Source organism: Antrihabitans auranticaus, from assembly GCF_016481275.1.
Lineage (GTDB): Bacteria > Actinomycetota > Actinomycetes > Mycobacteriales > Mycobacteriaceae > Antrihabitans.
In genome coordinates this window covers 459386-517056 of record NZ_JAEMNW010000004.1, presented here as the reverse complement: position 1 = coordinate 517056, position 57671 = coordinate 459386, and the positions used below count along the sequence as shown (strand labels likewise).

Genomic DNA, 57671 nt, shown 5'->3' with positions numbered 1-57671 from the left:
GAACGGAGGGACCCGCCGCGCCCAAACTGCGCGCGGGGCCGACCATCACACCCGCCAGATCGACAATTCAGCGGCCGACAACACCGTCCAAGGCGGCGCCCGGCCCCCCAGCCGAGGCCCGCGGTGCGCCGGCCCCAACACTCCAGCCAGGTCAACCTCCGCGGTGGACTCGACCGCCGCTGCCAAATCCAAGTCCACCCCCGCCGTTGGGACACCTACACATGGATGCCAGCCATGCCCGGCCTCCTCGCACGGATGACTAGGCCCGGGACACTCAGCAGGCGACTGGCCCGCAGAGTGCGGATCCGCTCCCGCGTGGTGCGCGAGGACCGGACCGACAAGAACGAAGCTGTGCATTGCGATCACGGCCGGCACCAATACCCACATCAGCAGTGCCGGCGCGGATCTCGAAGAAGATCGACGTTTGCTACGCCGGCGGCCCCAACCTGGACAGGACTCGGGCCAGCGGCAGCGACCTGTCGACACCACGACCATGCTGGCCAGAGTACCGCTGCCACGATCACGGGTTCACAAGCTCAGTGCCACCAGCTCTGTCAGATCGACGAGGCGGTTCGAGTAGCCCCACTCGTTGTCGTACCAGCCGACGATCTTGACGAGATTGCCCGTCACCTTGGTCAGCCCGGCATCGAAGATGCACGACGACGGGTCGGTGACGATATCCGACGATACGATCGGGTCCTCCGTGTACGACAGAAAGCCCGCAAGCTCTCCTTCAGCAGCGGCGGCGAAAGCCGCATTGACTGATTCGACCGTCGCGGGCTCGCGCACGACAACGGTGAGATCGGTGGCCGAGCCCGTGGGTACCGGCACCCGCAGCGCATAGCCATCAAGCCGGCCGTCGAGCTGGGGCAGAACCAACCCGATCGCGCGCGCTGCGCCGGTTGAGGTCGGCACGATATTGAGGGCGGCCGCCCGGGCGCGACGGAGGTCTCGATGCGGGCCGTCCTGCAGGTTCTGGTCCGGCGTATATGCGTGAACGGTGGTCATCAGTCCGCGCTCGATACCGAAGACGTCATCCAACACTTTTGCCATCGGCGCCAAACAGTTTGTCGTGCATGACGCATTCGAGATGACGTTTTGAGTGCCGTCGTAGTGGCCGTGGTTCACACCCATCACTACGGTCAGATCGGCGCCCTTCGATGTTGCGGAGACGATGACCTTCTTCGCACCGCCATAAAGGTGACCCCGAGCTTGTTCTGCTGCGGTGTAGCGACCAGTCGATTCGATCACGATATCGACGCCGAGATCCGCCCACGGCACTGCGGACGGGCCATCCGCGACTGTCCAAGCTCTGATGCGGCGATCTCCGATGACGAGGTCGTCGCCGTCCACCGAAACGTCATTCGGCAAACGTCCGAGCACAGAGTCGAATTTGAGCAGATGGGCCAGAGTCTTGTGATCGGTCAAGTCGTTCACAGCCACGATTTCGATGTCGGTGCTGCCGGCCGCACGCTGCGCTTCTACGGCACGAAAGAAGTTTCGACCTACACGGCCGAAGCCGTTGACGCCCACACGAATCGCCATGTATCTCTCCTCGACTAGGCCTGCAATTCCATCAACTCTTCTCTGTTCGCTCGCTTCGGCTTAGTGCCGACCGGACACATCCGAAGAGCCGAACGTCCCGCCTCGCGGCGCTATCGGCTTGCGGGAGCGGGTATCTCGGTTGCGCCCAGCGCTATGGCAATCTGGTCCGTCCAGCGCTCGATCGCCCGCCAGTCGCGTAGGTCGCCATATCTGCGGCCACCGATGAGGCGATAGATTGCCCGGGTAAGCCTCGTTGTGTCTGCGCGACGGTAGACACCGGCAAAGACCGTGTAACTTCGCGCCGAGACAACATTCAGTAGGTCCGAGATCTGCTTCGGCACTGACTGTTTCAGCAAGTGCCCGATAGGCCCCTGCAGCGCCGGCGACAGACCGACGCTGAAGAGCCACACAGCTCGCCCTGCCAGTACATAGCGGTGCCGATACAGATAGTCTGCGGCTCCCGGCAACCAAGCCATGTTGTGAACGGCGCTGCCGATGACGACTGCGTCGTAGGGCTGGGCATCCGGCTGCTCGCCGACCGGGCGCAGGTCGACTTCGAAGCCCCTTGTCCGCAACCGATCAGCGATAAAAGTTGCCACTTCCTTGGTCGAGCCCTGCGCGGACGCAAAAGTCACCAAGACTGAGATCGAATCGTTCATTACTCGATGATCGACGCAATATCGGAGCCATCACAGTGCCGAATAACCCTTGCGCAGAGAGTCTTTCGGCCTGGGCGAGAGTCCGGGAGGGCAGACGATAACTGGACAGGGCGAGTTCTGAAGCAAGTAGCGACTGGTGGAACCGAGAAGGCGACCTGTCTCTCGATTGTGCCCGCGGCTGCCGACGCACAAGAGTTGGGCGCTTTGTGCGTATTCCAACAACCCGCGCGCAGCATCGGTCCGGACGCTGTGCCGAGTCCAAATACTTCCTCACTCCGCATTCGGCTTCGATGATGGTCATGCCGGCGTGCGAGCGATGATCAGCGGACACTCGACGCTGTGCAGCAGCGCTTGACTAGTCGAGCCCAGAAGCATGCCGGCAAATCCACCTCGACCGTGGCTTCCGACAACGACGAGCTGCGCGCCCTCCGACTGCTCCAGCAGATTCCGGACCGGTCGATCCTTGACGACAGTCCGGCGAACGCGTACGTCCGGATACTGCTCCTGCCATCCCGCAAGGCTTTCCGCTAGATTCGCTTCCTCCAGTTGCATCGCGGCAGACCAGTCGGCAACCGGCATATCGAAGTCACTCGTGTCGACCCAGGCGTGGACTGCAACTAGTTCTGCGCCACGCATTGCGGCTTCGTCGAACGCGACTTCGATCGCACGCTCGCTGTTCGGTGTACCGTCCACCCCGACGACCACGGGACCGTCGTCGATCGAGCGGCCTGCTGCCGCTTCGTGGATAACCGCTACCGGGCAGTGCGCATGTTGAGTGACGGCGCTACTTATCGAACCGAGTAGGCCTCGTCCGAGTGCACCGAGCCCCCTACTACCTACTACGACCATGCCGGCGTCCTTCGACAGATCGACGAGGGTAGCGGCGGCGGGACTCGAGCTCAATACAGTTCGCGTCTCGCCAGCATCGCTCCGATGCAGCGCAGCGACGTCGAATTCGGCCTGTGCAAGCAGTTTTCGGGCGGCGTCGCGCATCGGCTCGGAATCGTTCGGGACGCTCGTTACTCGGGAACCGTGGACAGCCGGACCGCCGATGCAGGTGACGATTATCAGTTGAGCTCTGCGCTCCGCCGCGTATCGCGCCGCCCATCGCAGTGCCGTTCGTGCCGCTGGGGATCCATCGATTCCGACTATTACCGGTTGACCGCTGTTCACGCTGTGCTCCTGTTCGAGTGATCTCGACAATGGGTCGATCACGCGACCACCCACGATTCAGCCCCGTGCTCGATTCTCTGCGTCCGGACGAGTTCCTCTCTACCGGAAACGAACTCGGCTCGGTCGAGGCCCGGAAGAATGTGATAGGCGATACTTCCCCTGACGCATACCGGTTGCAGAAGTCGTGAAAGAGCCATCGCGTATGCCTCTGCGCGTTCGGGCCCACTCCACTGGTAGATGCCCCGATAGACCTCATGTTCGTCGTGTGCGAGCCACAGCTTTGATACGAATCCCGGGAAGCCGACGAACAGGGGTGTGTTGAGCAGACTCTCCCAACGAAACAGTCGATGCATAAATCCATGTACCCAACGGAGGCGAAACTCGACGACCAGCACGGCGAGATCTGTCGGCGGAGCGTCTCGCACGGTCGTTTCGCGAAAAACTCGCGCAGTGGTGCCGTCGGCGAATACAAGACGTCCGCCGACATGTCGCCGAGGCTGCAAAATACGCCCAGCGACCATCAGGGCAACGAACCGCATGGCCGACTTCATCACCGCTTCCACCGCATTACGCAGCGAAACATGCTGTCCCACTCCTAGTTTCCTTCCACTCTGCTGCAATCGATCGGACGCTAGCCAAGCCCGCCGGCCCTGCACGGAGTCGAACGTCCCGCAACCTGTGGCGCAAGTCCTCGCGTACCGGTCCGATCAGTGCGCATGCTGCTGAGCGATTCGCCCACCGACGAGTAGCGCCACGACCGCGATTGCACCAACGACGGCGATGAGTCTGTTGACGTCGATCGCCGGCTGCCACCGCACACGATCGCCCTTCACAACGAATGCGCCGGCTGGCTTGCCGCGCACCCCCAAACCCCCACCCTCGCCTTGGCCGTTCTCGTCGTGCCCGTTTCCGAATCCGCCGCCGCCTGCGACCGACGCGGCCGCAATCACTGTGATTCCGTTTTTCTCCAGCGGTTCGGCATAGACAATGCTGGACTTGAGAAGGTTGCCCGCGGTGTCCCTGAGGTCCTCGATCTTCATCTTTGCTCCCTCGTAGATCGTGCTGTCGTCTCGACCATCGCTCGATGGGCTCGCCGGTCTCCAGAGCCAGAGGTCACTATCAACATGGCCAGAAGGCTGTCCCCGCGCTGAACGTGCCGACTTGCGCCTTTCGTGCCATGGGCCGCCGGTTGCAGTTCGGGTCTCACCCTGGAATCTGCGCGACCGACAATTTCGAACTCGACTCGCAAGATTGCAAGCGGGGTCAGACCGTTCCCAGTCCGACCAACTGGCCGATCGCGTAGGTCACTGCCATCGCGATCACCCCTCCCGTGACAATCCGAAGCGTGGCCCGCCAGCGCTTCGCGCCGCCCAGGCTCGCACTGACGCTGCCGGTCAACGCCAACGCCCCGACAACGGCGCCGAACGTGACTGGAATCCGGACGTCTCCAGCCGGAAGCAAGATAGCGAGCAGGGGCAGCAACGCCCCCATCGTAAAGGCCACGGCCGACGAAATTGCGGCGTGCCAGGGGTTCGTGAGCGCATCGGGGTCTATTCGCAACTCGGCATCGACGTGCGCCGCAAACGCGTCGCGTGCAGTGAGTTCGGCTGCTACCACGGTCGCCGTGTCCCGACACAAACCTTTCGCCTCGTACAGCGAGACCAATTCCGCGAGTTCCTGTTCCGGCGCGTCCGCCAACTCACCCCGTTCCTTTTCCAGCAACGCTTTCTCGGTGTCGCGCTGAGTGCTGACCGACACGTACTCGCCGACTGCCATCGACACCGCGCCGGCAACAAGTCCCGCAACTCCCGCCGTCAGTATCGGGCCGCGACCAGCATCTGCTGCCGCAACGCCGATGACCAGTCCTGCGGTCGACACGATGCCGTCATTGGCGCCAAGAACGCCGGCTCTGAGCCAGTTCAGCCGCCGCGACGTTCCCGACGCGTGCGGCTCCGTCGGCTCGATGAAGGCTCCCCAGTGCTTGGCACTCCGCGGTTCGACTGCCTCAGCCACTCGTAGCCTCACTGCTGCCCCGTCGGCCCAGACGGAAGTACGCGATGGGACCGACGAAATTGACGAGAATTGCTGCGGCCCACCATGACTTACGGCCCGATACCTCATCGTCCGGTCGCCGTGCAAGGTCGGTCCAGGCAGCGGCGGCAAGGGCAAGCTGGACTGCGCCCAGGATCGAGATTCCAGTCTGCGCGGCAGGAGAAAGTTCGCTCCGACGTTTGTGCATCACCGAACTCCTGAGAACTTCGAGGTTTTACCCACGACAACCGCTTCGAATTCCCCGCCGACAAGACGCGATTCGGGGACGGGTCGCGTTCTCGAACCGACTTGATACTTATCGACAAACATTGACTCGCCTACCTCACCAGAAGGGTTGCAGTTGCTGATCGCGGCTGTACGGTCGCCCGAAACGGCGCGAACGTCGCGATTTTGCATAGCCCAAGATTGGCGGATTCCGGTCCTGGTCCGGAGAGTCTTTGGTCTGAGTTCGAAGGGTAGAAGGTGAGCAGACCCGCGGGAAGCCGCGCGCCTGAACACTAGGCGCACGACGCGCTCACACCATGTCCGGAAAGCCTGGGTACAAGATTGTGATTCCCACGGCGGCCCGACGGTCGCTATCGGTCACTCTCACGAACTGATAACGTTTCGATGACTCCAACCGCACCATCGGCGATCACCGCTAGTCAATTCCCGAGGCTGAGTCGCCGATCAAATAGGGGGCGTTGGTCATGGACATCTCGCCTCATCGTCCACATGGTGGATGGCACAGCTGCCCGCGCACTCCGCCCGAGGGTACCGGCTCTCGGACCGCATCGGTAGCGCGTCGATGACTGCCGGAGAAGGCACTTGGACTGCTCCTCACGTGCGAGAGACGTTGTCACAGCTACGGTTACGAGAGCTGCTCGGCGAAGTGCAAGACCGGATCTCCCAGATCGCAGATGCCCGGGACAAGACCGACGGTCTCGTCGAAGCGATGCTCGTCGTAACCTCAGGGCTGCGATTGGACGACACACTCCGCACGATTGTGCACACCGCGATCGAGCTGGTCGATGCGCGATACGGAGCGCTCGGCGTGCGTGGCGACGGCCACCAACTAGTCCAGTTCATATCCGAAGGCATCGACGAAGACACGCGGGAAAAGATCGGCCCCCTACCGCAGGGACGCGGCGTGCTCGGCCTACTGATCGATCAGCCCAAGCCGATCCAGCTCGAGCGGCTCGCATTGCACCCCACATCGGTCGGATTTCCGCCCGCGCATCCGCCGATGGAAACCTTTCTCGGCGTACCGATTCGGATCGGGACCGAAGTCTTCGGCAACCTCTACCTAACCGAGAAAGCTAACGGCCTACCGTTTACCGACGACGACGAAATCCTGATGCAGGCGCTCGCAGCGGCGGCAGGGATCGCCATAGCGAATGCGCGGCTTTTCGAATCGAGTCGGCTTCGCCAGGCGTGGATCGAAGCCACCCGCGACATCAGCACGCAACTGCTCGCCGGACAAAACCTCGACGAGGCAATGCGCCTGATCGCAGACAAAGCGATGAGCTTGACTCCTGCGGCGGGCCATTCTCTGCTGGCAGTACAGAGGGACTACGAGGACGCCGGGACGGCGATCAGCGAACTCCTCGTAATCGACTCTGCCGGGTCCCGACTCGACGGACTTGTCGGAAAGTTTCTGTCCCTTTCCGGCACATACTTGGGCAGGGCATTCGCCGAGCGAACGCCGCTCCGCTTCGATGCACTCGGTGACGACGACCCGGCAGGAATTGCGACCCCTACGGGCCCAGTCTTGATGCTGCCCCTTCGAACTGCTGACGCGGCGCTCGGGGTACTGGTCAAGATCCGTCCCGTCGGTGCTCCGCATTTCACCGACGATCAACTCGATATGATGTCGACCTTCGCAGATCAGGCAGCGCTTGCGCTGCAGTTGGCGTCCACTAGACAACGCATGCGAGAACTCGACGTCCTCGGCGACCGCGATCGTATCGCTCGCGACCTCCACGATCACGTGATCCAGCGACTCTTCGCGATTGGAATGTCACTGCAGGGAACCGCTTCGCGCGCCCGGTCCAAGGAAGTGCAGCAACGCATCGACGACACGATCGAGGAACTGCAATCTGTCGTGCAGGAGATCAGGAGCGCAGTCTTCGACCTGCACCCCGATACAGTCGGCCACGCGCGCTTACGGCAGCGGCTCAATGACGCCATCGCGCAGATGACCGCGGACTCGCCTGTTCGCACGACCGTTCGCATGTCTGGGCCGATGTCTGTCGTCGCACCCGGTCTTGCCGAACACGCTGAAGCAGTGGTACGTGAAGGCGTCAGCAACGCAGTGCGACACGGTCATGCCGGCGCCGTAACGGTTTCGGTCACCGTCGATGACAATCTGACAATCGAAGTCGTCGACGACGGGATCGGCATTCCCGACAACATCACACCCAGCGGGCTGAACAATCTCGCCGCACGCGCCCGCGACGTCGGTGGAACGTATTCGATCGGTTCGACGGCCGAAGGCGGAACCAAACTGCAGTGGTCTGCACCGATTTCGTGATCACATAAGCCCCACACCCCTGGGACGTTCGGCCCTCCCTTCCTTCGCTGCACTCGATGAACCTGAACAGGAACATCAACCAGCGTCACACGACAGGGAGGACCCGCACCGATGGCTGCGATCTCGATCTCCGGCCTGACCAAATCCTTCGGCCACTTCAAGGCCCTCGACGGCCTCGACCTGACCGTCGAGGAGGGCGAGGTGCACGGCTTTCTCGGACCGAACGGATCAGGCAAAACCACCACTATCCGAGTGTTGCTCGGACTGCTCCGCCCGGACTCCGGCACAGTAAGAATGCTTGGCGGTGATCCATGGCGTGATGCCGTTGCTTTGCACAGCCGGCTTGCCTACGTGCCCGGCGAGGTCAACCTCTGGCCAGGGCTCACCGGTGGTGAAGTTATCGATCTGATGGGACGGCTGCGCGGCGGTATCGACACTCGTAGACGAGCCGCACTCATCGACCAGTTCGACCTGGACCCACGAAAAAAGGCCCGCAACTACTCGAAGGGCAACCGCCAAAAGGTTGCACTGATCGCTGCGCTCGCCTCCGACGCCGATCTACTCCTACTCGACGAACCTACCGTCGGCCTCGACCCCCTGATGGAAGCCGAATTCCAGCACTGCATCGAGGACGAAAAACGGCGTGGCCGAACAGTACTGCTGTCCAGCCATATCCTCGCCGAGGTCGAAGCGCTCTGCGACCGAGTCAGCATTATCAGGCTCGGCCACACAGTGGAAAGCGGCACACTGTCCGAACTCCAGCACCTCGAGCGCACTGCGATCACTGTCGAGACCGTACGTCCACTCCTCGGCTTGGACGCCGCCCTCGGAGTTCACAATGTCGTCGTGAGCGGCGCGCGCACACGATTCGACGTCGACGCCGCTCAGCTCGATCACGTGCTGCAACGAGTCTCCGCACTCGGGGTTCGCAGTATCACGGCGACACCACCGACGCTCGAGGACATCTTCCTTCGGCATTATGAGACTGCTCCCGCGGCCCAGACCGAGGTGGCGGTGTGAGCACGACCGTGTTTGCTGGGCGGACCGACGACACAGTCGGCATCGGCCCGTTGTTTCGGTTTGCATTACGCCGCGAAAGGTTTGGCCTGCCATTTTGGCTGGCCGGTGCCGCGCTGCTGGTGGGCTATCAGTCCTGGGGCAGCCAGTCGCTCTACGGTTCGCCGCTCGAGCTCGCGCAACTGCGAGAAACGATGGGTGGTAACGCCGCGATCGTCGCGATGAGCGGACCGACGGAGTTGCTCGCGTCGATCGGCGGCGAGGTCGTCTTCGAAATCTTTGCCTACCTCGCGGTCGTCGTCGCCCTGATGAACATGTTCATCGTCGGTCGGTGCACGCGCACAGACGAGGAGAACGGACGCGCCGAGCTGGTTCGCTCCGCACGCGTTGGGCGCCGCGCTCCGCTGTTGGCGGCGATCGGCCTGGCGTGGCTCGCCGACATCGCCATCGCAGGCGCCGCATTCGGCGCCGCAACACTCACCGGCCTCCCATGGGGCGGATCGCTTCTCCTCGCGGCGTCGATAGCGGGGGTCGGAATTGTCTTCGCAGCTCTGACCGCGATCGCAGTTCAGATCTTCGAAAACCCCCGAAGTGTCTACGGTGCAACAACTTCTGCGATCGGCATTGCGTACGCCCTGCGCGCAATCGGGGATGTCGGGAATGGGACGCTGTCGTGGCTGTCACCGATCGGCTGGGGTCAGCGGACGTTTCCCTTCGCGGGCGACCGTTGGTGGCCGCTACTGCTCCCAGCTATCTTCGGTCCGCTGCTTGTCATCGTCGCTGTCGCCGTGCTGGATCGTCGAGACTTCGGTGCAGGCGTGCTCGGTTACCGATCTGGTCGAGCGAGTGCGTCGTGGCTCCTCGGTTCGCCGCTCGGTCTGGCTTGGCGCCTCCAGCGAGGCTCGCTGATCATGTGGACGATCGGAGTGTTCGCCCTCGCCGCGGCGTACGGGTCGTTCGGAAGCAGCATCGAAGATTTCATCGCCGACAATCCCGAGATCGCCTCGTACTTGCCGGGCGGCGCTGCCGACGCTGTCAATGCCTACCTCGCCCTCACAGTCACGATGGCGGCCCTTCTCGCTGCGGCGTATGGCGTCTCCAGTGCGTTGCGCGCGCGTGCGGAGGAAACCTCCGGCAGGGCCGAACCCATCTACGCCACGCCCACGAGTCGGGGGGAATGGCTCGCAAGCCATGTCGCGGTTGCGCTGGCCGGGAGCGCATTGGTCGCGGCCGCGGGCGGCTTCGGCGAAGGACTCGCCTACGGGCTCACCGTCTCGGATCCGGGCCAGGCGATCCGCCTCACCGGCGTCGCATTGGTGTACCTGCCGGCGACCTGGCTCGTCGTCGCTATCGCGGTTCTCGGCATCGGATACCTACCGCGAATCGCCGCTGCGATCGCATGGACCACGTTCGGCTACTGCACGATCATCGTTTTGTTTGCCGACTCGTTCAAATTGCCGGACTGGATGCGAGATCTGTCACCGTACACGCACACCCCACAGGCTCCTCTCGAAAGTGTCACAACGACACCGATCCTCGCAATTCTGACGCTGACAGTTGCGGTCCTCGTCCTCGGCTTCGCAGGATTCCGCTCTCGCGATGTGGGGTGCTGAGCCGATGACACGCGCAATTCGTCGGTCCGGCATTGGCCGTCTCCTCACGGCGGCGTCGACATCAAGGTTCAACGCGGAGTCCGAAAGTCAACCGGAATCGTGAGTGATCGCGGAAAATCGATGGCTGGAAGCGTTGGGATGGAAAGGTCCTCACCAACAACGAGTTCCAGATGCCTCTCTGTTAAGAGTGTGCATGAGGCTTCGCGATAACACACAACGGTATTGACACCGCGGTCGAGATTGGCCTCGAGAACACTGTTCCACGTCACGACGCCGATCGGTCACCAACGCGACCGATTGTTCCGTCGCGATCCTCGTGAGTCGTCCGCGGGTATCGACAACTGGCAGCAAGTCGAGGTCGTGAACCGCGAGCGCTTCCAGAACATCACTCAGTCTGGCCGACTCCCCGACAGCTACAACCGGTTTCGCAAGATCGCGTGCAACCACGGCAAAGGCGCGCTTCGCGGATCTGCGGAAGCTCACGACAGACATCGTGAAATATGTTCTCAGGCAGTCGTGCGCGCGATGATCAGCGGGCAGGTCACCGAGTGAAGCAATTCCTGACTCGTCGATCCGAGCGTCATTCCCGCAAATCCGCCGCGGCCGTGGCTGCCGACCACCAACAGTTCAGCGTCGTCGGAGAAGTCACGCAAGTGTCGCGCAGGATTGTTTTTCACGATGATCTTCTCGACGGGAACATCGGGGTAGCGCTCGGCGTAGCCTGCCAGACTCTCGGCCAGGAGCGCTTCCTCGGTGTTCGCCACCGCATCCCAGTCACCGACATGCAAGAACCGTCCATCGTCCGCCCACGAGTGCACTGCAATGATCTTCGAGCTTCGCATCGATGCTTCTTCGAACGCCACTTCGATTGCAGGCAAGCTGTTTTCGGAACCGTCTACGCCCACAACGACAGCGCGTCGTGGACGGGACAGGTTCCACGGATCGTTCGCCCTGTAGTGCAGAACCGCGACCGGGCGATGGGCGTGACGCGCAAGCGAAGAACCGACGGAGCCAACGAGTCCGCGGCCGATCGCTCCGAGCCCACGACTGCCGATGACGACCATCTGGGCGTCTTTCGACTTATCGATAAGGGCGGGCGCCCGCGGTGCTCGAACCAGCTCGGTCCTCACCTCGAGTTCTGGCGACGTCTCCGACACGTTGCGCGCAGCCCGCGAAAGAAGTTCTGCTCCTTCAGCTTCCAGGCGATCGAAGTCCGGCTTCGTGAAGCTCAGACCCGGCCCGTAGGCAAGCGGTGTGAAGACTGCGTGAACGATCGACAACGGTGCACCCCGCCGTTCCGCATCGCCTGCCGCCCAGCGGAGCGCTTCGTGTGAGGATCGTGACGCGTCGATTCCGACGACGACCGGCAGAGTGCGGTGTGCATTCATCGATTCAATCCTGCTTTCGGGCGATAATTATCGGACATTCGACGTGGTGAAGCAGAACCTCGCTGGTCGATCCCAACGTCATTCCGGAGAATCCTCCGCGGCCGTGGCTACCCACGACGACCAATTGTGCGACCTCCGACTGAGCGAGCAGCTTTCGAGCCGGTCGATCGCGGACGGCAACTTTGCGAACATCGACCTCCGGATACCGCTCGCGCCATCCGGCCAGACATTCTGCGAGCAACGCCTCTTGTTCGGCTTGTGGTGTCGGCCACGAGTTCACTGAAGTCACCAAATCGCTGTAGTCGGTCCATGCGTACACCGCGACGAGCTCGACCCCGCGATGCGACGCTTCGTCGAACGCAATCTCGATAGCCTTCGCGCTGCTGTCGGTCCCGTCCACGCCCACGACAACCGGGGCCGAAGACCCTGGACCGTAAGCACTCTCAGGGGTTCGGACTACAACAACGGGGCAGTGTGCGTGGTGCGCAACCGCAGTGCTCACCGAGCCGAGCAGTCGTCGTCTGAACGCGCCGAGTCCGCGGTTACCCACCACCAACAGGCGGGCATCCTTGGACAAATCGAGCAGACTCGGGATTGTGGGGCCCGCAACGAATTCCGTGCACGTATCGACTACCCCGATCTCATCGATCATCGATTCGACCGTGCGCTCACTGGCCGACAGAATCGCCCGTCCCGTCCGCTCCGAATCGAACTCCTCAGGCGCCAGTGCCAATGCTGGGCCGTAGCTGACCAACGCCATTCCCGGTCCGTATGTGAGAAGCACCGGGCTCGCGTTGACGATTGTCAGCCGACACTTATGGAACGCGGCCTCGCGTGCCGCCCATCGCACCGCGTCCTGCCCAGCATCAGAGCCATCCACACCGACGACTATCGGTTGATTGTGCATGGGGCTCCTTCGAGGGATGTTCGCCGGCAGTCGAATTCGATTGCCGGCCTATGAAATCAACGATAGGAGCGGCAGACGCCCCGCACGCTGGTCGTTGGTCCTCGAAATCGAGACAGTGGTCCCCCTCGGCGGGCCGGTGGCGCAGGGACCAAAGTCCCTGTCCCCGGGGACTTTCGCGCGCCGCGTAGCGATACTCGAACCCGTAGCGTCACCTTTGCAGACTCCACGAAGAAGGCGGATTTCATGATCAAGGTATTCCTTGTCGACGACCACGAGGTCGTCCGTCGCGGGCTGGCGGAGCTTCTCGGCAGCGATCCCGAGTTGTCGATAATCGGTGAAGCCGGCAGCGTCTCGCAGGCAATGGCCCGGATCCCCGCTTTGCTTCCGGATGTGGCGGTGCTCGATTTGCGATTGCCGGACGGCAACGGCGTGGAACTGTGTCGTGACCTGCTGTCCCGACTGCCTGGATTGCGCTGCCTGATCCTCACCTCGTTCACGGACGAACAAGCGATGCTGGATGCGATCTTGGCTGGCGCAAGCGGCTACGTCGTCAAAGACATCAGAGGCATGGAACTTGCCAGAGCGATCAAAGATGTCGGCGCTGGAAAATCTCTGCTGGACAATCGTGCCGCGGCAGCGCTGATGTCGAAGCTTCGCGCGCGCACCGAAGAACCCGGTCCACTGTCCAACCTGACCGAACAAGAACGGACTCTGCTCAGCCTGCTCAGCGAGGGTCTGACGAACCGCCAAATCGCAGCGCGAATGTTCCTGGCGGAGAAGACCGTTAAGAACTACGTCTCGCGACTGCTCGCCAAGCTCGGTATGGAGCGCCGCACACAGGCAGCGGTGTATGCCACTACGTTGGCAGCGTCGTAGCCGACTGTGCATGATCGCGCACTCGCTCCGATAAACGGTGAGACAATGGCCGCGTGTCCAGCCCTGCCGATGCCACGCACCCCAAGTCGCCAAGTCCGATGCGTGAAACCTTGTCACAACTGAGACTGCGCGAGCTACTTTCCGAAGTGCAAGATCGCATTGCACAGATCATTAACGCCAGAGACCGGATGGACGGACTGGTCGAGGCGATGCTTGTTGTGACCGCCGGTCTCGAATTGGACGAGACGCTACGGACCATCGTCCATACTGCGATCGAACTCGTCGACGCGCAGTACGGCGCGCTCGGGGTGCGTGGTCACGGCCACCAGCTGATCGAGTTCATCTACGAGGGCATAGATGAGCAAACACGCGAGCGCATCGGTCCCCTCCCTGAAGGCCGCGGCGTGTTGGGTCTGCTGATCGACCAGCCGAAGCCGCTACGACTCGACGTCCTTGCGCACCACCCTTCATCGGTCGGCTTTCCGTCGAACCATCCGCCGATGAACACGTTCCTCGGAGTTCCCGTGCGGATCCGGGAAGAGGTATTCGGCAACCTCTACTTGACGGAGAAGGCGAATGGGCAGCCTTTTACCGAAGATGACGAAGTTCTGGTTCAGGCTCTCGCTGCCGCCGCGGGCATCGCGATCGAGAATGCTCGATTGTTCGAAGAGACCAAGACTCGGCAAGCTTGGATCGCCGCAACCCGCGATATCAGCACCGAACTGCTCGCGGGGGCCGAGTCGGGAATGGTGTACCGGCTCATCGCCGACAAGATGCTCAGCCTCGCGGTGGCGGATCATATTCTCGTATCTGTCCCCGAGGATCCAGAGGCAGCGGTCGGCGATGTGACCGAGCTTCTTGTCGTGGAATCGGTCGGCAGCGCAGGGAATGAATTGGTAGGCCAGCGCTATTCATCGGCAGGAACCGCGTCTGGTGAGGCTTACAGCCGACGTACGCCGCTTCGGTTCGACTCCCTCGACACGAAACAGATCCTGAGCTCTCTGCCCAGCGGCGGTCCCGCTCTGCTTCTTCCGCTGCGAGCCGCCGAAACGGTCAGCGGCGTCCTGATCATCCTGCGGCACAAGGGTGCCGCGCCATTCACCGACGACCAGATGGAGATGATGACGGCTTTCGCCGATCAGGCGGCCCTGGCGCTGCAGCTTGCGGAGGCTCAGCGCAGAGTTCGCGAACTCGATATCTTGACCGACCGCGACCGCATCGCACGCGACCTGCACGACCACGTAATCCAGCGACTGTTCGCCGCCGGTCTTGCCTTGCAAGGCACGATCCCGAGAACGCGTGTACCCGACGTCCAAAGACGATTGTCCGAAGTAATCGACGACCTCCAGGGGGTTGTACAAGAAATCCGGACAGCGATCTTCGACCTGCACGGTGGCGGCCCAACGTCGACCCGGCTCCGCCAGCGGGTGGAGGAGGCAATTGCCCAACTCGCGAACAGCGTCGACGTTCGAACGACCGTCCACATCAACGGTCCGTTGTCAGTCGTCGAAGCTTCGCTGGCCGATCACGCTGAAGCAGTTGTGCGCGAGGCTGTGAGCAACGCCATTCGGCACGGCCATGCGAAATCGATCAGGGTCAGCCTGTCGGTCGAAGACAACCTCACGGTCGAAGTCGTCGACGACGGCGTCGGGATACCCGAAAATATCACTCCCAGCGGGCTTTCCAATATCGAATCTCGTGCGCACGAAGCCGGCGGCGAACTGACGATCGGACCTGCCGAAGGCGGTGGAACGCGTTTGACGTGGTGGGCGCCCCTCCCCTGAGTCGGCGTCGCCGGCGTTCTCAGATTCCGCTTGCGTGTGCGACTGCGGCGGGCAACACATCGACGTGGCGCACACCTTCGACTGTCCGGGCAAGGGCGCCGACAACGCGCTGTTCGTCCTTGCTGGAGAAACCGCCATCCACGACGACCTTGCCTTCGGTGACGGTGATGGACCACTGCCGCCGACTGCCCGCGAAGTCGTCCAGCAACGACCGGATTTTCGCTGCGATCGTCGCGTCGTCGTTGATCAACACTCGGAGCAGGTCGCGCCGCGCAACAATCCCGATCAGCAGCCCTTGCTCGACCACAGGCATCGATCGTAGGCGGCGGTTGATCATGCGGACTGCGACCGCGCTGATGTCGCTGCCAGGGCCGACTACTTCGGCTGGTGTCGTCATCGCCGGTTCGACAAGCGTGGTCTGCTGGCCCGGCCCCGCAATCAATGCGTTCGATTCGGACAGCATGCCTATGACATGTCCTGCCTCGTCAACAACGGGAAGGGCCGCGAATTCGTGGTCGACAAGGAGCGAGACCGCCTCCCACAGTGGGGTTTCGGGGCGAACAGTCACAACCGACCGTGTCATTAGATCGCGAACCAGCATTGATCTCTGCCTTTCATAGGTTACAAACTCGTACGGCAGTTCGACGATCCCTTTCGTGAACAAGCCCTGTCGTCAATTCTCTTTCACTCCAACGCAGCTCGCCGCCGTCGATGGCCCTCACGTACCGGGACTTTGGTCATCGTCACCGCGCTGTAGTTCTGCTGCCCACTTTCGGTACGCGTCGACTGCACCGGGCAACGTCATAAAAATTCGATCCTCGCCGATCTTTGTCAGTAGCCCCGCGGCGATGAGTGAACTTCGCAGATCCTGCTTGACTCGCGCCATGCCGAAGATGATTCCGCGGCGCTCCAGGTCTGCGCGAAGCTGATCGAGCGCGTCGAGGGCTGTGAGATCGACCTCGACATTCGCTTCGGCGTTGAGAACGAACCAACGCGTCTCCTGCGGCCCTTCATCGACCGCCGCCAGTGCACGACGCCGAAAGTTGTCTGCATTGGCAAAACACAGCGGAGCGTCGTATCGATAGACGACGAGTCCGGGCACTCGGGCTGCAGTCGGATAGTCGTCGACGTCGTGCATCCCCAGCACGCCCGGGACGTAGCCCAGAATTCCGTCGTGCGGGCGCGCAACCCGGCGGAGCAGATCGAAAATCGACAGGGCCACGGCAACCACCACACCGTAAAGAACGTCGAGGGTCAGCACCGCCACAGTTGTGATCAGCGCCAACGCGAGTTCGCTGACGCGAAAATGACCAATCCGCCGAAACTCTGGAAGGTCGATCAGCCGCGTCGCCGCGTATATGACCAGCGCGCCCAAAGCTGCGCTGGGAAACACCGCCAAAATCCCTCGCGCCGTGAAGATCGTGCCCAGGACGGTCGCAAGGGCCACGATCGAGTAGAGCTGAGTACGGCTGCCGAGCGATGCACCGATTGCTGTTCTGGAGCCACTGCTACTGATCGGGAAACCCTGAAGCAGTCCAGCGGCGACGTTTCCCGCACCGAGTGCACCGAGTTCGGTGTTGGGGTCGATATCGTCACCGGTGCGGATCGCAAAAGCACGCGCCGTCAGCACGTTGTCGGAGAACGCCACGATCGCAATTCCAATCGCGGGGAGAAATAGCGCGCTGATGTCTCCGACGTCGACGGCTGCAATCCCAGGCACGGGCAGACCGGACGGGATCTCTCCAACTACACGAATTCCGCTGTCCTGCAGCGAGAAAAGCGCCACGACACCGGTAGCGAGCAAGATCCCGATCAGAGGTCCTGGTAAATGGGGACTAATCCTGTCAACGAGGAGAAGCACCGCCAGCACCGCGACGAAAAGCGCGACAGTCGGCCAGTGCACATGGTCAATTTGCGCGAAGAACGACCGAACCTGTCCCACAAACGAGTCGCTGTGCACAGATAGACCCGTCACCTTGCCGAGCTGGCTGGCGATCATCATGAACGCGATTCCCGCCATGTAACCGACGAGCACCGGACGGGACAAGAGGTCAGCAAGTAGTCCGAGGCGCGCCAACCTCGCCAGCAGACAGATCGCTCCGACGATCAGCGCCAGTACGGCGGCAAGTCTCGCGTAGCGGTCCGGGTCGGCCGCGGCGAGCGGACCGAGTACAACGGCGGTCATGAGCGCCGTAGTCGATTCCGGCCCCACCGACAGTTGGCGTGAGGAACCCAAAACGGCGTATAGCGCGATCGGTCCGATCGCTGCCCACAGCCCCGTCGCAGGAGGAAGTCCGGCAACGGTGGCATACGCCATTACTTGCGGGATCAGATACGCCGCGACAGTTACGCCGGCGACTACGTCGCCCCGCAGCCACTTTCGCTCATAGTGCCGGTACTGCTGCAGACCGGGTGCAAATCTGTAGGTCCGCCGCGAAAAGGCATTGGTCGTCATGACATCCGTACATGATCACGCAGCCCGATGGCGCCTGCTGTGGATCCGGGTCCACATACGTGTGCATGAATTTCGGCGGACAGTCGCGCCACATTCTCTGTCAAGGCCGTATTCGCTTCGATCAATTCCCTCAGGTGTGTGGTGTTTTCGAGCGTGTGCAATGCGACTTCACTACTAATCGAATCGGCTCGTTTGGCTGAGATGAGCAAGATCGCGCCCTGCAAACCGGCCATCATCGACAGGAACAGGTTCAGAAGTATGAATGGGTACGGGTCGAAGCCGTCGTTTCCGTTGATCGCGGCCCACAAGGCCATGAACGAAACAAAGACCATGACGAACGGCCAGGATCCCATCCCGTTTCGAACGATGTCCGCCGTCCGTTCGCCGCGCGTGAGTTCGGTACCGCTGCGAACACCCGGATGCAAGTGCCAACGATTCATGTCCCGAACTCGGCTCTCGAGCCAGCCGTCTCTTGCGTCGAATGGGCAGCTTCCGGCCGGCAGATCAGCAGTGGGCAGGCAGCATGGCGTAGCAGATACTGGCTGGTGGAACCGAGCAACGGACCTCGCAGGCGCCCGTACCCGTGGCTTCCGACGGCCACTAACCGCGCGCCCCGAGAAAGTTCGGCCAGCAGGTTTGCTGGATGCGCCTCCTCCGCTACGGTGGTCACCTCGACGTCTGGATACTTCTCCCGCCAGCTCGTCAGACAGTCCGTCAGAACGGCCGACTCAGCCGAAGCGGTTGCGGCTCCCTGGCTATTCCGTGTCCAAGCATGTGCAGCAACGAGCGGAATCCCGAAAAGTGACGCGAATTCGAACGCCCATCCAACGGCGCCCTCACTCAATCCACTGCCATCGACGCCTACAACGACGCGTTCGATGTCCTCGAGCAGCGGTGCACCCTCGTCCCGCCAAATGACGACCGGGCATTTGGCACGATTCACCGCGTGCAGTGCTGTGGAGCCCACATGTGTGGTGCCGTGCGATGGGACCTTGGAGCCGACAACAAGTAAGCGAGCGGATTCGCTGAGCTCGAGGAGCATTCGATCTGGTTGCCCGTGCGCGACATGAGTTCGCACAACGAGATCGGGGGATTGCCGACGGACAGCACGCCGAGCGAGGTCGACGATCTTTCTGGCGTCGTGATGGAGGCTCTTGAACACTTCGGCATATATCACTACTGCCGCGTCGCCATAAGCGTAAACGGGTTCAGGTACAGCATGGGCGATGATCAGTGGCGCGTCCCAGCGTTGCGCAACCTCAGCGGCCCAGCGCGCGGCGGCTTCGGACAGATCAGAGCCATCGACGCCGACCACGATCGGCTGGGCGCTCGTGAACCCGTTCATTCTCAACCACGCTCTCCCAGGTCGACTTCGGACATTGCGTCCCAGGTTGCCACGGTTCGCAGCGTTGGCGGGAGTGCCGAGTTGTTCCGGCCAGCACAGCATTTCGACTCTTCGACGAGCGACAAAAGTCATCTGCGACCTTGACGCCAACTGCCCCTCGTGACGGAGCACGAGATGACGTCCGGCCGATCGGAGAGGACGTTCGCCTCTGCGTCGTTGGGCACGAAATATCCGAGGATCGGGACAACGAACAAACCATGCATTGCTTCTTCAGAGCGAAAGTAGGTTCACTGTGCCGGAGATCGTCACTCTCACAATGAATCCTGCTCTCGATATCTCCACGAGTGCCGCGCACGTCGTACCGACGAACAAACTGCGTTGCACGAAGCCGCAATACGATCCAGGTGGCGGTGGCATCAATGTTGCGCGTGTCGCCAACGTTCTTGGCGGTGACGTCGTGGCTGTATTTCCCTCCGGCGGCGCTTCGGGTGGCGTTCTCGAGAGTTTGATTGCCGCCGAGCAGGTTCCATTTCGAACCGTCCCTAACGGTGGGTCCGTGCGCGAGAGTTTCGCGGTCGACGACCGCGAGCTGAGTGAGCAGTACAGATTCGTCCTGCCCGGGCCCGAGCTCAGTATCCGAGAGCAGGACGAGTGCCTCGAAGTCTTCACCGAAACTGCGGGAAACGCGCGTTTCGTAATTGCGAGCGGCAGCCTGCCACCCGGCGTATCACCTGACTTCTACCAACGCGTGAGCGATGCGGCTGCCAAGGTAGGCGCGCAATTCATTCTCGATACCTCCGGCGCTGCTCTGCAACGCACACACACTGGTGTCTTCCTACTCAAACCCAGTATTCGCGAACTGCGCGAAAGCGTTGGGGGCGACCTGACAACCCGAAGTGAACAGGCGGGTGCCGCACAGAGATGGATTCGTGCCGGCAAATGCGAGATCGTCATCCTGTCGCTGGGGGCTCACGGCGCTCTCGCCATCACGGCCGATTCAGACGAATGGTTCCCGTCTATCGAAATGCCAGTCCGAAGTGCCGTCGGCGCGGGAGATGCGATGGGGGGAGCGATCGCGGTCGGATTGAGCCGCGACTGGAGCCTGCATGAGTCGGTTCGGTTCGGGATCGCCGCAGCTGCCGCCTCCTTGACCGTGCCCGGTACGGGTCTGTGCCGAAGATCCGAGGTGGAAGAACTCTTCATAACCCAGTCCGATTCGCGGTGTTCAGAGGCAATCGAATCGATTCGACGTATCGAGAAAGAACGCGAAAGGCAATGCAGTGCTTGCTGACCCGAGCGGGCAAGCCCGTCGAATGCGAGCCGGCGACCGTACTCCGGTCGCATTCTTCCTCGATCCCGAGACAACTGCTCGCCGAGGACAGCTAGATATCGCACGACGATGGATTCGCACAGTCACGTTGGCGGAGACCATCGGATTCGCTGTGCCCGCGATTGTCGGCGTGTCGACCGCTGCGTCATCTCCCGCAGTGGCGCTCCCTGCCTTAGTTGCTGCCGGCGCAGTGGAAGGTGCGATATTGGGTTGGGGCCAAGCATCCGTCCTACGGCGCACCTTGCCTGGGTTGTCGAAAACCCGTTGGATTTCCGCGACGGCCGCAGCGGCTGCGTTCGCCTACGTGCTGGGTATGGCGCCATCGACCTGGGCGTCCGGCATCACTCGCTGGCCCGGCGTCGCGACAATCGCCACAATGTCGATACTGGGCGTCGCGATACTGCTGTCCGTGGGGACTGCGCAATGGTTTGCGCTCCGCGCCCACGTGGCAAACGCGAGCCGCTGGATTCCGCTGACCGCGGTGGCATGGCTCGTCGGACTCGTCGCTTTTCTCGGTTTCGTGATGCCACTATGGCACCAGGGGCAATCGATGCCGCTGACCATGGGGATCGGCATACTCGGCGGACTACTCATGGCCGCAACAACTTCGACAGTGACCGGCCTCGGACTACGTCTGGTACTCCCCCGGTGAATGACACCGCGCGACAGGTGACGACGAGACCTCTCGACGTCGTCATTTGCATCATGGATGTTGGCTGAACAGGAGGTTCGAAAATGCAAGCTCACTTCTCCACTGTCGAGATCGTCATCGACCAGAATGGAACCGACACAAGAGCAGTCGCTCGCCTACGAGCCGACGCAGACTCGGGCCGAATCGGAACCGGGATTGCGACGATCGTTTCGGGCGACATGGCTACTTCCGACACCGCCGCGAACTTGGCGACAGCACGTGCATTGTCCGATCTGGCGGAGCAGCTGTTCGATTCTGCCGCTTCGAACTCTGCTTTGCCGACCAGCTGGCTTTGAGCCTCTCCGCGGGTTACCGGAGTGCGCCGTAAAGACAGTGCCTGTAGGCCACACTCCCAGGCGTCCGCCTGGGCTGGACCGACGTTGGTCAGCGACACGTGAAAGTTGCGTTCAGATTCGTCCCAAGCTGTCAGGCGGCACAATCTCGATCACGTCCGAAAGGGGCCGACGTGGAGTCAGAGGCTCGGACGGCCCACCCGCCGCAGATCCAACGCGGATAACCACCTGGGGAATGCCAGGTTCAGTCAGCATCTGACGGATAAGGTTTCGGCTGTCGGCCAACTCTGTCATGTGTGTCAGCGGACATGTGGCGAGCCCACGCGCAGTGCACTCGAGCAAGATCGTCGAGAGTGCCTCTCCACAGAGCAGCCACTCAGGGCGCGAATCACCGTTTGTCGTGAGAACGAGGATTTGCGACCGGTCGATGCCGAATTCGGCGCGCTGCACCGGCTGTCGATCTGCAGCAGGAAAGTCCCTTCCGAACGGTACCCGCGACGACTCGGCACGCGACGCTACTGCCTTTGCCGGGATGCCGTCCGGAAGAGTGGTACGGCCTGTCCACCATTGCAATTCGGCCTTGTAGGACGAGTCGTAACGGTGTCGCGCGGCGGTGAGGTGGGAGACATGAGCAAGCTCGGCACGTCGCTGCGGAACGATCTCTTCCAGCCCGACGTTGAAGTCGGTCGCGATGTGGTCCAGCGCTACCGAGGCAGTGCGCCACTCCCAGACCGGCAGGAAGGCCAGCCGATCGGTCCGTCGGCTCGATATTGCCGCACCTCGCGCAAGGTCGGCGTCGGAAGTCTTTACTGCTGAGTGGAATTCGACGATCGCGAGATGGTCTGAATCGGCCCCGTCGGGAAACCGCGATATCTCAGAATCGAGTCCTGCCGCTGCAGCTGCAGTGCGAAGGTGATCCAGCGCTGCTCCGCAACTGATCAGCATCTGCCTGCCGGAGTTGTCCGTGACCGGGAGCAGCCGCTCGGGATCGGCATACAAATGCACCGTTCGGCCATCTATGACCCACTTCCAGGGCTGGCTGTTGTGCAATGACGGCGCGCGGCACGCGGTCGCGATCAACGCCTCGATTGTTGCAACATCTATGACGCTGTTCGTCATATCCCGCTCCTGATTTCTCACGTTGCCGCGCGACGACCACCCATTCTTTGGCTGAACGTCGATTCATTTCCTCGAACGATATCGGCGCGAGAGCTCTGCGCGCCGCTGCCGGAAGTCATACGAACAGAGGTAGAAGGACCGCGGGTGGGCGTCGAATAGTTTCAGTCTCCGGACCGGTCCAAGGCCCATCGCTGCGGTGCCATTCGGCACTCGCAGTTGCCAATACACGGCGGCATTCTGAGCGAGTCGACATCGTCGTGGTGGTCCACTTCGAGTTGGAAACTCCCCGAAAGGATTATCCGATGGATGTGTCGTTCATCGTTCTCGCCGTAGTGATCACGGCGCTCGTGTTCGATTTCACCAATGGCTTTCACGACACTGCCAACGCGATGGCAACTTCGATCGCGACGGGCGCGCTGAAACCCAGGGTCGCGGTCGCCATTTCTGCGGTTCTCAACTTGTGCGGAGCGTTCCTGTCCACCGCGGTCGCGAAGACGATATCGGGGGGGTTGGTCGACGACACCAAGATCACGCCCGCGGTGATCTTCGGCGGCCTCGTCGCCGCGATTGTCTGGAACATGCTGACGTGGCTCGTCGGTCTGCCTTCCTCCTCATCGCATGCGCTGTTCGGCGGACTCATCGGGGCCGTATGGATCGCTGCCGGTGCCGACGCAGTCCACTTCAGCGTTCTCGTCTCCAAAATCTTGCTTCCCGCATTGACGTCACCCGTTCTCGCCGGCGTGGTAGCACTCATCGGCACATACCTCGTGTACAAAATGACGCACAGCGCGGCAAAGAAGTCCGTCGACGCCGGCTTCCGCTTCGGCCAGACAATCTCGGCTTCTGTGGTTTCGCTAGCCCACGGCACCAGTGACGGCCAGAAGACGATGGGCATCATCACGCTGCTCCTGATCACTTCGGGCCACCTCAGTCCAGGCTCCGGGCCGCCGCTGTGGGTGATCACGGCGTGCGCGGTCGTGCTCGCTACCGGTACCTACCTCGGTGGATGGCGAATCATCCGCACAATGGGGCACGGACTCGCCGAAATCGAACCACCGCAGGGATTTGCGGCCGAGACAACGTCCAGCGTTGTCTTGCTCACGTCCGCGCATATGGGCTTTCCGTTGTCCACAACGCAGGTCTGCACCGGCAGCATCCTGGGCGCAGGGCTCGGCAGGAAGCTGGCTCAGGTCCGGTGGACCGTGGCCCGGCGGATGGTCTTGGCATGGGCATTCACCGTGCCGGCCGCGGCCACTCTCGGCGGACTCAGCGGGCGCGTTGCGGACTCCGGTAACGGCGGAGTCGCTGTTGTCTGCGGTGCGCTCGTCGTGGCCGTGCTAGCTATCTACACGATTTCGCGACGCGACGTCGTCAGCGCCGCGAACGTGAACCACCCTGTGCACCGTCTCCCAGCTCTCACCGTCTGACGAAGGACGCCACATGTCGCACCTAGTGATTAATTGGACCTCACTCTTACGGGCCGCTGGTCTCAGCATCGCCATCGGCGTCACACTCGTATCCGTCTTTACAGTCGGCGTTCTCGGTTATGCACGAATCGATGATCCCGCGTCCTCTCCGTTTCGTCGGCGCAGCGGATTCGCACTTGCCAGCAGTGCACTGGTCATCTGCGCTGCGGCAGTTCTGTTCGGGGTGTACTTATTGATCCCGAAACTGCACTAGGACGAACGACTTTCGCCGCGGGTGCCGGGACCTCGGACTCTCCTTCGACCCACTGCATCCGGCAACCCTAGAGAAGCGGCTGATGAGTTCATCGCCGCCGCGACTACATAGTCCTTCAAAAGAATTGGGTGCTCATGCCAGACCATCTGTCGCCACTCGACGCCGGGTTTCTCGAATTGGAAGACTCCGATCCGAACGTGAGCCTCGCGATCGCGGCCATCGCCATTTTGGAAGGGCCGCCTCCCAGCGAATCAGAATTCCTGGATTCCGTGGCAGACCGGCTGACCACAATTCCACACGCACGGCAACGGGTGCAGACGACTGCGTTGGATCTCAGCGCGCCAGTCTGGATCGACGACGACAGCTTCGATCTCGATCACCACCTACGGAGAACTGCATTGCCCGCACCGGGCGACGACGAATCCCTGAGCCACCTCGTCGGACGGGTTATGGCACAACGACTCGACCGATCCAGGCCGATGTGGGAATGCTGGGTGATCGAAGGCCTCGAACATGGTCGCTGGGCGGTACTTGCCAAGGTCCACCACTGCATGGCCGACGGTATCTCGGGTGCGAGGCTCTTCGAGGCCCTGTGCGACCCCGACCCGCATCGCACAGTAGTACGACTGGTCAACCGGACAGATTTTGGTGACGAGCAGCTCGGCATCGCGCGCCGCGTCCGAAACGCGCTGACCGGTGAATCCGTGACACAACTGCGCTCCTTCGTGCGAGGCCTCCTCTCGCCACTGCGCTTGGCGCGCGGAACATTGCATGCGGCCAAGGGTTTCGCGGGCATTGCCGGCGGTGTTCTCACGCCGACCGCACCGACTTCGCTGCTCGGCCCTATCGGAAAGCAGCGTAGGTACACAGTTGCACGCGCGTCGATGCTCGACATCCGCGACGTCTGCGGTGCCTTCGATGTGAAAGTCAACGACGTCGTCCTCGCGGCAATCACCGGGGCATTGCGCACGATGCTCTTGCGCCGCGGAGAAGAACCAAGGGATGACTCGGTCCGGACGCTCGTTCCGGTTTCCGTTCGATCGGCCAGTAACGCGGACGTCCTCGACAACCGCGTGTCGCTGATGTTGCCGGTACTGCCGGTCGCCATCGCCGACCCGGTGGAACAGCTGGCGGCCGTACACGGCCGAATGGCGGCCCACAAATCCGGTGGTGAAGCAGAAGCGGGTCAGCTCGCGACCGCCTTCGCCGAGCATTGGCCGTTCGCGCCGACCGCTTGGGCGGTGCGCTTGGCGAGCAAATTTCCACAACACGGCGTCGATATCGTCGCTACCAATGTCCCCGGCCCGAAACAGAGCAGAACGGTGCTCGGGCGGCGCGTCATCGAGATCCTTCCCTACGTGCCGATTGCCTGGCAGTTGCGGATCGGAATCGCGATTTTGAGCTACGTAGACCGGGTTTCGTTCGGGATCACGGGCGATTTCGACTCAGCGCCGGATATCGCGTTCCTGGCACGTGAGATCGAAAGGCACATGGAGCTTCTCGTGAACGAAGCCCATTCCCGATCCTGATTCTGCATCCTGCCGTTGCACTCTGACGCGTGCAAGGCGCAACGGCAGGGATTGCCTGACGCAGCCCGAAAGGCGATGCGAAAGTGCTCGTCGGCCCCCGACGCCGACGCCCTCGACCTCCTGGTGCCGCTACGCGTATTCGGGTTTGCGATACAGCACCGCAACTGCCTCGATCCCTGCTCCAGCGGCGAGCACGAGGGCCGTACCACCCGGACGCAGCTGCGCGACAGCCTCTTTCATTGCCTCGAGGATAGCGGCGGTGTGAGAATTCGCGGTCGCCGCGGCTGTAATCCGCTGTGGCGACATCCCGAGTTCGCTCCCCAGGACGATGCAGAACTTTCGATCCGACGGCGCGGCGACGATCATGTCCAGATCGTCGATATCCAATTCAGCGGTGGCAAGGCATTTTTCGGCGGCACGCGCAGCAACTGCGGCGAATCTCTCGGCGTAGGTGTCCGAGATGTCGAAATGCAAGACGTTCTGCCGATGGTCGAGCCGCACGGTGGAGCTGAAGGCACTCTCGTCATCGGCTCTGACCCAGTGAAATTCGCCGAAGCCGCAGTCCGCGTCGGTCCAACTGCAAAGCAATGCGGCGCCGGTCGGCGCGAACGGGAAATCCTTGCTCATGCCGTGCCCGGGATCCGCATCACTTGTCACTACGAGCCCGCGACCGACGGTTCCAGTCCGCAGAAAGCCGTCAATGATCTGGGTCGCTGTAACAGCACCACAGGCACCGTTCGCCACGTCGAACGAAAAGGTGCCGTGCCCCCCGGCGTGCGGATCTTCGGGATTCGCGCCGATATCCTCTTGAATCAACGCGGCCAAGGCAGGCTCCCCGAGGTTGCGATCGCGATAGAGACCTGCGTTGACTACCAAGTCCAGGTCGTTCGGATCGCACCGCGCAGACGACAGACACTCCTTCGCGGCATTCACGCCTAGATGCAGCGCACTGTGCTTGGTACGCCACCCCCCGTGCGTAACGCTGATGTTGTCAATGATCGTTCCCATAGCTATCCAGTAACTCCTTGTCCGGTGTGAAGAGAACGACGCCGATCTCCAAACCGGAGGCCAGCGCCACGAGCGCCACTGTCTCGCCCGGTTCGATACGTTTCGCTTCGAACTCGTCGACCAGCGCCACGGTGTGAGTGGTCGACGCGGTGTTGCCGTACTTGTCGACGGTGATGACGGCATCGTGCTGTGGCGCATCGCCGAATTTCTCGATCAGTTCCGCCATCCCCTTTCGAATCGCACGTGCAGATGTCTGATGAGTGATGACGTGATCGATATCGTGAAGCGACAGCCCAGCGGTGTCGAGCACTTCCTGCAACAGCACGGGGGTGTCAGCGATCGCGACCTTGTGAATGGCACGCGAATTGGTGAACATCCGCGCCGCCGGCTCATGCCCCTTCGGATACGCGAGGCAAAGCCGACTGTGGTCCGCGATGGTGGTGAACCCGGATACCGAGATACTTCCCGATCCGGCGGTCGCGCGTTCGAGAACAAGCGCGGCGCCGGCGTCGCCCACCGTCAACGAGGCGAGTTCCTTGCTCATGATGTTATGCACGTGATTGGCCGCGTTCGCGCTGACCGGTGAGATGTACTCACCGCTCACCACCATCCCGCGGGTGACGATCCCCTGCCTGATCCAGTTGTTCAGGATCGCCACTCCGGTAAGCATTCCAGCGCACGCATTGGAGATATCGAACGTCATCGCACCTTTTGCACCGATTCGCTTCGCGATCGCACTGCTCATGGTCGGTTCCAGCCACTGGGTAAGACCGGCACGGAATTTCGTTATGCTGCAATTGATCACGACTTCGAGTTCGTCGCCGCGGCGTCCGGCGTGACGCAGACTGTCAACGGCGGCCGCTACGGCGAGGGTCAAAGAATCATGGTCACCGGCCGACACACGTCGCTCGTGAATTCCGGTCAATCGTTCGAGATCGATGTGGGTCCGGTGTGTAGTCGAGGCCATCACCTCGTCGGTCGTCATATGGGTCTTGGGGAGGCACCTGCCCGCTCCGGCAATTCGGGTGCGGTACGGCGAGCGAGCCTTCTGCGACTCGTCTTCCATTACAAGCCAATGCTTTTCCATTTCACTACCTCCGATTCTCTAACGGTGCCACCTACGAAAGCTGTCAGGCAGAGCAGAAAGTCCTGCACTACCAGCCACAATGCTCTCTAGAACCGTGAAGTCGTTGCTGGAGAGCATGTTTCACCACTCGCCACCTCGACCAACCGAACCTCGTCGGCACTCACGTCGAGAGGAAGTTGGTGGGTGACCAGTACGACCGTCCGATCAGCGCCGACGATCCCAGAAGTGCGATCGAGCAACTGCCGCAGCAGATCCCCGCCGTCCACATCGTCGAGGTGTTCGGTGGGCTCATCGAGCAGAAGTACGCGAGCCGGTGAAGCAAGTGCCCGCGCCAGCAGAATTCGTCGGCGCTGACCCCCGGAGACTGCCTTGGCACCCCCCGTCAGCTTTGTGTGCACTCCGGCCGGCAGACCCCGCACCCACTCGCCCAGTCCCACGGCATCAAGCAGACTCAGTGCTGCACTGTCGTCGAGATCGCCGCACGAGACTCTCAAGTTCTCCAGCAGCGAGGTATCGAACAGGTGCGCATCCTCGGCGAAGAAGCTGATCTTCGAACGCAGCTCTGCAGCGGAAAACCGTTCGATAGGAATGTCATCGATCGAGACCGTTCCGCGAATCGCAGGAACGAGGCCAGCGAGCGTCATCAGCAAAGTAGTCTTGCCTGCGCCACTCGCTCCGACAATCGCCGTGCGCGACCCGGGAGATAGATCCAAATCTATTGCGCGAGTGACTGTTCCACCTGTCCACCCACAGGAAAGGTCAGTGGCTACAAGCCTGACAGCCACTGGAACCGGCACCGAATTCGCCGTCGCGCAGGCAGGCCGGGCGTCATCGAGCAGCTTCATCACTCGCGTCGCGGCAATCCGCGCCCGCGTGAGTTCCTGCGCGGCCTCAGGCAGCGGCCCGACCGCTTCGAATGCCGACAAGGGCAACAGCACGAGCACCGCAAGCGCAGTCGGCGACAGCGCATCGCCGGACTCGTATGTGAGGGTGCCGATCACAAGAGCCGCGACCAGACTGACAGCAATTGCGAGCGGCTGCGCTGCCGACGACAGTGCCGAGCCGAAAGCAGCCCGATCGAACAAAGCCACAGATTTCATGCGGCTGCCATGGGTCTGATCGAGCAACGCCTCGAGCTTTCCCGCGACGCGCAATTCGGCACTGTGGTCCAGCGCAGTCACACCGCCTTCTGCGGCCGTGGCACGAGAGGCCGCCGCGCTCTGCTCAGCTCGTCGTGCTGATCGTGCGCCCGCCCACGGGGCCACAACGCCCGCAAAGATCGCCGCAGCGGCCAGCACAGCAGCGGCAGGCAACGAGATGACTGCCGTGAGTACGACTGCGGCCGTTGCCAAGACCGTCGCGACCGCGATCGGGACTACCACCCGCACAACGACGCCACCGATGACATCGACGTCGTCCCCTGTCCTGACCGAGAGGTCGCCGCGCCGCAATCCAGTAACGGTCGCGGAATTCCCCTCCGCCAGCAGACGATAGATCGACGCGCGCGCGTTGGTTGTTCCACGAAGTGCCGCGTCGTGGGATGCAAGACGTTCCAGATATCGGAATACCCCCCGTGAGATACCGAGCGCGCGAACGGACACCACGGCGATCGACAGGTCCAGAACCGGGGGCATTTGCCATGCGCGCGCAATCAGCCAAGCCGCCAACGCGGCGAGCGCTAGCCCACTGCCGAGGGCAACGACACCGGCTGTGATAGCTGCGGCGATTCGTCGGGGAAGGATCTCCAGCAGGAGGAGTGCACGCACAAGAGGGTCATTACGCATCGGATCGAACTTCCACGATTTCGTCGGCGACCGCCAGTACAGCCGGCCGATGTCCAACCACGACAACGGTTCCACCCCAGTGCGCGCGTTCGACGAGCGCCGCGAGAACCATCGCTTCGGAGGCTCCGTCGAGGTGGGCGGTAGGCTCATCGAGCAGTAGAACTGGCCGCTGGCTGACGAGAACCCTGGTCAACGCCAGGCGCTGCCGCTGTCCAAGCGACAGACCAACCCCGCCCTCCCCCACAACTGTCGCCCACCGGTGCGGCAATTCATCGAGCACTGCGTCGAAACCTGTTGCCGCGCAGGCGGTCGCAAGATCTGCGTCGAAGGCAACGGATCCCGTCAGTTCGAGGTTCTCCCGCAGAGTCCCCGGAACGAGCACGGGACGCTGTGGCAGCCAAGCAACTCGTGACCACCACTGCTGCAGATCAAGGTTCGCGACATCGATTCCGCCCACGGACACAGCGCCCTCGTCAGTCGCGATCAACCCCAGGATTGCCTGCAGCACTGTAGATTTTCCGGCACCGTTCGCGCCGGCGAGGACGCTCAGCATGCCCGGGCGCAGACGCGCTGACAGTCTGGACGGGGCGAACCCGTGGCGGGTTCGAATCGAGACCCGATCTAGTTCGATCCGGCAGTCGGCGGGGACCGGACTGTGCCCAACCGACTTTGTCGGCACCACCTCGTCGAGCACCTCGAATGCTCGATCGGCAGCCGCCTTCCCGTTGGCTGCCGCATGAAACTTCACACCGACCGCGCGCAGAGGCTGATACACCTCGGGAGCGAGGATGAGTGCCACGAGTCCCGCAACCAAAGGCATCTCACCGAAGACCAAACGCAGCCCGATACTTACAGCGACCAGCGCGACGCAGAGGGTTGCGAGCAATTCCAGAACGAATGCCGACAGGAAGGCGATTCGCAGCGCCGCCATAGCGGACTTTCTGTGGGCGTCACCTAGTTCGCGGACGCGTTTCGCGGGACCACGTTCGCGGCCCAACGCACGAAGCGTCGGCAAACCCGCAAGCAGATCGAGCAGTTGCGCGGAGAGACCACTCATCGTCTTCAGCGTTGCCTCCGACCGCTGCCTTGTGAGCAGCCCGATCAAAACCATGAAGATCGGTATGAGCGGAATCGTGACAACGATGATCACTGCCGATACAAGATCGTGCAATGCAATCACGACAAGCACAATCGGTGGCACAATCGCGGCCAGCAGGAGCGCCGGAAGATAGCCGGCTAGGTACTGCCGAAGATCGTCGAGGCCTCTCGTCACAAGGAACGCGAGGTCGGACCGGCGTGAATCAAGTTCTCGCGGTGATAATTTCGCGCCGACCTTCAGCACTTCGGACTCGAGCTCGGCGACCACGCGGGATGCGGCGCGGTGCCCGTAGCGAGCTTGAGCCCACACGGCGAGCACGCGCACCGCCAACGCCGTGCAGAGTGCGCCGAGTTCGAACCCCCACGAACCCGGGTTTCGACGGGCCGGATCGGTTATGACTCCGGCCAACATAGTGCCGACACAACGGTCGCGACCGTTGCAGCGAAGGACAGGCCGATGGTCAGTGCCAGATAGCCACGGGCCGAGTGCGAATACTTCCACAGGCGCGGGTCGATCGGGCCACGCCCGGGCCGCGGTTCGGTCGCGACAGTCACTGCGTTCGTTCCGGCGCCAGGCCGATGGACGGTGGAATGTGGTCTGTAGAAATCCGCTTCCGAAACACCCAGTAGGTCCACGCCTGATACATGACGACGACGGGCGTCATAAACGCGGCGGCCCAGGTCATAACCTTCAGCGTGTAATCGCTGGACGAAGAGTTCTGGATGGTCAGGTTGTATGCCGCGTCAGTTGTCGACGGCATCAAATTCGGATACAGCGAACCGAACAGGAGCACCACGGTCGAGATCACGGCTACGGTGGTCAGCACGAACGCCCAACCCTCCCTTCCTGCCCGGGTAAGAGTGGCGACGCCAATGAGCGCACCAGCAGCAGCCGCCACCGCCAGCCATGTCCAGGCCTTGCCGTACTCGAATTGGGTCCAAACGACAAACGCACCCGCTATGCCAACCGCGGGAAGCGCGAGTCGTTGTGCGAGGAGCACCGCGTCGTCCCGGACCTCGCCCGACGTTTTGAGTGCAATGAATACCGCTCCGTGAAGGGCAAAGACGAGCGCCGTCGTCACGCCGCCCACCAAGGCGTACGGGTTGAGCATGTCGAACAGATTCGATGTCACCTGCCGGTCACCGTTGATGGCAACTCCGCGAACGAGATTGGCGAAAGCGACGCCCCACAGCACTGCGGGCACCCAGGAACCCACCATGATTGCGGCGTCACAACGCGATCGCCAGCGCGCGTCGTCTATCTTGCCGCGCCATTCGATCGCGACAACTCGCACGATCAGCGCAATCAGAACGAGCAGCAGGGGCAAGTAGAACCCCGAAAACATCGTTGCGTACCAGTCCGGAAAGGCTGCGAACAGCGCACCGCCTGCGGTCAGCAACCACACTTCGTTTCCATCCCAGACTGGGCCGATCGTGTTCAGAAGAACACGGCGTCGCTTGTCGGTTCGGCCGAGGACAGGAAAGAGCATTCCAACACCGAAGTCGAAGCCTTCCAGAACGAAGTATCCGGTGAACAATACTCCGACCAGGACGAACCACACCTGCGCGAGTTCCATTGTCATCTCCTAGTAGGCGAACGAAAGTTGTTCGGCGGCATTGTCATCGGGCCTGACTGTGCCGTGTGGGTGCGCATCGTGGTGACTTGGTCCTGCGGCGATGTAGCGTCGGACCAATGTGAACCAGACGACCGCGAGCACCGCGTAGACGAGGGTGAAGAGCACGAGTGAGAGCAACACAGTCCACGACGAATGACCCGATACCGCGTCTGCGACCGTCAAGCGAATTTGGTCGACGCCAGTCGGATTCGGAGCGACAACCCATGGCTGACGACCCATCTCGGTGAAAATCCAGCCCGCGCTGTTGGCGAGAAACGGAGTCGGAATCGCCGCGAGGCACAGCCACGCGAACCACCGCTGATGCGGAACCCGACCACCTCGCATCAGCCACAACCCGGCGACGGCCAGCGCCGCTGACCCTATTGCCAATCCGATCATCAAGCGGAACGACCAGTAGGTCACGAACAAGTTCGGGCGGTAGTCGCCATCGCCGAACTTCGAAACATATTGTTGCTGAAGGTCATTGACTCCCTGCAACTCCACGCCGGAGAATTCGCCATCGGCGAGCCAGGACAGCACGCCGGGAACTTCGATCAGGTGCGCAACGCTGTCGCAGTTGTTGTGTGTTCCGATCGTCAGGACGGAGAAGTCCGGATCGGTTCCGCTGTCACACAACGATTCCGCAGAGGCCATTTTCATCGGTTGCTGGTCGAACATGAGCTTGCCCTGCAGGTCGCCGGTGAAGACCAGGGCGATCCCCGCGACGATCACCACGCCGAGTGCAAATCGCGCTGCGGGTCGCCACATCTTTCGCGCGTCGGTGACCGCGTCCAGATCCGGTCCGGTTGTCGAGACCTTGCGTGCGTTGCGCACCATCCACCAGCCGGACACGCCCGCAACAAAAGTCGCAGCCGTCAGAAACGCGCCGGCAACGACGTGCGGAAATGCTGCCAGGGCCGTGTTGTTGGTCAACAGCTCCCAGATAGACGTGAGTTCGGCACGGCCTCGTTCAGCGTTGTAGCGAGCGCCGACAGGATGTTGCATGAAGGAATTGGCAGCGATGATGAAGAATGCCGATGCATTGACACCGATCGCGACGAGCCAGATAGTCGCAAGGTGAACGCCTTTGGGCAGCCTGTCCCAGCCGAAGATCCACAGGCCGAGGAACGTCGACTCCAAGAAGAAGGCGACAAGACCTTCCAGCGCGAGGGGTGCGCCGAATACGTCACCGACAAACCGAGAGTATTCGCTCCAGTTCATTCCGAACTGGAACTCCTGGACAATTCCGGTCGCAACTCCGATCGCGAAATTGATCAGAAACAGTTTCCCGAAGAACTTGGTCAACCGGTACCAATGTTCGTTGCCCGTGACAACCCAGACTGTCTGCATGATCGCGATCAACGGAGCCAATCCGATGGTCAACGGAACGAAGATGAAGTGGTAGACGGTGGTGATCCCGAACTGCCACCTCGCGAGATCCAAAGCGTCCATAGCCACTCCTATCCGTAGGTAACGCGAAACTATCGATCGCGGCCGATCACCGGGGAGGGTCGAGGTCCCCACAATCAGGGGCCGAGATGCCCTAGGGCCGTATCCTCTCCTCAGGGCACCAGCACGGCTGCGCCGACAACGCGATCGTTCGCAAGGTCGGCCAACGCGCGATCTGCATGTGCCAGTGGATAAGCGGAAGTCGTCACGCGGACATGATGATGCCGGACGAACTCGAAAAAATGTTTGGCGTCTTCTCGCGTGTTCGATGTGACCGATCGAACTTGCTTCTCGAAGAAGAGGTGCCGCTGGTAGTTCAGCGCAGGTACATCGCTCAGATGTATACCAGCGATGGCCAGCGTTCCACCGCGGTCCAGAGACTCGAGCGCGGGTAGCACCAGATCACCGACCGGCGCAAACAAGATTGCCGAGTCCATTTTCACCGGTGGCAGATCTGCAGCACCCTGTACCGATGTCGCGCCGAGTTCGAGCGCTAGTGCGCGTGCCTTTTCATCACGTGTCATCACGTGTACCTCTGCGCCCAGCGCCAGCGCAAGCTGGGCGGTGATGTGTGCGCTGCCGCCGAACCCGTAGATTCCGAGACGACCATGGGGTGGAAGCTGCGACCTGACCAATGAGCGGTAGCCGATGATGCCCGCACACAGCAATGGTGCCAGTTCCTCGTCCGAGTAGCCCCGCGGCAATAGATGAGCGAAAGCGGCCGGCACGGTGGTGTACTCGGCGAATCCACCGTCTGTATCCCAGCCAGTGTATTGCGAGTGCGGGCAGAGATTCTCTGCGTCGCGTTCGCAGTAGTGACACATGCCGCAGGTCTGTCGGAGCCAGCCGATTCCTACCCGGTCACCGAGCGAGAAGTGGTCATCGCAACGATCTCCGAGCGCGACTACTTCTCCCACGACCTCGTGGCCCGGCACAACTGCCCTTTTATGAGTAGGCAGGTCGCCCTCGCTCACATGGAGGTCGGTTCTACAGACTCCACACGCCACTACACGAACCAGCAGCTCGTCCGGAAGTGGCGTTGGTCGTGGAATACGTGCCCGGACAAGGGGGTTGGTGCCTATCGGCCCGGGTCGCTCGACGTGCCACGCCGACATCAAGCTTTCGACAGTCATGTCGGCAACATTCGCTTGCGTCGGACTGACCGAACAGAGGAGACCGGGCACCATGATCGGGCCGAAAGTCATCTCCCGTTGCGCGACGACTTTCGGGCTCGCGGATCAGGGCCCTCTGCGCCACAGAAGCGGGACCATTGCCCTTACCGGATCGCTGCGCCGATCCCTAGCGTCGGAAGGATCGGTGGAACAACCCGATTACGCCTCTTTCGCTGAGAAGGTATGCACAATGCGCGAATTCAACAGTCCCGCGAAGTTCTCGATCCCAACCGATGCCACAGCGGTCGATGTGGTGTTCGATTACGGGGCAAATTCACCCAACACCGTTGTGTACAAGCGGCGTGTCGACGGGCTTTGGGTCGATGTGACGGCGGCGGAGTTCGCGGGTGAAGTCGAAGCCGTCGCGCGAGGCTTGATCGCTTCCGGACTGCAGCCAGGCGAACGTGTCGGCCTGATGTCGAGTACGAGATACGAGTGGCCACTGCTCGACTACGCGATCTGGGCCGCCGGCGGAATCACCGTGCCGATCTACGAAACTTCCGCAGCCGAACAGGTCGCGTGGATCCTCCAGGACTCGGAGGCGCGGTTCCTGATCGTGGAAACGCCTCGACACCGCGTCACCTTCGAATCAATCGTCGATCGACCTGTCGTGGACCGTGTCTTCCAGATCGACGAAGGCGCGGTTTCCGAACTCGCGACGCTCGGTCGAAGTGTGGCCGCCGATCAGGTCCGCGACCGTGTGGCGACCCTGCACGCGGACTCAGCAGCAACGTTGATCTATACGTCCGGGACGACTGGAAGGCCGAAGGGGTGCGAATTGACGCACGCCAATCTGCTCTCCGAGACCAGCGCGGTCCTCGAGACCAGCTTCGCGGATCTCCTGCAGCCAGGGAGAAGCTCGCTGCTGTTCCTGCCAATGGCCCATGTCTTCGCGCGTGCCGTCAGTCTTGCGGCATTCACGTCGAAGGTCACCATCGGCCACACCAGCGACACCAAGAATCTGGTGACGCTCTTCGAAGAGTTCCAACCTGACTTCATCTTGTCTGTACCGCGAGTGTTCGAAAAGGTGTACAACACCGCGCAGCAGAAGGCACATGATGCGGGTGCTCTCAAGGGCCGCATCTTCGATGCCGCAGCTGAGACCGCCATCGCCTGGAGCGAAGCCGGCGGCCGGATACCTATTGGTCTGCGCGCAAAGCATGCCGTGTACGACCGCTTGGTTTACGCCAAGTTGCGCGCCGCGCTGGGGGGGAAGTGCCAGGCCGCCATTTCCGGCGGAGCTCCCCTCGGTGCCAGACTGGGCCACTTCTACACCGGTATCGGAATTCCGGTCTACGAGGGATACGGGCTGACAGAGACCACGGCAGCTGTCACTCTGAATCTCCCCGGCGCGGTCAAGATCGGATCCGTCGGAAAGCCGTTGCCCGGCAACGGGGTTCGCGTCGCAGAGGACGGCGAACTTTTGGCGCGCGGCGGAGTCGTGTTCCGCGGCTACTGGAAGAACGGGAAAGCTACCGCCGAATCTTTCGATGGTGAATGGTTCCGGACCGGAGATATCGGCGAAATCGACGAAGACGGTTACGTGGCGGTCACCGGCCGCAAGAAGGACATAATCGTGACCGCGGCTGGAAAGAACGTGGTCCCCGCGGGACTCGAGGACGCCCTGCGATCGCATCCGTTGATCAGCCAAGCAGTGGTCGTGGGAGACCAGCGGCCGTTTGTCGGCGCGTTGATCACTATTGATTCGGACGCATTTCCGCGCTGGAAGGCAGCGAACAGCAAATCGGAGCAGACCACTCTGGACGAACTGGTCGACGACTCCGATTTGGCGTCGGAAATCGACCGCGCTGTTCAACGTGCGAACAGTGGCGTCTCGAACGCGGAGGCGATCAAGAAGTTCCGCATCCTCGCCGTCGACTTCACGGAGGAATCCGGCGAACTCACACCGACCCTCAAGGTGAAACGCAACATTGTTCAGAAGCGATTCAGCGCAGAGATCGATGCGCTCTACGGCTGATCCTTGTTTCGTCGCTGGTGCGCACAACTGCAGCTTTTCCGCAGTGCGCGAGTAATCTCGACTGTGCACACCGGCAGCGATCAAAGGAAATCCTCATGATCAAAGTGTTTCTCGTCGACGATCATGAAGTCGTTCGTCGCGGGCTCGCGGACCTGCTCGAAGTTGACCCCGACCTCACGGTGATCGGCGAAGCCGGAAGTGTGTCGCAAGCGCTTGCCCGAATTCCGGCGCTGCGACCCGATGTTGCGGTTCTCGATCTACAACTACCTGACGGAAACGGCGTCGAATTGTGCCGCGATCTTATGTCGCAGCTTCCCGAGTTGCGATGCCTGATACTGACCTCTTTCACCGACGACCAGGCGATGCTGGACGCCATACTCGCCGGTGCGAGCGGCTACGTGATCAAGGACATCAGAGGGATGGAACTCGCCAAAGCAGTAAAAGATGTCGGCTCAGGGAAATCGTTGCTGGACAACCGCGCTGCGGCGGCGTTGATGGCCAAGTTGCGCGAACGCACCGATGCGCCAGGACCACTGTCGGGACTCACCGATCAAGAAAAGACCTTGCTGAATTTACTCGGCGAAGGACTCACCAATCGACAGATCGCGGCGCGAATGTTCTTGGCAGAGAAAACTGTGAAGAATTACGTTTCGCGACTGCTGGCCAAGCTCGGCATGGAACGTCGAACACAGGCGGCAGTTTTCGTTTCCAAGCTTCAGAACGACCACTGAAAATCAGATCGCGTACCACGCCTCAGTTGCAGCGGCGACCGATGCCTCGATCGACCCGGAGGTGTCGATCAACGTGCTTTCTGGTCCGCTCGCCGCCCGCCGACCAGCCATTGCGACAGCAATATCGGGCGTCGCGTCGGAATCTCCGCGGTCTCGTCGCGAAATTCGCAACGCAGCGACGTGCGCAGGTGCGACACAGTGCAAGCTGATCGGGAACGAATCCGTCGCCTTCGCGAGTGCCGTAGCGTCGCTACGCCTTTCGTCGTCCGTCCAGGACGCGTCAAGGACCACCGAGATCCCATTCTCCAGGAGGGCGGACGCGCGTTCGAGCATCGTCTTATAGACAAACGCCACGGTGTCCGGCGAATACAAACCGCGTCCGAACATACCCGGCTGACCGTCTATGACGCCGTCGGCAACGAGTTCCTTCCGCACACGGTCACTTGAAATCAGAGTTGCACCGACCATGCCGGCCAGCGCCGTGCCAACCGTCGTCTTCCCGGTACCCGGCAGTCCCCCGACCGTGCACAGCCGAACTGTGCCCTGTCGCAGGTGCTCGACGGCCAGCCGACGGTATTCCTCGGCGGTCTCGATCGACCGAGACTCGCCTTGGCCGGCGCGGATCAGTTCAACCTTCGCCCGCACCAAAGCTCGGTAGGCGACGTAGTGCCCGATCAACGACGCGGGCACCGAATCCTGAGCAGCCTCCACATAGCCGTCAAGAAACAGGCGCGACAAATCTGGCCGCCCACGAAACTCCAGATCCATCGCCAGAAAACAGACATCATCGATACCGTCGACAAACCTCAGTGCATCGTCGAAGTCCAGACAGTCGAGTGCACGTGGGCCGTCTGGAAGGCAGAAGACGTCCTCGCAACTCAGGTCTCCATGACCATCCACGATCCGGGAATCCATGATCCGGCGCGCAAACAACTTCTCTCGCCCCGCGAGGTACCGCATAGCCAAGAAATCGATTTCGGACAATCCGCTCAGTTTCGAACCGTCGTTCAAAGCTGCTATTTCGCGAAGGTTCGCTTCCCATCGAATTCGGACGAACTCGACAGTCCCCTGCCGGTCGATGTCCGGTCCACGCTTCGCGGTCGTGTGGAACGCGGCAATCATCGCCGCTAGCTCGCCAAGTTGAGCCTCTACCGGTTCGGCGCCGGCGATCATGGTGGCGAGCCTCGAATGCTCCGGCATTCGACGCATCATCAGGATCGGCTCGCTCGGGCCGCCCAGCGGGTCGGAGAGATGTCCGACGCCCAGGTAGACGTCGGCGGCCAGACGCCTGTTCAACTCCAGCTCACGCGCACACGCCGCTTCACGAAGCGCTGCGGTGCTGAAGTCGAGAAACGCCATTCGGCATGGCTTCTTGGCCTTGAGTGCACGATCACCGACCAACAGGACTACGCCCGTGTGGGTTTCGCGTACTTCGGCATACTTGTCAGGCATTCGGGCTGGCCTCTTCGAGCTCGATCTCGAGGTGGACGACTCCGTAGGATCGACGGTACTTACAGGGCCACCTGATATCGCGAAACACCTTCAGCATTCGGTAGTTCTCTGCCAGCACGTCGGCAATTCCGTCGCGCAGACTCGTAACCGTCGCAGGCGGGTGCCGATCGATCGGACTGACTACGCTGCCGGACATACAGCCATCCCTTCCGATTCGACGACAGCTGTCAAGTCGGTGTCCAACACATTTGTCATGACTTCGCAGAAGCGATGTGGATCGGACGTGAGCCAGCAGTGGTTGCCGTCGACAGTCACGAAATGCGGATCGCCGGCCGCTGCTCGCAAAGATGCAATGGTCACAGCGGGAATCACCCTGTCTGCCCGGCTCCACACGACCACAGTCGGTAGTCGGCGGCTCTTGATCCTCCCCAATTCGAGTGTGAGATCGGCGTTACGCGCGATTCGCGCCGCTCGCCATACCGTCCCGCGACTGCTTGCAAGATTCGCAAGCCCGTCGCGAAGGATCACGGGCAGTACGCGGGTGAGTTGACGGGCCGGCGCGAAGTCTGCACGCATGTGCAGTCCCCAATCCCACAGCGGGCGCTCGCGCAACGAAACGACTACGCCACGGCCGTTCGACCATGCCGACCCGCCGATCGAATTGACCAGTACGAGGCGCGAGATGCGTTCCGGCCAATCGTGTGCCGTGCGGATAGCAACTCCACCGCCGAAGGAATAGCCGACCAGACCGACCGGCCCAGTCACCCCAACCGCGTCGATGAAGTCGACCACCCAGCGTGCGTACCCTTCGAGGCTGAACTGATCCTTCGGCAACTCTTCCGTGCCGAATCCTGGCATCGACGGCGCAATTACCTGGAAACCACTGTTGCACAGCATGTTCAGGCCACTGAGATACATGGGCGTACCGGCGAGTCCCCAACCGTGCAAGAACACGATGACTGGTCCGGTACCGCCGACCAGATAGCGGGCGCGACGGCCGTTGACCACGGTATCACGTCGCTGCATTTGTTGCGGTACAGCAGTTTTCGTCATCATGCCTCCTCCGAGCCGGGCTGTCGGCCATATCGGTGCCTGACTCATAACCTTGCCGCCTTGCAACGAGTTGCCGCAGAGTCCGAGGAGACCGCGAATGGGAGTCGGAAGGTCTGACTCGAGGTGTCCTTCGACCCCGCGCGAGACCCTGAATCACGGCGACAGCGGTCCCGGGTCATGGGCTCCGAAGTCATCCGCATCTCGGGCCTTACGCCCCTCCCCCGGGCCACCGACTCCGGCGATTGTGGAGGGAACAAGAATTATGGTGTGACTGCGGAATCGAGGCCGGCAAGTGGTATCGAAGTGGAGCGTGCGAGCGGTAGTCAGCAGCCCGACGAATCTCGACGGGTTGTCGATCCGACCGACGACAGGCAGCGATCCGACCCTTGCGGCCGAACGGCTCTGTACGTTGTTACCGGCCGCTGATTCACCGTTCGGAGACGTATACATCGTTGCCACACCGGTCGAGGACAGCGACAAGAAGGACAGCAAGCGACGCGACTGGATAACCGAGCGAACCATCGTGTGCCCCGTCTTTCGGCGCGGCACCAGGCGGCAATGGGCACCCGGCGCGTGGGCACTCGCTTCCAAACACCCGAAATTTCGAGAAACATCCACGTCGGCAGTACCGAACGAGAAGACCGAAGACGGCAAGTGATCGAACCTGAGTCGGTGATCCAGGAAACTCTCCCGGAAGTGCACTCGCACACGGATGCAGGGTTACAACCTGTCCAAGTCCGACTCGACACGCTTGGCCGCAACCTCAGCGCCCCAAATTCTCGCCCTCGAGACTTCGCCGGGTAGCAGCGGACCTAAGGTGTCCTCGACATAAAAGTCTGTCGGCTTGACCAAGGATTCGAAGCCCCTCCTGCGCAAGAGTTTTGCGGCGGCGCGTGCGGCCGAACCTGGCAGCCACCTCACTTTGACGGCTCGCGTCGCGAATGCGACTGCATAGACCGTGTTGCGGCTTCTCGACGCCGACGCGAGCCAGTCTCGCAGGTTCTTGTGCTTCGTAACCGTCTCCCCCGGCGCTCGCGTTGCCGCCTCCGATCGTGTTTGTGCACGACTCAAGCCGAGCGCATGAGTCGGTGCTCCAACCACCAGCAGGTCGATATCGGAGGATAGAACCGGCGGTGCTTCGTCGACGTTGACAACGTCCACGTCGTAAGCCGTCTGCAGCCCGTCCGCAATCGCCAGCGCAATTTCCTCCGTATTTCCGAACATCGACTCAAAAACCACCAAGGCGCGCATACCCGACCCCTTCTCTTGTGAGAGTCGCTGACTGCGAGTTCAGCCGACAGTCGACGCCTCGCTGATATGAACTTCGGGCGGCATCCGCAGCGAGTTATGCACAGTGCAATGGTTCACCGCGGCAAGCATTCCCGTGACATGCTCCGCGTCGAGCGGTGACGGAGGCAAGACTTTCAAGTCGATCCTGCCGACCCGAGCCGGCTCGGGACGCATGTTCCACATGCATTCCACACGTAGGTCACGATGCGGCAAATCGTTCTTTCGAAGATAGGCGACCGCGTAGTGAGCCGCACAACTGGCAACCGACATTACGAAGAGCTCTACCGGTGTCGGTCCGAGGCTGACCGAGTCACCATGTGGTTGATCCACAAATAGCGCGTGTCCGCGGCTTTCGATCCGAAAACCCTGGTCGCACACGGCCTGGACCGTAATCATCGCCATGTCAGCACTCCTTCTGATTGTTCACACCTCGACGATGCCACTGCGTCTCGATCAGTGCGAGTGCCGAATAGACTCTGCCCCATGGTCTTTCGTCGACAACCAACTCGCGCTTGCCCCGCCCACGATTTGCCTCACGGCGGCCAACTCCACTGCGGTGCCCAACATGATCAGCACCGACTGCGGCTCCAGCCGGGTATCAGCGGGAGGATTCGTCAGAAAGCGACCGTCGGCAGATCGCAGCGCGAGCAGCTTGGCCCCTGTCGACGACTGAATTGATGTGTTCGCCAGCACTTTTCCCGCGACCGGCGACGTATTCGTCAGCTCGAACTGCTCGATGCGATAGTCGAGCGTCTCATCATGCATTACGACGTCGAGGAACTCGGCTACATGGGGCTGCAGGGCAAACGCGCCCATCCTGCGCCCGCCGATAAGTTGCGGGTTTACGGCACGGTCCGCACCCGCGCGAATCAGCTTCGCCTTCGAGGCGTCAGCCCGGGCGCGCGCGATGATCACCAGATCGGGTCGGAGCGCCCTGCTCGAAAGAGTGACATAGACGTTGTCGGCGTCACTGTCCAAGGCCGCAATAAGTGCCTGAGCGCGTTCGATCCCGGCACCGATGAGCACCTCGTCGTCGGTGACATCACCGACGATCGCAGCGTAGGGAGCGTTCTGTAGCCGCTCCTGATCTCGGTCGACAACGACGAGCTGCCTTCCCTCGGAGACCAGGTAGTCCGCCACGGCGTGTCCGGCCCGGCCGAAACCGCAGACGATGACATGACCGGTCATTCTGGCTATCTCGCGCCGCATTCTGCGCCTTTCGAGGTGGTGTTGCAAATGGCCTTCGAGGAGCGTCTCCAGCACAAGACCGAACGCATAGAGAGCGGTTCCGAACCCGCAGAGAATCAATACGATGGTGAAGATCTGTCCGGTCGAATCGAGTGGCTGAACTTCCCGAAAACCGACCGTTGTGATCGTCGTGACTGTTTGGTAAAGCGCGTCGAGGAGACCGAAGCCAAGAACGAAATATCCGGCAGTCCCCAAAACCACGACGACGACGAATGCTGCGATCGCGCGGGCAGCTCGACGGGTGGAATTCACCACCCAGCCCTACCGATGCGTTGGGCAATTTCTGGCTCCGGTAGCTCAAGAACCTCGAAACCGACTACGTTGGTGATGATTTCGCCGAATCGACGTGGGTCCGACAGCAGCCATGTGTGGTTACCCTCGACCGTCACGCAGTGTGGGTCACCAAGAGCAGATCGCAATGATTCTGTGGCTGCCGCCGGAATAACGTTGTCCCGCTTACTCCAGACGATGACAACCGGAAGTCTGCGGAGCTTCAGTTCATCCAGCTCGGCGGTGAGATCAACGGCGCGAACAATCGAACCCGCCCGCCATACCGCACGCGGATTTCGAAGCAAGTTCGGTACGGCATCGCGCAAGATGACGGGGAGCACTCTGGTTGCCTGCCGGTTTGGCAGGACATCCGCCGGCAGGTGCAGGCCCCAATCCCAGATTGGCCGTTCCCGCATCGCCTTCACAACGCCGCGACCGTTCGCCCATGCAGAGCCGCCGATCGAGTTGACGAGAACCAAACGCGCTACCTGTGCGGGAAAGTCGTGCGCGGTACGAATTGCCACCCCGCCACCGAAAGAGTGGCCGACCAAAGTCACCGGTTCGCGGATCCCCACCGCACGCATGAATTCCGACACCCAACGGGCATAGCCGTCCAACGTGAAGTCGGCGCCTGAGAGTTCGCGCGTACCCCCGAACCCCGGCATCGCGGGCGCGTACACGTTGACTCCGTTTGCCGCAAGGTGGTCCAGAGCCCGTCGGTACGTCGAGTGAGCCAAACCCCACCCGTGCAGAAAGACTACTGTCGGGCCGTGTCCGCCGACGAGATACCTCGAGCGGTGTCCCATGACGACGACTTCCCGCCACAGCGGGAGGACGGCCGGACCTGCATCGTTCATCTCATGCTCCATCTCGCTTGCCCCACGTTGCGCGCGCCGCTTCCAGCAGCACCCGCCGTTCGGCGCCGGCAATCGCTTTGCGCGCGGCCGGCACCGCGTCCGGATTGACGGATATCGAGGTAATTCCCAATCGCACAAGGAATTCGGCAAACTCTGGATGCGTCGACGGCGCCTGCCCGCACAATGAGGAGGTGATCCCTTCGCGCTGTGCGATGTGGACGATCTGCGAAATAGCATCGAGCACAGCAGGATCGAACTCGTCGAAGAGCTCGGAACAGATCTCCGAATCGCGGTCGACCCCCAACGTGAGCTGGGTGAGGTCGTTGCTCCCGATCGACACTCCGTCGATTCCCATACCGACGTATTCAGGTAGCCAGTGCACGACCGACGGCACTTCGGCCATGACCCACCGATGCAGTCCGCGTTGGCGGCCCAGCGGACTGGCGTCGACCAACTCGAGGCACTGCTCCAGCTCCCAGCGTGTACGGACGAAGGGAATCATCAGTGCAACATTCGGGCATTGTTCACGTACCCGCGCAAGTGCTTCCAGCTCCAGGGCAAACATCTCCGGCTCGCGGACGTAGCGGAAGCAACCCCGATATCCGATCATCGGGTTGTTCTCGTTCGGTTCGTACATGGCACCGCCGGTCAGTCCACGAAACTCGTTGCTACGCAGATCTGTTGCACGATAGACAACCGGCCTGGAGCCGAAGGGCCGGGCGATGCGGGACAGTGACGTCGCCATCGCGTCGACGAACGCGCCTTGCTCACCCCGGGCGATCAGATCTTTCGGATGCCTGCCGCCAAGCGCTTCTGTGAGCATGAACTCTGCTCGCAGCAGCCCCACACCGTCGACGTCGCTAGCCGCGACTGCCTGGGCTGATTCCGGCATCGCCAAATTGACATAGATTCGGGTGCCGGTCACCTCGACCGCAGCCTGCCTGCCTGAATCGGGCTCGGACACAACGACTGTTCTGATCTGTTCTGCACCGGTCCGAACTTCGCCCGCAGTTCCGTCGACGGTAACCATGGTGCCGTCAGCCAGGTCGGTGGTGGCCGAGCGTGCGCCGACGATACAGGGCACGCCGAGCTCCCGAGCAACGATCGCCGCGTGGCATGTCATTCCGCCGTTGTCGGTGACGAGCGCGGCAGCGCGCCTGATAGTCGGCAGCCAGTCCGGGTTTGTCATCGGCGCAACCAGAACCTCTCCGTCGCGCAGCTTTCGACCGTCTTCGGGACTCGCCAGCACACGCACGACGCCGCCGGCAACGCCCGGCGCTGCAGGCAGACCCTTTGCCAAGACATCACCATCCGTCCGTGCAGACGGACCAGGTGCGGCGGATTCCAACGTCGTGATCGGTCGCGCCTGAACGAGCCAAGTCTTGCCCGCTGCGATCGCCCATTCGACATCTTGGGGACATCCGTAGTGCGTCTCAGCAGCCACCGACAGCAAGGCGACCGCTTCCGCCTCGTCGTTTGTCAGGACCCGTGACTGCGCCAGCGCGTCGTCGAGGACGATCTTCGAATCCCGACCGTCCGCTCCCCGCACGATCTGAAAGTCCTGCCGCCCGACCCTGGCGGTCCGCAATCGAAAGCCTTCTTTCGCAACGACATAGGTATCGGGCTCCACCGAACCGGATACGACGACTTCCCCTTGCCCGAACGCCGCTTCGACGACCACGACATCACGGGCTCCCGTACTCGGGTCCGCGGTGAAGGCGACACCGGAGCGCTCGGACGCAATCATGGTCTGCACGACAACCGCCATTGCCGGCACTCCCGCGAATCCCCGACTCGCGCGATAGGTGACCACTCGTGGAGTGAAGAGCGACGCCCAGCAATTCTGGATCGACTCGATCAGCTCTTCGGGGCCACTGACGTTCGTGAAAGATGCATTCATACCCGCGAAGGACGCGTCGGCACCGTCTTCACCGGTCGCCGAAGATCGCACAGCAACAATGACATCCGAGCCGAGACGATCGTACGCGGCCAGAACGGCGCTGCGGCACCCAGGACTCATCCCGGCCTTGCTCACGAGGTCGCGCAGCCGCCGGCAACGTTCCGCCAATCCGGTGTAGTCGCTCGCGGCGGCCATGGCCGCACGGTGGCCGGCCGCCAACTCGTCGGCGACCCCGCCAAGTTCCATGGACTCGGTGTAGCCGCTCCGCGTAACGACAAAGCCCGGCGGAACCGGGAGGTGGGCGGACACCAACTCACCGAGATTTGCACCTTTGCCGCCGGCCTCGAAAGCGTCGGACAGGCTGATGTCGGCAATGTCGCGCACATTTTCCATACCTCCAATCTGCCGTCCAAGGCGACGCCGCCCCAGGGCCGATCGACGCCGCTGGGCGAGTAACACGTCGCCGAGCGCGGGGACTTCCGGCCCTCGTCGGACCGTCCGCCTCGCAACGACACTCGTTCGCGAGAGGAAACGGATGGAGGAGTCCATGTTTGCCAACGCCCGCCGGAAAAGGATATTGCAGAGGCGATTTCGTTGACCTCTCGCTCACCGTCCTTGCACAACAGTCAGCCATGGCGGTGGGTCCCCACGTCGACCCGTCGCCGAAATTCTCGAACTTCGTCCGTAACGCACAGGGTGCGTCGGTCCACCGAGTCGAGCAGGCGGAGCGCCGAGAGGCGACGCTCCGCACTGTTGCCTCTACTGCGGCACAACCAGAACCGGGCACTTTGCGTGAAACACCATCGCGTGCGCGGTCGACCCGAGATGAGCCGAATTCTTCGATCCACCGTGACGAGTCACAACGACAAGTCGGGAAGATCGACTGAGCTGCTCGAGGCAGCTTCCCGCATATCCGGTCACTGCGATTTCACGTGCGCACCTCCCGGATAGGCGGTACGCCAGCGTTCGACAGTCCGATCCACCTTCGTCGGGGTGTGGATCTGCGTCGAGCTTGCCGGCAGCGCCCACGGACGGGCCTCGTGCAGGTGGACGACGACGAGTTCCGATCGACGCAGAGCGGCTTCGCGAAAAGCGGAATGCACCGCTGCGTTTGCATACTCGCCCCTGTCGACCGGCGCCACGACAGGTCCACTCGATGGCGCCCCCACGTGTCGACTCTTGCCGCGAACAATGGCCACCGGACAGTGGGCCGCTCGTGCGAGGGATGCCGCCGCCGAGCCTAGCAACAGTTCAGCGACATGACCGATACCCAACGAACCGACGGGGGGGACCAAAGGCCCGATCGACGTCAAGAGCCCCAAATCTGTCGACAAAGTGCCCCCGTGCGCGAGTACTGCGACTCTCCGCCGCGGTCGGACTGCGGCCTACGGTCGTGGGATACGGAGGCAAACTGACAGGAGTCGCTATGAAGTCCAAGACGGTTGCCGATTTGATGACCACCGACGTCGTGAACGTGCGCGAGTACACGGCGTTCAAAGACGTGGTCTTCGCACTACGGTCCCGCGACGTCAGCGGGATGCCCGTTGTCGACGGGGCGGGTCACGTCGTCGGCGTGATCACGGAGGCCGACCTTCTCCCGAAGGAAGCGGCCGGCGGATCGCAATCGCGTGCAGCGAATACTTGGCACCGCAGACGACGGGCCGGATTTCGGAGAAAGGCGGCAGCTCAGACCGCCCGCGATGCGATGAGCACCCCGCCGATCACCATCGGTCCAGCTGCCACCGCAGCCAAGGCGGCAGCAATCCTTGCCTCACAAGGGATAAAGCGATTGCCTGTCGTCGACGCGGACCACAAGTTGATCGGAGTGATCAGCAGAAAAGACATTGTCGCGACATTTGCACGAACGGACGCCGAAATACGCCAGGACGTGGAGCGCGATGTCCTGAGGCGCGGAATGTGGCTGCTGCCTTCCGAAATCGGTGTCGAGGTCCACGACGGCGTTGTCACGTTGAGCGGTCAGGCCGAACGTGTGGCAATGATCGGGATCATGACGGCGCTGACCACTGCGATTCCGGGAGTCGTCGGGGTCGTCAACAGAGTTACAGCCGAGATGCAGGACAACGAGCGGCGGTGAATCGCACCCCCGCGATCACATTTTGATAGCCATCGACGCGCGACGAATCCTCCACATGCTCAACGCTTGTCGGGAACGACGAGGACCGGGCACTTCGCTTGCCGCACGATCGTGTGAGAGATCATGTCCAGATGGGGTGGAGTCGACGCGTCGCCGCTTGTACGGCCGACGATCATCAAGCGCGCGCTTTCACTGGCCTCAATCAGATACGCAACCACGTAGCCTTCGACGAGCACCGAACTAGCGGAGACCCTCGGATACTTCCGCCGCAGCGGCCGCAGCGGCGCGTTGTCAGCCTCGTCAGTATTAGTGATTCTTGTGGGACTCGGAAAACCCCAGAATCGGCCAGCGCCGGTTCTGACGACGCAGAGGTCGGACTCTCGTATCGCAGACTCCTTGAACGCGGTCTCCAATACGTGACCTGTCGGCGCTGACGGCGGAACCGCAGCGATGACTGGTCCGCTGCGTTGCGCAGAGTCGAAACGACCGGAGGCAGGAACAATTGCGACAGGGCATCGTGACCAGGCCGCGAGAGTTGCGGCCGTGGACCCCAGAATCATCTCGGCGACGTAGCCAACTCCGGCCGACCCGACGACGATTGCGGCCGCAGTTATCGACAAGTGGAGCAGCACCGAACTCGGTTTCCCCGTAATTATTTCCGCGTCCAGTTGCACAGTGTTTGCGCTCTCATGAGCGGCGTCGCGTGCCGCATCGAGTGCGGCTGAAGCTCGCTCTGTACCACCGGCGGATCTACTGTGCGCGTGGTCGATAACGTAAACGAGTCGCAGCCGCGCATTCGTCGCAGCAGCCTCCTCCGCGGCCCACACCACACACCGAAGCGCCGCAGGCGAACCATCTACGCCGACGATGATCGGCTGCGCTCGGTGTGCGGGCTTAGCTGGAGCGACCAGTTTGCGGCCGACAGTACCGAAGAGGTTCACGACGCATTCTCGACGGCACCGACATCGAGGCGGAACGGCGGGTACGCGTCGGTCAGCAGTGCCGCATACGCGACGGTTCGAAACACCCACCGGTTCATCCCGGACACGAAATCGAATATCCCTCGGGGGTAGCGGCCTGTGAACAGCAGCGCCACGCCGACGAACAAGACGAGGAGTCCGATCAGCCCACCGCCGAATGCCCCCTGCCCCCCGTCGTCACCGACGTTGGACCGCGGCTGCCCCACGAACAAGGCGACAACCAAATAGTGCGGGATGGCAAGCAGCCACCACTTCACCAAAACCAATCCTCTGGAAAGCTTCTCAGGATATGGGATCGACAGCCACGCAGGGTATTTCGGATCGTCCCGCAAAGTGAAAGGCGGGTAACGGTCGGTGCCGAGCATGCCGTAGCCGTAGAACCACACTCGCCATGACCACCGCAAGACGCCGACATTGAAATCGAAGAGTGCGCGCGGATATCTAGCGGTGAAAAGAATGGCAAACAGCGCAATCAAGGTTGCGATCGAAAACGCAAACCACAGCACGATCAGTACGAGAATGTGCGGAATAAGCAGGAACCATTTAACCAGCCACAACCATCGACTCAGCTCGTCATCGAGTCGAGACTCGAGTCGGAGGCGTGTGTCCACCGGTCCCGCGGCCGCGTTGTTGTGCTTTGACATGTCTTTAGCCTGTGCGGCGCGGAGTTGAAGACGTAGGGCCCCTTGACCTTCGAAGGCAGGGCTACCGTCACTCGTTCGAGTGATCTGAGCAGGTTTCGGCAAGTTCGCGCATACGCGCTCGGTACGCCGACTGCTCCAGCTTGCCAGAGACGCGCGCACGGACCAACATCGCTTCGGCGGCGAGCGGAGAGAGAATCGTGTCCCGCCCCTGCGCGGACGGGTGCCGCAGCATCGCTTCTCGTCGCATCCTCAGGTATTCAAGGCGTCGGGCGCGCCGGCGGGACCGCACAGACTGAACAACGACGCCTACCAACGCCGGCGACACGACGATCAGCGTGCCGAGAAGAACAGTAGCCATACAACGACTATTCGCCCGGTCGACGCCCCTGATCAGGGCCGAAGGGTGGCATCACCAAGGCTACCGGCCCCCGCCGTCGGGACCTTGGGCCCTTGGCGCGCGACCAACCGACGGAGACCCTTGAGCAATACTACAGACGTGACAAGGACGGCCAATTCGTGACCCACCAGAATGACCCTTTCGCCGGATCCGTCGCACAGGCGCGGAAATGGCTGACAATAGTCACCGAGGCGCTCGGCTCCGACGATCCAGACACTGCCTACCGCAGCCTTCGTGCCTGGTTTCACACCGTCCGTGACCGTATTTCGATTGCGGGAGCGGCCCATCTGAGTGCTCAGCTGCCGGAACTGTTGTGCGGCATGTTCTTCGAGGACTGGGTTCCCAGTCACGTACCGGTCGCACACGACCGGCCCTCATTCATCGCCCAGTTCGCCCGCGAAGCAGGAGTTCCGCACAGCGAGGTTCCCGCCACTGCTGGGCATGTGACCGACGCCCTGGACACCCTCTTCTCCCCCGGCGAGCTCGATCGAGTATTCGCCACGCTCCCAACGGTATTGGTCGAAACCATTTGGGGACGCACACATGTCGACGAGTTCGACGATGATGAGATCGCATGTGAAGAATTCGAGTATGCAGTCGATCCCGATGCGGCAACAGTCGCCGATTCACACGGGCTGAGCGCCCTCGAGGACCGAATGCTGGTGCTGGGCGACGCGATCGCGATTCTCACTCATCGTCTCGACGTGCTCGACGCTACGCGCATAAGCGATGCAGACAGTTCGGAACTGACGCGCCGAATCCTCGTGTCCGAAGGTCTTCTGAGCGAGTAGCATGTCGCGAGAACGCAGGTCAACGAACCATATCCGAGAAGAACGCTTCCGGAATCTGCGGCCAATTCGGGCGCCATCGGTTGTGGGCCTGGTCCTCCCGCAACTCCGAAATTAGTTCCGCTGCCTGGTCTCCGGCATCGAGCACGACCCTATCGAGACCAAGTTCGGCGCACCGAGCTGTTGCGCCGACGAAGATATCTTTGCCCTCGTCGACTTCTCCGGCCGCGTACAGACAGCCGGCGAGGAGCAGCTGCATTTGGATTAGGCTCAATGCGCAATCACGATCGCCCGCACGCGCAGCGAGATCGCGCGCGCGAACGACATATCCGTGCGCCAAGTTCGCCCCGCTGCCGTCGAGGGCGGCCCGGATGGCAGCAGCTTCCTCGATGTCGGCAACGGCCGCCTCGAAGACGTTGGCAGATGTTTTCGGCATACCCAGAATCGGCAGGCGCGCACCAAGACTCCATCGCATGCGTTCGGCGTTGATGTGCGCCGCGAGACGAGGAAGCGACAGTTCTGCCGCAGCTGCCGCGCCTTCATCGAGGCGTCGGGCAGCACCGGCCCGGTCGCCGCGAAGCCCCATGATTCGCGCGGCAGTTGCGTAGATCGGAATCATGAAGTCGACTCCCCCGATGTCGGACCCGATCTCGTGAGCCTCGCCGAGCAGGTGTTCGGCAACGTCGAGGTCACCTTGGTCGTAGTAGAGCTGGCCGAGCATCGCCGACGCGATTCGCGCCGCGTGCGAATGGCGGCCGTTCACGCCCTCGGCGAATTCCAGGGCACGCCCGAACAGTGCTGCTGCCGAGTAGATATCGAGCTGTTCACGAGCGGCAATTCCCGCATAGCAATTGCCGTATACCCGACCGAGCGGATCGCGAGACCGATCGTGGAAATCGGACGCCCATTTCTGAAGGCGCCGCACTTCGTCGAAGTCGAAACGCGACATCGCAGCGAACGAACTGACATTTGCGGCGCACGACGCTGCCCACGCGGGAACAGCTTCCGGACGGGCGAGCACCGGTGCAACAAGCTCCTCGAGACCCTCTGTTGCGTCGGCGATCGCCGAGTCGACTCCGCGGAGCACGTCCGCTTCCAACAACTGCAGCGCGGCATTTCGATCCCCGGCATCGCCGTTCGCGAGGGCTACGGCGACACGGTCCAGAGCGGGCCGGGCCACCGCTGGACGGTGAAGCGACACGTTCGCACGGGCGATCGCAAGGAGTAACTGCGATCTCGAAGCAACCTGCGAAGCAGGCAGTTTCGCGACCAACGCGAGCAACGTGGCCATGCGCGCACCGTCGATCAGGTCCATACCCCGTGATTCGACCAAGTCCAGCGCCGCGCTCGGATCCGCGGCGAGCAGCGCGTGATCCACTGACTCGCGCACCATGCCGTGTTCGGCAAACCACTTCGACGCACGCACGTGCAACAATCGCGCACGCCCGGGTTGACTACTTTCGAGGCGACCGCGCAAAAATTCGGCGAAGAGGGGGTCGAACCGGAACCAATTCGGATCTTCGACAAGACTGTGCAGAAACAGCCCTCGGCGTTCTGCGTCGGCGAGTTGCATCGGCGCATCGTCATCGAGGGTGATCGCCGCAGCGAGCCCGCCACAGATTCGCTCGGCGACGGATGCAGCTGTCAGCAACTCGATCATTCTCGGTTCCAGTGTGTGCAGAACATTTTCGCCGAGATATTCAGCTATCGCAGGATGATCTCCGCGCATCCTGCCGATTGCTTTCGCAGCCCTACCAGCAGACCGCGAGGTAGATCGTGGGGTCGCAGACCCCAGAGTCTCGCCGCGCCGCCCCAGCGAAAGGGCGACCAGTTGGAGAGCGGCAGGCCAACCGTTCGTCGCTTCCCACAGCTGCGCGGCATCAGCTTCGGCGAGCTCGACATCGTGGATTTCTCGGAAGAAGTCGCGGACTTCAGGTAGCTCGAATTGCAAAGCATCCGAATCGATCTCGATAAGTTCTTCGCGGAGTGCCAGCTTGGTGAAGGGCACGCCCGAATGCGATCGACTCGCCACCACCGCCCGCAAATGATGGCATCCGCGGTCGAGTACATACTCCATGGCGTTGAGCGTTTCTTCGTTCGTGATTTTGTGCCAGTCGTCGATAAGTAACACCAAAGTAATTCCCACGGAATGGATTTCGTCGACCAGCCGACTCAACACGAAGGTGGCACCGGTGCCGCCGCGTTCTTCCAGCTCCGCAACCAAACCTGCCCCTAAGTCGGGCCGTACTCGACCGATCGCTTCTACGAGGTGCGAAAAGAACCAGACGACCCTGTTGTCGTCGTAATCGAGAGTCAGCTCCGCGACCAGGCCGTCGGCCTCGCTCAAACTCGTGCGCCACTGGGTCAGCAACGTCGACTTTCCGAATCCCGCCGGAGCGTGGATGAACGTCAGCTGCCGGTCGCTACCGGCGCGCAACAGGTCCAGCAGTCGCGGGCGCGCGAGCAATCGCTGCGCTCCGCCGACAGATCGGGCGGCGGAAGGAGTAGCAGAGTCGTCGCTCCAGGAAAGAGCGGACACCGCACCGCCGCTGCTGGTGTCGCCAGATTCTCGGAGCGGTGCACCCGATGTCGTCCGCCGCTCGCCGATCGGTCTGGGCAACATCATCTCGTCGTGGAACAACCCGTGCCGGTCTTCTATCGCCTGGAGCATACGGCCGAACTCCTCGGCCGACTCTGGCCTTTCTGCAGGTTCGGCTGCCATTGCTGCCTCGACCGCGGCCGCGACGTCGGCCGGGATTTCGAGCTCGCGCAAGTCTGGAACCGGTGCGGAGGTTATGCGTAAAAATTGGGCCACTACCTTCTCGCCGCTGCGCCGCTCGTAGGCGGCGTGCCCAGTAAGAAGGCAGAACAACGTCGCACCGAGTCCGTAAACATCCGATTGGGGCGACGGCAGTCGGCCGCGCAGGATCTCCGGCGCGGTAAAGGCCGGAGAGCCCACAATCACGTTTGTCGATGTTTCGAAACCGCCTGACACCCTGGCGATTCCGAAGTCGGTAAGCTGCGGTTCATCGAAGGTGTTCAGCAAGATGTTGGCCGGCTTCACGTCGCGATGCAGGATTCCGGTGCGATGGGCCCACTCCATCGCACCGGATACCTTGATTCCGATTCGTACCACTTCCTGCCACGGCAACGGGCCGCCGTCCCTGATCAGCGTGCTCAAACAGCCGCGAGCGTGAAAGGGCATCACAATGAATGGGCGTCCGGTCAGCGTCACGTCGACGTGCAGAATGTCGACGATGTTCGGGTGCCCTGACAGTCGGCCCATCGCATGTTCCTCGCGCAGAAAGCGCTCCCAGTTTTCGTCGTCGAGGTCGGCGGTGAGCACTTTGACTGCAACTGTCCGATCGAGCGCGCGTTGCACGCAGCGGTACACAACTCCGAACCCGCCTCGACCGATCTCTGCTGCGTCCGCGAGATCGGCAGCATCGAGTTCCGCCGGAATATCGGGTCTGACGTCGCGCTGAGTCGCGGTCGGCTCAGGTCCTGTGATCACCGAGCCGGCCTTCGGACCGCCCTCTCGCGCGCTCATGACTCAAACCTCTCCGGAGAGACCCAGCATAACGCCGCGATCGTTCGGACTTCAGTGATCTAGCGCGACGTTTGCTAGCAGAAATGAGCCGACAGGATCTCCGCGCGGAAAAACTCACCTTCGTCCTGGCGGTCTGTGCCGAACCACCAACCAGCACGCAATCGAGTCGGAATGACAACACCCTCGAACGTTCCGGTTTCTTCCACGCTGACTCCGAACGGGTGTCTCCTGTAGCCCGCGCCGTCTGGGTTTCCCCATCGCTGCATGGACAATCGCTGCAGTGACCCGTCGGAGGCGAGACGCAACCGCACATTCTCTTCGCCGGACTCGTACACCCACGTTGCGACAGTCTCGCTCGGACCGTCGTCGGCCCACATTGCACCGCTGAACGACGTCGGCACGAGCACACACTCGGCAGCAGCTCGCCCCGCTGCACTGCGCGAAACGTCGAACCCAGCAGCCGACATGACTGGGACTATCCCGCCGATTCGCCAGCGCATTTCCCCATCGCCGTCAGTAAAACGGTCGTACCCCGAGATAGGCAGTCCTGCGACCTTGGTGGTCGCGGCCCATACGTAGCCGCGGGATGGCGAGAGCAACTGGGTTGCCTCGAACGAACGCCACCGGCCCAAGCGAATACTGCCCCGCATGGTAAGCCGCACAGTCGTCGCGAGGGGCGTACACGGTGCTACCGACCTCTGCAGCCACCGCCGAGTGTTGGGCGGCAGCGCCGCAAACTCGATAGGTTCGAAAACGCGACTGACCGGTGGCGCCGACAGCAGCCTCGACCATGGCTTCGCAACGCGCCGTGCCTGCGGTGGCACCTCGCTTGGTACGCCGAAATACGCAGTGGTGCTCACGCCTCATCCCACGCGATGCGGTGCACGAACAACCAACACTGGGCAATGTGCCTGTCGGACAAGCACGTTGCTGGTCGAACCGAGCAACATACCCCGGATTCCGCCACGCCCGCGGCTTCCGACGACCACCAACTGGGCCTGCGCGGACCAATTCGACAGGTGCTCGCGCGGGCCGTCGAAGTACACCTTGCGCTCGATGGTGACGTCAGGAAACTTCTCCTGCCACCCCGCAAGCCGCTCTGCGAGCACCACGTTTTCCGCTTCTTCGATGCCGGCGAGAGAGGTCAGCACACCGGGCCGACCCGCGATCGCGCCGAGGGTGAAGTCGCTCCAGGCATGCACAGCGACCAACGGAGCGCCGCGCCACGACGCCTCTTCGAAGGCGGCAGCTATTGCGTGCTCACTTGTCGGGCTGCCGTCGATGCCGACGACAACTGGAGCGCTTGCTGCTCGAGCTTCCCAATCACCCCGAACGACAACAACTTCCCCGTGAGCGTGGCTGGTCACAGCAACATCGATGGAGCCGAAGCGCGTCGTCGATCCTCCGACGACGACCATGTACGCCTCACGCGATAAGTCGACAAGCAGCTGGGTTGGACCCAGCGCAGACAGTGCCGTCTCGACCACCAGATCGGGGACCACCGTTCGAGCAGTCTCCTCTGCCTCTCTCAGCACCGCCTTTCCGACTGCTTCCAATGAATCGACGACGCCGGGAACAGTCAGGTACGGATTGGCATGGCCACCACTCGTTGCGCCGAGCCCCAGTCCGTGGACGATGTGCAGGCTGCGATTCCTGATCGCCGCGGTCTTTGCAGCCCATCGGACGGCGTCCGTCGCTGCCGGTGATCCGTCCGTGCCGACAACGATTGCGGTCGAAAGCGCGTGCTCCGTCCGTGCTGTGTCGCTGTTCGAGGTCATTGTTCTCATCCTTCGTTGTGCTCGTTGGGGGTCTGTTCGACGCTATTGCTTGCGGCAATGCGCGGGCGGCTGTCGTTGGTCACCAGGATCGGGGCATGTGGTCCCTGCTACGAACGATTCTGGGCCGGAGTGAGATTGGTCCCCGCTTTCGATGACCGGTTCGGCACGCACACCTGGCCGCGTCGGTTTGCGAAGCTGAACACTGGCAGCGACGGCAGCATCCATAGGGACTTTGGACACCGGCAATCGGTCGCTTTGTCGCTATCACCGACTGCGCGGTACGCGAATAATTTTGTTGGTACACAGCAACTTTGCAGGAGCGCGGACATGTCACTCATCGATTTTTTCAGCGAAGCGTCGACCTCGGAGCCGGCCCATGCGCTCGACTTGATGTCCAGCCCCATAGTCGCGCTCGCCATCGACGTGTCGGTTGCCGACGCGGCAGACGCCATGCTTCGCACCGGGTTTACGACACTGCCGATCGTGGATAACGACGGCTTCTTGGTCAAGCTCGCAACCGAAGATGCCGTCGCCAAGGCATATCTCACTCAATGCTGGGCGGAGCGAGCTTGCTCCGACGAGAGCGGTCCTGTCGATGAACGTGGCACGCGAGTCATGGATTTCGCGTCACCGCAGGTGTCGGTGACACCGAGCGCATCATTGGCCGAGATCACAGAAGCGATGTTGCGCGCACAACTGCGCGCCATTCCGGTCGTGGAACACGGTCGACCCGTAGGGATGGTCACCTGGCGCGACATCCTGGCCACCATTGCGCGGCCATCCGGCTCGCGCGCCAACACCAAATAGAGACAGAGGAAACCCATGCACGCATTGGTCTTTCACGGTCCCGGCAAGAAGGCCTGGGAAGAAGTGCCCGATCCGCGGATTCAAAGCCCGACAGACGCGATCATCCGAGTCGACGCTGTCACAATCTGCGGCACGGACCTGCACATTCTCAAAGGCGATGTTCCTGAGGTGACCCCCGGCAGAGTTCTCGGCCACGAAGCCGTCGGCACCGTCACCGCTGTCGGCGATGCCGTCCAGAATGTGAAAGTCGGCGACCACGTTCTTGTTTCGTGTATTACTTCCTGCGGCGCGTGCCGCTTCTGCCGAGAAGGAAGTTACGGCCAGTGCCTCGGTGGCGGCGGCTGGATCCTCGGTCACCTCATCGACGGCACTCAGGCGGAATTGGTACGTGTGCCGTTTGCCGACAACTCGACTCATCCTGTGCCGCCTGGTTTGTCGGACGAGCAAATGCTGATGCTCGCCGACATACTGCCGACGAGTCACGAGGTGGGTGTACTCAACGGCAAGGTTCGCCCCGGCGACGTCGTGGCCATCGTGGGCGCGGGACCGATCGGCCTGGCAGCAATCATGACCGCCCGGCTGTACAGCCCGAGCCACATCATCGCGATCGACGTCGCGGAGTCGCGATTGGCGGCGGCAAAGAGCGCCGGCGCTGACATCATCGTGAACAG

At 61.9% G+C, this 57671-nt stretch carries 55 protein-coding genes and 2 pseudogenes (2 of these 57 running past the window's edge); 17 read left to right on the top strand and 40 right to left on the bottom strand.

The features are described 5' to 3' along the window. From JGU72_RS20465 to JGU72_RS20425, 9 genes are all read right to left on the bottom strand, one after another. A protein-coding gene (locus tag JGU72_RS20465) for a DUF305 domain-containing protein (protein WP_307828526.1) crosses the window boundary here: on the bottom strand, nt 1-46 show its beginning. It extends 671 nt beyond the left edge of the window; the window shows 46 of its 717 coding nt (coding positions 1-46); the start codon lies at nt 44-46; its stop codon lies off the left edge, out of view. A gap of 482 nt (nt 47-528) precedes the next feature. Further along, nucleotides 529-1545, bottom strand: a complete 1017-nt coding sequence (gap, locus tag JGU72_RS20460) for a type I glyceraldehyde-3-phosphate dehydrogenase (protein ID WP_199685882.1) — start codon at nt 1543-1545, stop codon at nt 529-531. Nucleotides 1546-1655: 110 nt separating this feature from the next. Further along, nucleotides 1656-2204 (bottom strand): flavodoxin domain-containing protein, encoded by a 549-nt coding sequence (locus JGU72_RS20455; RefSeq protein WP_199685881.1) that lies wholly within the window; start codon nt 2202-2204, stop codon nt 1656-1658. A gap of 30 nt (nt 2205-2234) precedes the next feature. Beyond that, a complete protein-coding gene (locus JGU72_RS20450; protein WP_199686113.1) occupies nt 2235-2468 on the bottom strand; it encodes a universal stress protein in 234 nt (77 codons plus the stop codon). A gap of 33 nt (nt 2469-2501) precedes the next feature. Continuing rightward, nucleotides 2502-3377: a universal stress protein gene (locus JGU72_RS20445; RefSeq protein WP_199685880.1), complete on the bottom strand. Its 876-nt coding sequence runs from the start codon at nt 3375-3377 to the stop codon at nt 2502-2504. A gap of 38 nt (nt 3378-3415) precedes the next feature. Beyond that, nucleotides 3416-3970, bottom strand: coding sequence for a hypothetical protein (locus JGU72_RS20440; protein WP_199685879.1), 555 nt, complete (start codon nt 3968-3970; stop codon nt 3416-3418). Between the two features lie 114 nt (nt 3971-4084). Beyond that, nucleotides 4085-4417, bottom strand: coding sequence for a sporulation protein (locus tag JGU72_RS20435; RefSeq protein ID WP_199685878.1), 333 nt, complete (start codon nt 4415-4417; stop codon nt 4085-4087). A gap of 223 nt (nt 4418-4640) precedes the next feature. After that, complete coding sequence (locus JGU72_RS20430; RefSeq protein ID WP_374101137.1) at nt 4641-5390, bottom strand: VIT1/CCC1 transporter family protein; 750 nt, start codon at nt 5388-5390, stop codon at nt 4641-4643. Further along, nucleotides 5383-5616 carry a PLDc N-terminal domain-containing protein gene (locus tag JGU72_RS20425; protein WP_199685876.1) on the bottom strand — a complete coding sequence of 78 codons (234 nt, stop codon included), beginning with the start codon at nt 5614-5616 and terminating at the stop codon, nt 5383-5385. The genes JGU72_RS20430 and JGU72_RS20425 overlap by 8 nt, the downstream gene beginning before the upstream one ends. A gap of 600 nt (nt 5617-6216) precedes the next feature. Here JGU72_RS20425 and JGU72_RS20420 point away from each other — a divergent pair. The 3 genes from JGU72_RS20420 to JGU72_RS20410 all read left to right on the top strand — a co-directional run bounded on the left by JGU72_RS20420 (nt 6217) and on the right by JGU72_RS20410 (nt 10571). Continuing rightward, entirely contained in the window at nt 6217-7941 is a 1725-nt protein-coding gene (locus tag JGU72_RS20420; RefSeq protein WP_199685875.1) for a sensor histidine kinase, read from the top strand. Between the two features lie 111 nt (nt 7942-8052). Further along, nucleotides 8053-8961 (top strand): ABC transporter ATP-binding protein, encoded by a 909-nt coding sequence (locus tag JGU72_RS20415; RefSeq protein ID WP_199685874.1) that lies wholly within the window; start codon nt 8053-8055, stop codon nt 8959-8961. Next, a complete protein-coding gene (locus tag JGU72_RS20410; RefSeq protein ID WP_199685873.1) occupies nt 8958-10571 on the top strand; it encodes an ABC transporter permease in 1614 nt (537 codons plus the stop codon). Before JGU72_RS20415 ends, JGU72_RS20410 begins: the two co-directional genes overlap by 4 nt. A gap of 506 nt (nt 10572-11077) precedes the next feature. Here the strand turns inward: JGU72_RS20410 and JGU72_RS20405 are convergent. Both JGU72_RS20405 and JGU72_RS20400 read right to left on the bottom strand, forming a co-directional pair. Continuing rightward, nucleotides 11078-11959: a universal stress protein gene (locus JGU72_RS20405; protein ID WP_199685872.1), complete on the bottom strand. Its 882-nt coding sequence runs from the start codon at nt 11957-11959 to the stop codon at nt 11078-11080. A gap of 4 nt (nt 11960-11963) precedes the next feature. Then, nucleotides 11964-12866 carry a universal stress protein gene (locus JGU72_RS20400; RefSeq protein ID WP_199685871.1) on the bottom strand — a complete coding sequence of 301 codons (903 nt, stop codon included), beginning with the start codon at nt 12864-12866 and terminating at the stop codon, nt 11964-11966. A 243-nt stretch (nt 12867-13109) separates the two neighbouring features. Between JGU72_RS20400 and JGU72_RS20395 the strand changes: the two genes are divergently transcribed. Both JGU72_RS20395 and JGU72_RS20390 read left to right on the top strand, forming a co-directional pair. Then, nucleotides 13110-13742, top strand: a complete 633-nt coding sequence (locus JGU72_RS20395) for a response regulator (protein WP_199685870.1) — start codon at nt 13110-13112, stop codon at nt 13740-13742. A gap of 98 nt (nt 13743-13840) precedes the next feature. Then, the gene (locus JGU72_RS20390; RefSeq protein ID WP_199686112.1) at nt 13841-15526 is read left to right on the top strand and encodes a GAF domain-containing sensor histidine kinase; all 1686 of its coding nucleotides are present in this window, start codon (nt 13841-13843) and stop codon (nt 15524-15526) included. A 19-nt stretch (nt 15527-15545) separates the two neighbouring features. Here the strand turns inward: JGU72_RS20390 and JGU72_RS20385 are convergent, their stop codons facing one another. The 4 genes from JGU72_RS20385 to JGU72_RS20370 all read right to left on the bottom strand — a co-directional run bounded on the left by JGU72_RS20385 (nt 15546) and on the right by JGU72_RS20370 (nt 19326). Further along, nucleotides 15546-16109 (bottom strand): CBS domain-containing protein, encoded by a 564-nt coding sequence (locus JGU72_RS20385; protein WP_233532711.1) that lies wholly within the window; start codon nt 16107-16109, stop codon nt 15546-15548. Between the two features lie 135 nt (nt 16110-16244). After that, nucleotides 16245-17981, bottom strand: coding sequence for a SulP family inorganic anion transporter (locus JGU72_RS20380; protein WP_199685868.1), 1737 nt, complete (start codon nt 17979-17981; stop codon nt 16245-16247). Then, nucleotides 17978-18421 carry a DUF1003 domain-containing protein gene (locus JGU72_RS20375; RefSeq protein WP_199685867.1) on the bottom strand — a complete coding sequence of 148 codons (444 nt, stop codon included), beginning with the start codon at nt 18419-18421 and terminating at the stop codon, nt 17978-17980. Before JGU72_RS20375 ends, JGU72_RS20380 begins: the two co-directional genes overlap by 4 nt. Beyond that, nucleotides 18418-19326, bottom strand: coding sequence for a universal stress protein (locus JGU72_RS20370; protein ID WP_199685866.1), 909 nt, complete (start codon nt 19324-19326; stop codon nt 18418-18420). The genes JGU72_RS20375 and JGU72_RS20370 overlap by 4 nt, the downstream gene beginning before the upstream one ends. Before the next feature lie 292 nt (nt 19327-19618). On the opposite strand from JGU72_RS20370, the gene JGU72_RS20365 reads away from it, so the two are divergent. From JGU72_RS20365 to JGU72_RS20355, 3 genes are all read left to right on the top strand, one after another. Further along, the gene (locus tag JGU72_RS20365; RefSeq protein ID WP_199685865.1) at nt 19619-20617 is read left to right on the top strand and encodes a 1-phosphofructokinase family hexose kinase; all 999 of its coding nucleotides are present in this window, start codon (nt 19619-19621) and stop codon (nt 20615-20617) included. Beyond that, nucleotides 20607-21308, top strand: a complete 702-nt coding sequence (locus JGU72_RS20360; RefSeq protein ID WP_307828525.1) for a hypothetical protein — start codon at nt 20607-20609, stop codon at nt 21306-21308. The genes JGU72_RS20365 and JGU72_RS20360 overlap by 11 nt, the downstream gene beginning before the upstream one ends. An 83-nt stretch (nt 21309-21391) precedes the next feature. Continuing rightward, nucleotides 21392-21643 carry a dsRBD fold-containing protein gene (locus tag JGU72_RS20355; RefSeq protein WP_199685864.1) on the top strand — a complete coding sequence of 84 codons (252 nt, stop codon included), beginning with the start codon at nt 21392-21394 and terminating at the stop codon, nt 21641-21643. Between the two features lie 111 nt (nt 21644-21754). Here JGU72_RS20355 and JGU72_RS20350 read toward each other — a convergent pair whose 3' ends face one another. Continuing rightward, nucleotides 21755-22759 (bottom strand): Acg family FMN-binding oxidoreductase, encoded by a 1005-nt coding sequence (locus JGU72_RS20350; RefSeq protein WP_199685863.1) that lies wholly within the window; start codon nt 22757-22759, stop codon nt 21755-21757. 302 nt (nt 22760-23061) lie between these two features. Here JGU72_RS20350 and JGU72_RS20345 point away from each other — a divergent pair, with 302 nt between their 5' ends. Further along, complete coding sequence (locus JGU72_RS20345) at nt 23062-24186, top strand: inorganic phosphate transporter (protein WP_199685862.1); 1125 nt, start codon at nt 23062-23064, stop codon at nt 24184-24186. Between the two features lie 387 nt (nt 24187-24573). After that, the gene (locus JGU72_RS20340; RefSeq protein ID WP_199685861.1) at nt 24574-25968 is read left to right on the top strand and encodes a WS/DGAT/MGAT family O-acyltransferase; all 1395 of its coding nucleotides are present in this window, start codon (nt 24574-24576) and stop codon (nt 25966-25968) included. 129 nt (nt 25969-26097) lie between these two features. Here the strand turns inward: JGU72_RS20340 and JGU72_RS20335 are convergent, their stop codons facing one another. The 7 genes and pseudogenes from JGU72_RS20335 to JGU72_RS20305 form a co-directional block, all read right to left on the bottom strand. Next, a complete protein-coding gene (locus JGU72_RS20335) occupies nt 26098-26976 on the bottom strand; it encodes a 3-oxoacyl-[acyl-carrier-protein] synthase III C-terminal domain-containing protein (protein WP_199685860.1) in 879 nt (292 codons plus the stop codon). Then, a complete protein-coding gene (locus tag JGU72_RS20330; protein WP_199685859.1) occupies nt 26960-28063 on the bottom strand; it encodes a 3-oxoacyl-ACP synthase III family protein in 1104 nt (367 codons plus the stop codon). The genes JGU72_RS20335 and JGU72_RS20330 overlap by 17 nt, the downstream gene beginning before the upstream one ends. Before the next feature lie 86 nt (nt 28064-28149). Further along, the gene (gene cydC, locus JGU72_RS20325) at nt 28150-29847 is read right to left on the bottom strand and encodes a thiol reductant ABC exporter subunit CydC (protein WP_199685858.1); all 1698 of its coding nucleotides are present in this window, start codon (nt 29845-29847) and stop codon (nt 28150-28152) included. Next, a pseudogene (gene cydD, locus JGU72_RS20320) lies at nt 29840-31500 on the bottom strand (thiol reductant ABC exporter subunit CydD). Before cydD ends, cydC begins: the two are co-directional and overlap by 8 nt. Further along, nucleotides 31497-32522 carry a cytochrome d ubiquinol oxidase subunit II gene (gene cydB, locus JGU72_RS20315; RefSeq protein ID WP_199685857.1) on the bottom strand — a complete coding sequence of 342 codons (1026 nt, stop codon included), beginning with the start codon at nt 32520-32522 and terminating at the stop codon, nt 31497-31499. Before cydB ends, cydD begins: the two are co-directional and overlap by 4 nt. A 9-nt stretch (nt 32523-32531) precedes the next feature. Next, nucleotides 32532-34013 (bottom strand): cytochrome ubiquinol oxidase subunit I, encoded by a 1482-nt coding sequence (locus JGU72_RS20310; protein ID WP_199685856.1) that lies wholly within the window; start codon nt 34011-34013, stop codon nt 32532-32534. A gap of 110 nt (nt 34014-34123) precedes the next feature. Further along, nucleotides 34124-35125 carry a zinc-binding alcohol dehydrogenase family protein gene (locus JGU72_RS20305; RefSeq protein WP_199686110.1) on the bottom strand — a complete coding sequence of 334 codons (1002 nt, stop codon included), beginning with the start codon at nt 35123-35125 and terminating at the stop codon, nt 34124-34126. Between the two features lie 247 nt (nt 35126-35372). Between JGU72_RS20305 and JGU72_RS20300 the strand changes: the two genes are divergently transcribed. Next, nucleotides 35373-37160 carry an AMP-dependent synthetase/ligase gene (locus tag JGU72_RS20300; RefSeq protein ID WP_199685855.1) on the top strand — a complete coding sequence of 596 codons (1788 nt, stop codon included), beginning with the start codon at nt 35373-35375 and terminating at the stop codon, nt 37158-37160. Between the two features lie 95 nt (nt 37161-37255). After that, nucleotides 37256-37891: a response regulator gene (locus tag JGU72_RS20295; protein WP_199685854.1), complete on the top strand. Its 636-nt coding sequence runs from the start codon at nt 37256-37258 to the stop codon at nt 37889-37891. Between the two features lie 3 nt (nt 37892-37894). Here the strand turns inward: JGU72_RS20295 and JGU72_RS20290 are convergent, their stop codons facing one another. Genes JGU72_RS20290 through JGU72_RS20280 form a run of 3 tightly spaced genes read right to left on the bottom strand, consistent with a single transcriptional unit; the run spans nt 37895 to nt 40396 of the window. Continuing rightward, on the bottom strand, nt 37895-39343 hold the full coding sequence (locus JGU72_RS20290) for a bifunctional aminoglycoside phosphotransferase/ATP-binding protein (RefSeq protein WP_199685853.1): 1449 nt from the start codon (nt 39341-39343) through the stop codon (nt 37895-37897). Then, nucleotides 39336-39539: a hypothetical protein gene (locus JGU72_RS20285; RefSeq protein WP_199685852.1), complete on the bottom strand. Its 204-nt coding sequence runs from the start codon at nt 39537-39539 to the stop codon at nt 39336-39338. The genes JGU72_RS20290 and JGU72_RS20285 overlap by 8 nt, the downstream gene beginning before the upstream one ends. Further along, nucleotides 39524-40396 carry an alpha/beta fold hydrolase gene (locus JGU72_RS20280; RefSeq protein WP_233532709.1) on the bottom strand — a complete coding sequence of 291 codons (873 nt, stop codon included), beginning with the start codon at nt 40394-40396 and terminating at the stop codon, nt 39524-39526. The genes JGU72_RS20285 and JGU72_RS20280 overlap by 16 nt, the downstream gene beginning before the upstream one ends. 292 nt (nt 40397-40688) lie before the next feature. Here JGU72_RS20280 and JGU72_RS20275 point away from each other — a divergent pair, with 292 nt between their 5' ends. Next, the gene (locus tag JGU72_RS20275; protein ID WP_199685851.1) at nt 40689-41054 is read left to right on the top strand and encodes a hypothetical protein; all 366 of its coding nucleotides are present in this window, start codon (nt 40689-40691) and stop codon (nt 41052-41054) included. Nucleotides 41055-41116: 62 nt separating this feature from the next. Here JGU72_RS20275 and JGU72_RS20270 read toward each other — a convergent pair whose 3' ends face one another. The 8 genes and pseudogenes from JGU72_RS20270 to JGU72_RS31445 form a co-directional block, all read right to left on the bottom strand. After that, nucleotides 41117-41647 carry a flavodoxin domain-containing protein gene (locus JGU72_RS20270; protein WP_199685850.1) on the bottom strand — a complete coding sequence of 177 codons (531 nt, stop codon included), beginning with the start codon at nt 41645-41647 and terminating at the stop codon, nt 41117-41119. 39 nt (nt 41648-41686) lie between these two features. Then, nucleotides 41687-42088, bottom strand: coding sequence for an OsmC family protein (locus tag JGU72_RS20265; RefSeq protein WP_199685849.1), 402 nt, complete (start codon nt 42086-42088; stop codon nt 41687-41689). Between the two features lie 51 nt (nt 42089-42139). After that, complete coding sequence (locus tag JGU72_RS20260; protein WP_374101136.1) at nt 42140-43189, bottom strand: potassium channel family protein; 1050 nt, start codon at nt 43187-43189, stop codon at nt 42140-42142. Continuing rightward, on the bottom strand, nt 43183-44061 hold the full coding sequence (locus JGU72_RS20255; RefSeq protein WP_199685847.1) for an alpha/beta fold hydrolase: 879 nt from the start codon (nt 44059-44061) through the stop codon (nt 43183-43185). The genes JGU72_RS20260 and JGU72_RS20255 overlap by 7 nt, the downstream gene beginning before the upstream one ends. Before the next feature lies 1 nt (nt 44062). Beyond that, nucleotides 44063-46354 (bottom strand): phosphoenolpyruvate synthase, encoded by a 2292-nt coding sequence (ppsA, locus tag JGU72_RS20250; protein ID WP_199685846.1) that lies wholly within the window; start codon nt 46352-46354, stop codon nt 44063-44065. A 366-nt stretch (nt 46355-46720) separates the two neighbouring features. Further along, entirely contained in the window at nt 46721-46882 is a 162-nt protein-coding gene (locus tag JGU72_RS31450; RefSeq protein ID WP_374101135.1) for a universal stress protein, read from the bottom strand. Beyond that, nucleotides 46879-47130, bottom strand: a complete 252-nt coding sequence (locus JGU72_RS20240; protein WP_199685844.1) for a universal stress protein — start codon at nt 47128-47130, stop codon at nt 46879-46881. The genes JGU72_RS31450 and JGU72_RS20240 overlap by 4 nt, the downstream gene beginning before the upstream one ends. A 27-nt stretch (nt 47131-47157) precedes the next feature. Continuing rightward, a pseudogene (locus tag JGU72_RS31445) lies at nt 47158-47235 on the bottom strand (hypothetical protein); the annotation flags it as partial. 152 nt (nt 47236-47387) lie between these two features. Here JGU72_RS31445 and JGU72_RS20235 point away from each other — a divergent pair. Then, on the top strand, nt 47388-48056 hold the full coding sequence (locus tag JGU72_RS20235; RefSeq protein ID WP_199685843.1) for a CBS domain-containing protein: 669 nt from the start codon (nt 47388-47390) through the stop codon (nt 48054-48056). A gap of 59 nt (nt 48057-48115) precedes the next feature. Here JGU72_RS20235 and JGU72_RS20230 read toward each other — a convergent pair whose 3' ends face one another. The 3 genes from JGU72_RS20230 to JGU72_RS20220 all read right to left on the bottom strand — a co-directional run bounded on the left by JGU72_RS20230 (nt 48116) and on the right by JGU72_RS20220 (nt 50038). Then, nucleotides 48116-48997, bottom strand: coding sequence for a universal stress protein (locus JGU72_RS20230; protein ID WP_199685842.1), 882 nt, complete (start codon nt 48995-48997; stop codon nt 48116-48118). Beyond that, entirely contained in the window at nt 48994-49680 is a 687-nt protein-coding gene (locus tag JGU72_RS20225; RefSeq protein ID WP_199685841.1) for a DUF4389 domain-containing protein, read from the bottom strand. Before JGU72_RS20225 ends, JGU72_RS20230 begins: the two co-directional genes overlap by 4 nt. 67 nt (nt 49681-49747) lie before the next feature. After that, the gene (locus tag JGU72_RS20220) at nt 49748-50038 is read right to left on the bottom strand and encodes a hypothetical protein (RefSeq protein WP_199685840.1); all 291 of its coding nucleotides are present in this window, start codon (nt 50036-50038) and stop codon (nt 49748-49750) included. Between the two features lie 158 nt (nt 50039-50196). On the opposite strand from JGU72_RS20220, the gene JGU72_RS20215 reads away from it, so the two are divergent. Next, a complete protein-coding gene (locus tag JGU72_RS20215; RefSeq protein WP_199685839.1) occupies nt 50197-50868 on the top strand; it encodes a DUF2267 domain-containing protein in 672 nt (223 codons plus the stop codon). Nucleotides 50869-50887: 19 nt separating this feature from the next. On the opposite strand, the gene JGU72_RS20210 is transcribed toward JGU72_RS20215, so the two are convergent. The 3 genes from JGU72_RS20210 to JGU72_RS20200 form a co-directional block, all read right to left on the bottom strand. Further along, nucleotides 50888-54415: a serine/threonine-protein kinase gene (locus JGU72_RS20210; protein ID WP_199685838.1), complete on the bottom strand. Its 3528-nt coding sequence runs from the start codon at nt 54413-54415 to the stop codon at nt 50888-50890. Nucleotides 54416-54489: 74 nt separating this feature from the next. After that, nucleotides 54490-55239 carry a DUF6544 family protein gene (locus JGU72_RS31300; protein WP_307828540.1) on the bottom strand — a complete coding sequence of 250 codons (750 nt, stop codon included), beginning with the start codon at nt 55237-55239 and terminating at the stop codon, nt 54490-54492. 39 nt (nt 55240-55278) lie between these two features. Then, nucleotides 55279-56193, bottom strand: a complete 915-nt coding sequence (locus JGU72_RS20200) for a universal stress protein (RefSeq protein ID WP_199685837.1) — start codon at nt 56191-56193, stop codon at nt 55279-55281. A gap of 327 nt (nt 56194-56520) precedes the next feature. Between JGU72_RS20200 and JGU72_RS20195 the strand changes: the two genes are divergently transcribed. Both JGU72_RS20195 and JGU72_RS20190 read left to right on the top strand, forming a co-directional pair. Further along, nucleotides 56521-57000: a CBS domain-containing protein gene (locus tag JGU72_RS20195; RefSeq protein ID WP_199685836.1), complete on the top strand. Its 480-nt coding sequence runs from the start codon at nt 56521-56523 to the stop codon at nt 56998-57000. 15 nt (nt 57001-57015) lie between these two features. Further along, on the top strand, nt 57016-57671 hold the 5' portion of the coding sequence (locus tag JGU72_RS20190; protein ID WP_199685835.1) for a zinc-dependent alcohol dehydrogenase family protein. 394 nt of this gene lie beyond the right edge of the window; 656 of the gene's 1050 nt are visible here — the first part of the coding sequence; its start codon is at nt 57016-57018; its stop codon lies beyond the right edge, outside the window.

Coding starts and splice junctions, on each gene's coding strand:
- gap (WP_199685882.1), bottom strand. CDS start 1,545: ATGGCGATTCGTGTGGGCGTCAACGGCTTCGGCCGTGTAGGTCGAAAC.
- JGU72_RS20455 (WP_199685881.1), bottom strand. CDS start 2,204: ATGAACGATTCGATCTCAGTCTTGGTGACTTTTGCGTCCGCGCAGGGC.
- JGU72_RS20435 (WP_199685878.1), bottom strand. CDS start 4,417: ATGAAGATCGAGGACCTCAGGGACACCGCGGGCAACCTTCTCAAGTCC.
- JGU72_RS20425 (WP_199685876.1), bottom strand. CDS start 5,616: ATGCACAAACGTCGGAGCGAACTTTCTCCTGCCGCGCAGACTGGAATC.
- JGU72_RS20420 (WP_199685875.1), top strand. CDS start 6,217: ATGACTGCCGGAGAAGGCACTTGGACTGCTCCTCACGTGCGAGAGACG.
- JGU72_RS20415 (WP_199685874.1), top strand. CDS start 8,053: ATGGCTGCGATCTCGATCTCCGGCCTGACCAAATCCTTCGGCCACTTC.
- JGU72_RS20405 (WP_199685872.1), bottom strand. CDS start 11,959: ATGAATGCACACCGCACTCTGCCGGTCGTCGTCGGAATCGACGCGTCA.
- JGU72_RS20400 (WP_199685871.1), bottom strand. CDS start 12,866: ATGCACAATCAACCGATAGTCGTCGGTGTGGATGGCTCTGATGCTGGG.
- JGU72_RS20395 (WP_199685870.1), top strand. CDS start 13,110: ATGATCAAGGTATTCCTTGTCGACGACCACGAGGTCGTCCGTCGCGGG.
- JGU72_RS20390 (WP_199686112.1), top strand. CDS start 13,841: ATGCGTGAAACCTTGTCACAACTGAGACTGCGCGAGCTACTTTCCGAA.
- JGU72_RS20385 (WP_233532711.1), bottom strand. CDS start 16,109: ATGACACGGTCGGTTGTGACTGTTCGCCCCGAAACCCCACTGTGGGAG.
- JGU72_RS20380 (WP_199685868.1), bottom strand. CDS start 17,981: ATGACGACCAATGCCTTTTCGCGGCGGACCTACAGATTTGCACCCGGT.
- JGU72_RS20375 (WP_199685867.1), bottom strand. CDS start 18,421: ATGAATCGTTGGCACTTGCATCCGGGTGTTCGCAGCGGTACCGAACTC.
- JGU72_RS20370 (WP_199685866.1), bottom strand. CDS start 19,326: ATGAACGGGTTCACGAGCGCCCAGCCGATCGTGGTCGGCGTCGATGGC.
- JGU72_RS20355 (WP_199685864.1), top strand. CDS start 21,392: ATGCAAGCTCACTTCTCCACTGTCGAGATCGTCATCGACCAGAATGGA.
- JGU72_RS20350 (WP_199685863.1), bottom strand. CDS start 22,759: ATGACGAACAGCGTCATAGATGTTGCAACAATCGAGGCGTTGATCGCG.
- JGU72_RS20345 (WP_199685862.1), top strand. CDS start 23,062: ATGGATGTGTCGTTCATCGTTCTCGCCGTAGTGATCACGGCGCTCGTG.
- JGU72_RS20340 (WP_199685861.1), top strand. CDS start 24,574: ATGCCAGACCATCTGTCGCCACTCGACGCCGGGTTTCTCGAATTGGAA.
- JGU72_RS20335 (WP_199685860.1), bottom strand. CDS start 26,976: ATGGGAACGATCATTGACAACATCAGCGTTACGCACGGGGGGTGGCGT.
- JGU72_RS20330 (WP_199685859.1), bottom strand. CDS start 28,063: ATGGAAAAGCATTGGCTTGTAATGGAAGACGAGTCGCAGAAGGCTCGC.
- cydC (WP_199685858.1), bottom strand. CDS start 29,847: ATGCGTAATGACCCTCTTGTGCGTGCACTCCTCCTGCTGGAGATCCTT.
- cydB (WP_199685857.1), bottom strand. CDS start 32,522: ATGGAACTCGCGCAGGTGTGGTTCGTCCTGGTCGGAGTATTGTTCACC.
- JGU72_RS20310 (WP_199685856.1), bottom strand. CDS start 34,013: ATGGACGCTTTGGATCTCGCGAGGTGGCAGTTCGGGATCACCACCGTC.
- JGU72_RS20305 (WP_199686110.1), bottom strand. CDS start 35,125: ATGTCGGCGTGGCACGTCGAGCGACCCGGGCCGATAGGCACCAACCCC.
- JGU72_RS20300 (WP_199685855.1), top strand. CDS start 35,373: ATGCGCGAATTCAACAGTCCCGCGAAGTTCTCGATCCCAACCGATGCC.
- JGU72_RS20295 (WP_199685854.1), top strand. CDS start 37,256: ATGATCAAAGTGTTTCTCGTCGACGATCATGAAGTCGTTCGTCGCGGG.
- JGU72_RS20290 (WP_199685853.1), bottom strand. CDS start 39,343: ATGCCTGACAAGTATGCCGAAGTACGCGAAACCCACACGGGCGTAGTC.
- JGU72_RS20285 (WP_199685852.1), bottom strand. CDS start 39,539: ATGTCCGGCAGCGTAGTCAGTCCGATCGATCGGCACCCGCCTGCGACG.
- JGU72_RS20280 (WP_233532709.1), bottom strand. CDS start 40,396: ATGACGAAAACTGCTGTACCGCAACAAATGCAGCGACGTGATACCGTG.
- JGU72_RS20270 (WP_199685850.1), bottom strand. CDS start 41,647: ATGCGCGCCTTGGTGGTTTTTGAGTCGATGTTCGGAAATACGGAGGAA.
- JGU72_RS20265 (WP_199685849.1), bottom strand. CDS start 42,088: ATGGCGATGATTACGGTCCAGGCCGTGTGCGACCAGGGTTTTCGGATC.
- JGU72_RS20255 (WP_199685847.1), bottom strand. CDS start 44,061: ATGAACGATGCAGGTCCGGCCGTCCTCCCGCTGTGGCGGGAAGTCGTC.
- ppsA (WP_199685846.1), bottom strand. CDS start 46,354: ATGGAAAATGTGCGCGACATTGCCGACATCAGCCTGTCCGACGCTTTC.
- JGU72_RS20235 (WP_199685843.1), top strand. CDS start 47,388: ATGAAGTCCAAGACGGTTGCCGATTTGATGACCACCGACGTCGTGAAC.
- JGU72_RS20225 (WP_199685841.1), bottom strand. CDS start 49,680: ATGTCAAAGCACAACAACGCGGCCGCGGGACCGGTGGACACACGCCTC.
- JGU72_RS20220 (WP_199685840.1), bottom strand. CDS start 50,038: ATGGCTACTGTTCTTCTCGGCACGCTGATCGTCGTGTCGCCGGCGTTG.
- JGU72_RS20210 (WP_199685838.1), bottom strand. CDS start 54,415: ATGAGCGCGCGAGAGGGCGGTCCGAAGGCCGGCTCGGTGATCACAGGA.
- JGU72_RS20200 (WP_199685837.1), bottom strand. CDS start 56,193: ATGACCTCGAACAGCGACACAGCACGGACGGAGCACGCGCTTTCGACC.
- JGU72_RS20195 (WP_199685836.1), top strand. CDS start 56,521: ATGTCACTCATCGATTTTTTCAGCGAAGCGTCGACCTCGGAGCCGGCC.